The 56600-nt window shown below is 67.4% G+C and carries 55 protein-coding genes and 1 tRNA gene (2 of these 56 only partly in view); 34 read left to right on the top strand and 22 right to left on the bottom strand.

Features of this window, described 5'->3' with window-relative positions:
- The 7 genes from XM50_RS11550 to XM50_RS11520 form a co-directional block, all read right to left on the bottom strand.
- A protein-coding gene (locus XM50_RS11550; protein ID WP_046409571.1) for a BlaI/MecI/CopY family transcriptional regulator crosses the window boundary here: on the bottom strand, positions 1-138 show its beginning. Its footprint begins 231 nt before the window's first position; only the first 138 of its 369 coding nucleotides appear in the window; its start codon is at positions 136-138; its stop codon lies beyond the left edge, outside the window.
- Between the two features lie 80 nt (positions 139-218).
- Positions 219-2534 (bottom strand): FtsK/SpoIIIE family DNA translocase, encoded by a 2316-nt coding sequence (locus XM50_RS11545; RefSeq protein WP_046409570.1) that lies wholly within the window; start codon positions 2532-2534, stop codon positions 219-221.
- A 152-nt stretch (positions 2535-2686) separates the two neighbouring features.
- Positions 2687-3130 (bottom strand): VOC family protein, encoded by a 444-nt coding sequence (locus XM50_RS11540; RefSeq protein ID WP_046409569.1) that lies wholly within the window; start codon positions 3128-3130, stop codon positions 2687-2689.
- Positions 3130-4434: a UDP-glucose dehydrogenase family protein gene (locus tag XM50_RS11535; RefSeq protein WP_046409567.1), complete on the bottom strand. Its 1305-nt coding sequence runs from the start codon at positions 4432-4434 to the stop codon at positions 3130-3132. The genes XM50_RS11540 and XM50_RS11535 overlap by 1 nt, the downstream gene beginning before the upstream one ends.
- Positions 4435-4946: 512 nt before the next feature.
- Positions 4947-6770, bottom strand: coding sequence for a cobaltochelatase subunit CobT (cobT, locus tag XM50_RS11530; protein WP_046409565.1), 1824 nt, complete (start codon positions 6768-6770; stop codon positions 4947-4949).
- A 163-nt stretch (positions 6771-6933) separates the two neighbouring features.
- A complete protein-coding gene (cobS, locus tag XM50_RS11525) occupies positions 6934-7938 on the bottom strand; it encodes a cobaltochelatase subunit CobS (protein WP_046409563.1) in 1005 nt (334 codons plus the stop codon).
- Between the two features lie 46 nt (positions 7939-7984).
- The gene (locus XM50_RS11520; protein WP_046409560.1) at positions 7985-8680 is read right to left on the bottom strand and encodes a winged helix-turn-helix transcriptional regulator; all 696 of its coding nucleotides are present in this window, start codon (positions 8678-8680) and stop codon (positions 7985-7987) included.
- 63 nt (positions 8681-8743) lie between these two features.
- Here XM50_RS11520 and XM50_RS11515 point away from each other — a divergent pair, with 63 nt between their 5' ends.
- The 6 genes from XM50_RS11515 to XM50_RS11490 all read left to right on the top strand — a co-directional run bounded on the left by XM50_RS11515 (position 8744) and on the right by XM50_RS11490 (position 12585).
- Positions 8744-9178 (top strand): VOC family protein, encoded by a 435-nt coding sequence (locus XM50_RS11515; RefSeq protein ID WP_046409559.1) that lies wholly within the window; start codon positions 8744-8746, stop codon positions 9176-9178.
- An 84-nt stretch (positions 9179-9262) separates the two neighbouring features.
- Positions 9263-9961, top strand: coding sequence for a glutathione S-transferase family protein (locus XM50_RS11510; protein ID WP_046409557.1), 699 nt, complete (start codon positions 9263-9265; stop codon positions 9959-9961).
- Positions 9958-10671 (top strand): DUF1428 domain-containing protein, encoded by a 714-nt coding sequence (locus XM50_RS11505; protein WP_046409675.1) that lies wholly within the window; start codon positions 9958-9960, stop codon positions 10669-10671. The genes XM50_RS11510 and XM50_RS11505 overlap by 4 nt, the downstream gene beginning before the upstream one ends.
- Positions 10672-10689: 18 nt before the next feature.
- Positions 10690-11475 carry a VOC family protein gene (locus tag XM50_RS11500; RefSeq protein WP_046409556.1) on the top strand — a complete coding sequence of 262 codons (786 nt, stop codon included), beginning with the start codon at positions 10690-10692 and terminating at the stop codon, positions 11473-11475.
- Positions 11472-11972, top strand: coding sequence for a VOC family protein (locus XM50_RS11495; protein ID WP_046409553.1), 501 nt, complete (start codon positions 11472-11474; stop codon positions 11970-11972). The genes XM50_RS11500 and XM50_RS11495 overlap by 4 nt, the downstream gene beginning before the upstream one ends.
- Positions 11965-12585, top strand: coding sequence for a dihydrofolate reductase family protein (locus XM50_RS11490; protein ID WP_046409551.1), 621 nt, complete (start codon positions 11965-11967; stop codon positions 12583-12585). The genes XM50_RS11495 and XM50_RS11490 overlap by 8 nt, the downstream gene beginning before the upstream one ends.
- Positions 12586-12642: 57 nt before the next feature.
- On the opposite strand, the gene XM50_RS11485 is transcribed toward XM50_RS11490, so the two are convergent.
- Positions 12643-12942 carry a hypothetical protein gene (locus XM50_RS11485; RefSeq protein ID WP_046409550.1) on the bottom strand — a complete coding sequence of 100 codons (300 nt, stop codon included), beginning with the start codon at positions 12940-12942 and terminating at the stop codon, positions 12643-12645.
- Positions 12942-15800, bottom strand: coding sequence for a M16 family metallopeptidase (locus tag XM50_RS11480; protein ID WP_046409548.1), 2859 nt, complete (start codon positions 15798-15800; stop codon positions 12942-12944). The genes XM50_RS11485 and XM50_RS11480 overlap by 1 nt, the downstream gene beginning before the upstream one ends.
- 124 nt (positions 15801-15924) lie before the next feature.
- Between XM50_RS11480 and XM50_RS11475 the strand changes: the two genes are divergently transcribed.
- The 5 genes from XM50_RS11475 to XM50_RS11455 all read left to right on the top strand — a co-directional run bounded on the left by XM50_RS11475 (position 15925) and on the right by XM50_RS11455 (position 21793).
- Positions 15925-16386: a MarR family winged helix-turn-helix transcriptional regulator gene (locus tag XM50_RS11475; protein ID WP_046409547.1), complete on the top strand. Its 462-nt coding sequence runs from the start codon at positions 15925-15927 to the stop codon at positions 16384-16386.
- A 2-nt stretch (positions 16387-16388) separates the two neighbouring features.
- Positions 16389-17849 carry an efflux transporter outer membrane subunit gene (locus tag XM50_RS11470; RefSeq protein ID WP_231621952.1) on the top strand — a complete coding sequence of 487 codons (1461 nt, stop codon included), beginning with the start codon at positions 16389-16391 and terminating at the stop codon, positions 17847-17849.
- The gene (locus tag XM50_RS11465) at positions 17846-18994 is read left to right on the top strand and encodes an HlyD family secretion protein (protein ID WP_046409545.1); all 1149 of its coding nucleotides are present in this window, start codon (positions 17846-17848) and stop codon (positions 18992-18994) included. Before XM50_RS11470 ends, XM50_RS11465 begins: the two co-directional genes overlap by 4 nt.
- Before the next feature lie 50 nt (positions 18995-19044).
- Complete coding sequence (locus XM50_RS11460) at positions 19045-20601, top strand: DHA2 family efflux MFS transporter permease subunit (RefSeq protein ID WP_046409544.1); 1557 nt, start codon at positions 19045-19047, stop codon at positions 20599-20601.
- Between the two features lie 61 nt (positions 20602-20662).
- On the top strand, positions 20663-21793 hold the full coding sequence (locus XM50_RS11455; RefSeq protein ID WP_046409543.1) for an acyl-CoA dehydrogenase family protein: 1131 nt from the start codon (positions 20663-20665) through the stop codon (positions 21791-21793).
- Positions 21794-21835: 42 nt separating this feature from the next.
- On the opposite strand, the gene hslU is transcribed toward XM50_RS11455, so the two are convergent.
- On the bottom strand, positions 21836-23131 hold the full coding sequence (gene hslU / locus XM50_RS11450; protein WP_046409542.1) for an ATP-dependent protease ATPase subunit HslU: 1296 nt from the start codon (positions 23129-23131) through the stop codon (positions 21836-21838).
- A gap of 53 nt (positions 23132-23184) precedes the next feature.
- A complete protein-coding gene (gene mutS, locus XM50_RS11445; protein ID WP_046409673.1) occupies positions 23185-25779 on the bottom strand; it encodes a DNA mismatch repair protein MutS in 2595 nt (864 codons plus the stop codon).
- Positions 25780-25984: 205 nt separating this feature from the next.
- Between mutS and XM50_RS11440 the strand changes: the two genes are divergently transcribed.
- From XM50_RS11440 to XM50_RS11425, 4 genes are all read left to right on the top strand, one after another.
- Entirely contained in the window at positions 25985-26479 is a 495-nt protein-coding gene (locus XM50_RS11440) for a methylated-DNA--[protein]-cysteine S-methyltransferase (protein WP_046409541.1), read from the top strand.
- 73 nt (positions 26480-26552) lie between these two features.
- Positions 26553-28817, top strand: coding sequence for an NADP-dependent malic enzyme (locus tag XM50_RS11435; protein WP_046409540.1), 2265 nt, complete (start codon positions 26553-26555; stop codon positions 28815-28817).
- A gap of 173 nt (positions 28818-28990) precedes the next feature.
- Positions 28991-29398: a hypothetical protein gene (locus tag XM50_RS11430; protein ID WP_046409539.1), complete on the top strand. Its 408-nt coding sequence runs from the start codon at positions 28991-28993 to the stop codon at positions 29396-29398.
- A 140-nt stretch (positions 29399-29538) separates the two neighbouring features.
- Positions 29539-30999, top strand: coding sequence for a flavin-containing monooxygenase (locus XM50_RS11425; RefSeq protein ID WP_046409537.1), 1461 nt, complete (start codon positions 29539-29541; stop codon positions 30997-30999).
- 55 nt (positions 31000-31054) lie between these two features.
- On the opposite strand, the gene murA is transcribed toward XM50_RS11425, so the two are convergent.
- Positions 31055-32353 (bottom strand): UDP-N-acetylglucosamine 1-carboxyvinyltransferase, encoded by a 1299-nt coding sequence (gene murA, locus XM50_RS11420; protein WP_046409535.1) that lies wholly within the window; start codon positions 32351-32353, stop codon positions 31055-31057.
- 127 nt (positions 32354-32480) lie between these two features.
- Here murA and XM50_RS11415 point away from each other — a divergent pair, with 127 nt between their 5' ends.
- Positions 32481-33215: a Crp/Fnr family transcriptional regulator gene (locus tag XM50_RS11415; protein ID WP_046409533.1), complete on the top strand. Its 735-nt coding sequence runs from the start codon at positions 32481-32483 to the stop codon at positions 33213-33215.
- A gap of 18 nt (positions 33216-33233) precedes the next feature.
- Here XM50_RS11415 and dprA read toward each other — a convergent pair whose 3' ends face one another.
- Complete coding sequence (dprA, locus tag XM50_RS11410) at positions 33234-34328, bottom strand: DNA-processing protein DprA (RefSeq protein ID WP_046409531.1); 1095 nt, start codon at positions 34326-34328, stop codon at positions 33234-33236.
- Entirely contained in the window at positions 34321-34932 is a 612-nt protein-coding gene (gene plsY, locus XM50_RS11405; protein ID WP_082103004.1) for a glycerol-3-phosphate 1-O-acyltransferase PlsY, read from the bottom strand. The genes dprA and plsY overlap by 8 nt, the downstream gene beginning before the upstream one ends.
- A 142-nt stretch (positions 34933-35074) precedes the next feature.
- On the opposite strand from plsY, the gene murI reads away from it, so the two are divergent.
- The 8 genes from murI to XM50_RS11370 all read left to right on the top strand — a co-directional run bounded on the left by murI (position 35075) and on the right by XM50_RS11370 (position 40480).
- Positions 35075-35863, top strand: coding sequence for a glutamate racemase (gene murI / locus XM50_RS11400; protein ID WP_046409529.1), 789 nt, complete (start codon positions 35075-35077; stop codon positions 35861-35863).
- A 116-nt stretch (positions 35864-35979) separates the two neighbouring features.
- Entirely contained in the window at positions 35980-37224 is a 1245-nt protein-coding gene (hemA, locus tag XM50_RS11395; RefSeq protein ID WP_046409528.1) for a 5-aminolevulinate synthase, read from the top strand.
- Between the two features lie 158 nt (positions 37225-37382).
- The gene (locus XM50_RS11390) at positions 37383-38252 is read left to right on the top strand and encodes a 3-hydroxybutyryl-CoA dehydrogenase (RefSeq protein WP_046409526.1); all 870 of its coding nucleotides are present in this window, start codon (positions 37383-37385) and stop codon (positions 38250-38252) included.
- A 183-nt stretch (positions 38253-38435) separates the two neighbouring features.
- Positions 38436-38681, top strand: a complete 246-nt coding sequence (infA, locus tag XM50_RS11385; protein ID WP_026325702.1) for a translation initiation factor IF-1 — start codon at positions 38436-38438, stop codon at positions 38679-38681.
- Positions 38682-38712: 31 nt separating this feature from the next.
- Positions 38713-39288 (top strand): Maf family protein, encoded by a 576-nt coding sequence (locus tag XM50_RS11380; protein ID WP_046409522.1) that lies wholly within the window; start codon positions 38713-38715, stop codon positions 39286-39288.
- Positions 39281-40207: a hypothetical protein gene (locus XM50_RS11375; RefSeq protein ID WP_046409521.1), complete on the top strand. Its 927-nt coding sequence runs from the start codon at positions 39281-39283 to the stop codon at positions 40205-40207. The genes XM50_RS11380 and XM50_RS11375 overlap by 8 nt, the downstream gene beginning before the upstream one ends.
- Positions 40204-40374, top strand: coding sequence for a DNA gyrase inhibitor YacG (locus tag XM50_RS19715; RefSeq protein ID WP_082103002.1), 171 nt, complete (start codon positions 40204-40206; stop codon positions 40372-40374). The genes XM50_RS11375 and XM50_RS19715 overlap by 4 nt, the downstream gene beginning before the upstream one ends.
- Positions 40375-40404: 30 nt before the next feature.
- Positions 40405-40480, top strand: a tRNA-Phe gene (locus XM50_RS11370).
- A 372-nt stretch (positions 40481-40852) separates the two neighbouring features.
- Here XM50_RS11370 and XM50_RS21155 read toward each other — a convergent pair.
- From XM50_RS21155 to coxB, 5 genes are all read right to left on the bottom strand, one after another.
- Entirely contained in the window at positions 40853-41185 is a 333-nt protein-coding gene (locus tag XM50_RS21155) for a 4'-phosphopantetheinyl transferase family protein (protein WP_197075515.1), read from the bottom strand.
- On the bottom strand, positions 41101-41373 hold the full coding sequence (locus XM50_RS20535) for a tyrosine-type recombinase/integrase (RefSeq protein ID WP_046409518.1): 273 nt from the start codon (positions 41371-41373) through the stop codon (positions 41101-41103). Before XM50_RS20535 ends, XM50_RS21155 begins: the two co-directional genes overlap by 85 nt.
- Positions 41374-41408: 35 nt before the next feature.
- The gene (locus XM50_RS20110; RefSeq protein WP_156167241.1) at positions 41409-41795 is read right to left on the bottom strand and encodes a hypothetical protein; all 387 of its coding nucleotides are present in this window, start codon (positions 41793-41795) and stop codon (positions 41409-41411) included.
- 663 nt (positions 41796-42458) lie between these two features.
- Complete coding sequence (ctaD, locus tag XM50_RS11355) at positions 42459-44138, bottom strand: cytochrome c oxidase subunit I (RefSeq protein WP_046409516.1); 1680 nt, start codon at positions 44136-44138, stop codon at positions 42459-42461.
- Between the two features lie 4 nt (positions 44139-44142).
- Positions 44143-45303, bottom strand: a complete 1161-nt coding sequence (gene coxB / locus XM50_RS11350; protein WP_046409514.1) for a cytochrome c oxidase subunit II — start codon at positions 45301-45303, stop codon at positions 44143-44145.
- Positions 45304-45497: 194 nt separating this feature from the next.
- Between coxB and pyrE the strand changes: the two genes are divergently transcribed.
- From pyrE to maiA, 6 genes are read left to right on the top strand one after another with little or no spacing between them, the layout of a single operon-like run.
- A complete protein-coding gene (gene pyrE / locus XM50_RS11345) occupies positions 45498-46082 on the top strand; it encodes an orotate phosphoribosyltransferase (protein WP_046409512.1) in 585 nt (194 codons plus the stop codon).
- Positions 46079-46807, top strand: coding sequence for a pyridoxine 5'-phosphate synthase (locus XM50_RS11340; protein ID WP_046409510.1), 729 nt, complete (start codon positions 46079-46081; stop codon positions 46805-46807). The genes pyrE and XM50_RS11340 overlap by 4 nt, the downstream gene beginning before the upstream one ends.
- Positions 46804-47208 (top strand): holo-ACP synthase, encoded by a 405-nt coding sequence (acpS, locus tag XM50_RS11335; RefSeq protein ID WP_046409508.1) that lies wholly within the window; start codon positions 46804-46806, stop codon positions 47206-47208. The genes XM50_RS11340 and acpS overlap by 4 nt, the downstream gene beginning before the upstream one ends.
- 31 nt (positions 47209-47239) lie before the next feature.
- A complete protein-coding gene (lepB, locus tag XM50_RS11330; RefSeq protein ID WP_046409669.1) occupies positions 47240-48157 on the top strand; it encodes a signal peptidase I in 918 nt (305 codons plus the stop codon).
- On the top strand, positions 48154-49224 hold the full coding sequence (locus XM50_RS11325; RefSeq protein WP_046409506.1) for an AI-2E family transporter: 1071 nt from the start codon (positions 48154-48156) through the stop codon (positions 49222-49224). Before lepB ends, XM50_RS11325 begins: the two co-directional genes overlap by 4 nt.
- Complete coding sequence (gene maiA, locus XM50_RS11320; protein ID WP_046409504.1) at positions 49221-49850, top strand: maleylacetoacetate isomerase; 630 nt, start codon at positions 49221-49223, stop codon at positions 49848-49850. The genes XM50_RS11325 and maiA overlap by 4 nt, the downstream gene beginning before the upstream one ends.
- Here maiA and XM50_RS11315 read toward each other — a convergent pair.
- Positions 49837-50889 carry a glycosyltransferase gene (locus XM50_RS11315; RefSeq protein ID WP_046409502.1) on the bottom strand — a complete coding sequence of 351 codons (1053 nt, stop codon included), beginning with the start codon at positions 50887-50889 and terminating at the stop codon, positions 49837-49839. The two genes, maiA and XM50_RS11315, sit on opposite strands and share 14 nt — an antisense overlap.
- A gap of 120 nt (positions 50890-51009) precedes the next feature.
- On the opposite strand from XM50_RS11315, the gene XM50_RS11310 reads away from it, so the two are divergent.
- From XM50_RS11310 to XM50_RS11300, 3 genes are read left to right on the top strand one after another with little or no spacing between them, the layout of a single operon-like run.
- The gene (locus XM50_RS11310; protein WP_046409500.1) at positions 51010-51957 is read left to right on the top strand and encodes a hypothetical protein; all 948 of its coding nucleotides are present in this window, start codon (positions 51010-51012) and stop codon (positions 51955-51957) included.
- Complete coding sequence (locus XM50_RS11305) at positions 51945-52469, top strand: DUF2141 domain-containing protein (RefSeq protein ID WP_046409497.1); 525 nt, start codon at positions 51945-51947, stop codon at positions 52467-52469. Before XM50_RS11310 ends, XM50_RS11305 begins: the two co-directional genes overlap by 13 nt.
- 2 nt (positions 52470-52471) lie before the next feature.
- Entirely contained in the window at positions 52472-53650 is a 1179-nt protein-coding gene (locus XM50_RS11300) for a glycosyltransferase (protein ID WP_046409495.1), read from the top strand.
- Here XM50_RS11300 and XM50_RS11295 read toward each other — a convergent pair.
- Together XM50_RS11295 and XM50_RS11290 are read right to left on the bottom strand one after the other, a co-directional pair.
- Positions 53647-54678 (bottom strand): glycosyltransferase, encoded by a 1032-nt coding sequence (locus tag XM50_RS11295; protein WP_046409493.1) that lies wholly within the window; start codon positions 54676-54678, stop codon positions 53647-53649. The genes XM50_RS11300 and XM50_RS11295 overlap by 4 nt on opposite strands.
- Positions 54675-56039: a DUF2029 domain-containing protein gene (locus tag XM50_RS11290; RefSeq protein WP_052742557.1), complete on the bottom strand. Its 1365-nt coding sequence runs from the start codon at positions 56037-56039 to the stop codon at positions 54675-54677. The genes XM50_RS11295 and XM50_RS11290 overlap by 4 nt, the downstream gene beginning before the upstream one ends.
- A 117-nt stretch (positions 56040-56156) precedes the next feature.
- On the opposite strand from XM50_RS11290, the gene XM50_RS11285 reads away from it, so the two are divergent.
- A protein-coding gene (locus XM50_RS11285) for an alkaline phosphatase D family protein (RefSeq protein WP_046409489.1) crosses the window boundary here: on the top strand, positions 56157-56600 show its start. It continues 1191 nt past the right edge of the window; the window shows 444 of its 1635 coding nt (coding positions 1-444); the start codon lies at positions 56157-56159; its stop codon lies beyond the right edge, outside the window.

Below are 56600 nucleotides of genomic sequence, written 5' to 3'. Positions count from 1 at the left end.
GAGCAAGGTCTTGACGGTATTGGCGCTCCAGCCGCGGTCGGGGTCGACCCGCTCCGCCACGTCCTGCGCGGTGAGCGGACTTTCGTCCCACAACACCTCCATCACCGCATGTTCGGCATCGCTGATCCGTTCGGCCACGACTCGACTCTCCTGCAACTACATCTGTGGTCGCACCGTTTACGGCCGTAGTCAATAAGGGCGAATCCGTCCGGTGCGGCTCAGACCGGATGCCCCTCCGTATCGCGCAGCACCTCGCGCCGGCCGACGTGATCGGGGCGGCTGACGATGCCGTCCTTCTCCATCCGTTCTATCAGGCGCGCGGCCGAATTGTAGCCGATGCGCAGCTGACGCTGCAGCCACGACGTCGACGCCTTCTGGCTTTCGCAGACCAGCTGGATCGCGGCGCGATATTGCTGGTCCTCAGCCGAATCCTCGCCGGTGGGTGCGCCTTCGATCTCGAAGCTCTGTTCCGGCTCCTCGGTGACGGAAGAGATATAGTCAGGCGTCCCCTGCGAGCGCCAGTGATCGGTGACGCGCTGCACTTCCTCGTCGCTGACGAAGGGGCCGTGGACGCGCACGATGCCCTTGCCGCCGGGCATGTAGAGCATGTCCCCCTTGCCCAGCAGCTGCTCGGCGCCCTGTTCGCCCAGGATGGTACGCGAATCGATCTTCGAGGTGACGTGGAAGCTGATGCGGGTCGGCAAATTCGCCTTGATGACGCCGGTGATGACGTCGACCGAGGGGCGCTGCGTCGCCATGATGAGGTGGATGCCGGCGGCGCGCGCCTTTTGCGCGAGGCGCTGGATGAGGAATTCGACTTCCTTGCCCGCGGTCATCATCAGGTCGGCGAGCTCGTCGACGATCACGACGATCTGCGGCAACACCTGATAATCGAGCTGTTCCTCCTCATAGACCGGGCGGCCATTCTCGTCCCAGCCCGACTGGACCTTGCGGCCGAGCGGCGCGCCCTTCGCCTTGGCCGCGCGCACCTTTTCGTTGAAGCCGCCGAGGCTGCGCACGCCGAGCGAGGACATCTGGCGATAGCGATCCTCCATCTGCTCCACCGCCCATTTCAGCGCGCGGACCGCCTTGGCCGGATCAGTGACGACGGGGGAGAGAAGATGCGGAATGTCGTCATACATCGACAGTTCGAGCATCTTGGGATCGATCATGATCATGCGGCACTGATCGGGGGTAAGCCGATAGAGCAGCGACAGGATCATCGCGTTGAGCCCGACCGACTTGCCCGAACCGGTGGTGCCGGCGACCAGCAGGTGGGGCATCGGCGCGAGATCGGCGATCACCGGATCGCCGGCGATGTTCTTGCCCAGGATCACCGGGAGCTGGGCGTTCTGATCCTCGAACGCCTGGCTGCCGATCAGTTCGTGGAGCGACACCGTCTCCCGCTTCGGATTGGGCAGTTCGATGCCGATCACCGTGCGGCCGGGGATCGTCGCCACGCGCGCCGAAATGGCGCTCATGTTGCGGGCGATATCGTCGGCCAGGCTGATGACGCGGGTCGCCTTGATGCCCGGCGCGGGCTCCAGTTCGTACATCGTCACGACGGGACCGGGGCGCACCTCGACAATCGCGCCCTTCACGTTGAAATCGTCGAGCACGGTTTCGAGCAGGCGCGCGTTGCGTTCCAGTGCGGTCTTGTCGATCTGCGGGTTCTGCGACGGGGGCGCGGGCGTCAGCATCTCGAGCGTGGGAAGCTCGTAATCGTCGCGCAGCGCGAGCTTCGTCTGGCGCGGTTCCTTGCTTCCGGTGCCGGTGGCTGGCGGCGCCGGGCGGTCGTTGATGACCGGGGCCGGGCGGGAATCGGGCAGGGCGGTCGCGCGCGGCTCAATCCCGCGGCGGGGCAGTTCCTCCGCGTCGTCGTCCAGCCCCTCGTCGTCGATCGGACCACCATCGGCGGAGCGCCGGGCGATGCGCAGCCGGGGGCGGGGCATCCAGCCGCGCGGCAGGTCCACCTCAAGGCTGCGCCCCCAGACGATCGCACCGGACAGGCCGCTCACCACGCCCAGCGCGATGATGCTCCACCAGGTGACCTGAGGGTTGTTGGCAAAGGCGAGCGCCCAGCGTGCCGCGGCCACGCCGCCCAGGCCGATGGCGCCGCCCCAGCCGAAGGGCAGCGCCAGCACCGCATCATCCGAAACACACGCCAACGCGATCGCCATCAGCGCGACACCGATCAGCGCCTGACGCAGCATCCGCTTCCACGCGCCGGCGGGCCGGTCACGCCACAGGCGCATGGCGACGATCGCCGGTATCGGGAGCAGAAGCGCCACGGCGGGGCCGAAGAGGGTGAGCGCAAGGTCAGCGAACCAGGCACCCGGCACGCCGATCAGATTGCCCGTGACGTCCGCCGACGCGGTATTGAGCGACCCGTCGCCCGGACGATAGCTGGCCAGAGCGAGCGCCATCAGCGCGGTGGCGATGAACAGCACGATCGCGGTCGCCAGCGCGCCGCTGCGAACCGCCCCCGCCTTCACCGTTTCGCGCCACAAGGACGTTTGCGCCTTGCTCGCCATGCCTCTACGCCCCCAACAATGTCGTGAAATAATCGGCGACGATCATCTGCCTGGCGGACTCGCTCGTCAAGCCGGGGGCGCCGGGCGGAGGGCGGTTCCCGCCCGGGTGTGATGGCGCGGGCACGCTATCGCCGACGCTTGCGGGCGTGGGGTCAGCCTCCAGCCCGCTTCGGGCGATCCGCATCGTTCTTCCACAGGCCGGGCGTCGCCAGTTCGAGCACATGGCCGTCGGGATCGTTGAAATAGAGGCTGTGACCGCCAGCGGGCCAGCTCACCTCCTCCGTCACGGCAACGCCGCAGCCGGCGAGATGCGCGCGCCAGGCATCGAGATCCGAGGCCGCAATCGCAAAGGCCATGTGGAGCGGTCCGTGGCCATCATGCCCCGGGATGGTGCCCCCCGGGGTCGCGACATCCTCAGTCGACTGGCCGCGGGCGAACACCAGCAGGACACCGCCATGCCCGGCGTCGAAAGCGGTCAGACGGTCGCTCTCGATCATCGGAGCAAGGCCGAGCACATCGCGGAAGAACCCGACCGACCGCGCCATGTCATCGACATAAAGCGCGGTTTCGAGCAGCCCGGCGATGCGCGGGCGCATCACCGGCCGACACCCGTGTAATGGAAGCCGACGCGCTCCACGTCTTCGCGATCATAGATGTTGCGCAGATCGACCAGCACCGGCGCCGCCATGGTCGACTTCAGCCGCTGAAAGTCGAGCGCGCGGAACGCATCCCATTCGGTGACGATCACCACCACGTCCGCGCCCTCGGCCGCCTCATACGGCCCGCTGCAATAGGTCAGGGAAGCCGGCATCACCGATCGGGCCGCCTCCATCCCTTCGGGATCATAGGCCTTCACCGTCACGCCGGCATCAACCAGGCTCTGCACGATCGCGATCGACGGCGCATCGCGCATGTCGTCGGTGTTGGGCTTGAACGTGAGGCCCAGGATGGCAGCGGTCTTGCCACGCGGCTCCTCGCCGAGTTGCGCCAGCACCTTGCGGCCCATCGCCCGCTTGCGCGCGTCGTTCACCTTGACCACCGCCTCAACGACATGGACCGGCGCGTCATAATCCTCCGCCGTCTTCAGCAGCGCCAGCGTGTCCTTGGGGAAGCACGAGCCGCCATAGCCGGGGCCGGCATGGAGGAACTTGCGCCCGATGCGATTGTCGAGGCCGATGCCGCGCGCGACGTCCTTCACATCGGCGCCGACCGCTTCGCACAGGTTCGCCATTTCGTTGATGAAGGTGATCTTGGTCGCGAGGAAGGCGTTGGCGGCATATTTGGTCAGTTCGGACGTGCGACGGCCGGTGAACAGGATCGGGCTCTCGCCAAGATACAGCGGGCGGTAGATTTCGCTCATCACCTCCCGCGCGCGCGGGTCGTCAGTGCCGACGACGATGCGGTCAGGGCGCTTGAAATCGCCGATCGCGGCGCCTTCGCGCAGGAACTCGGGATTGGATACGACAGCAAAGTCGATGTCGGGCCGCGTCTCGCGCAGGATCTCCTCCACCCGGTCGCCCGTACCCACCGGCACGGTCGATTTGGTGACGACCACCAGCGGTCCGGTTGCCGCGCGCGCGATCTCCTCGGTCGCGGCATAGACGTAGGAGAGGTCGGCGTGGCCATCACCGCGGCGCGAGGGCGTGCCGACCGCGATGAACACCGCGTCCGCGCCAGCGACACCGGCGGCAAGATCGGTGGTGAAGGTCAGTCGGCCAGCGGCGACGTTGTTCGCCACCAGTTGGTCGAGACCTGGCTCGTAGATCGGCATCCGCCCAGCGTCGAGCGCCGCGATCTTGCTGTCGTCCTTGTCGACGCAGGTCACCTGATGGCCGAAATCGGCAAAACAGGCCCCCGAAACGAGTCCGACATAGCCCGAACCGATCATCGTGATACGCATGTATGGCCCTCGTTATGGCAGTGCCGTCCGCTGCCCGGGACGGGTTCTGTACGCAGTGTGTTCCAGCGCATCAACCGTCGCCACCGTCGCGGTGCGATCTGCGCGCTGATCCGATTGCACGGTCAACCGCTGATGAAGATCAACCGACATTGATCACGATCAACATCAGCGCGCCCAACTGCCATTAGATGATCCCGGTTCGGAACAATTGACGGCTAGTTTCGTTTTCCCTCCGAAACGGCGCCGTTTTTGGGCTGTTCTTTGTCCCGCCGCGCTGGCAGAGGATTTGTTCAATCTCAGCCTTTTAGCCATTCCGGATTCTGCAAACGTGATTGATGTCAGTCGGGAGATGATTGCCTACGGCTTGATCGGAACGGTTGCGCTCGTTGCGACTCCGGTCATCATCGCGTTAGTAAAACGCCGAAAGCGGGAGAAGTTGCGGCGCCGCGGGATCAAGCGTTACGGACATTAAGGCCGCGGCTGTTTACTGAAAGGCGCTTGCCACGCGCTGCTTATTCAGCGTCGAACAATGCCGCGAGTTGTTCGATGATCGTGCCGCCGAGCTGCTCGGCATCCATGATCGTCACTGCGCGATTGTAATAGCGCGTCACGTCGTGGCCGATGCCGATCGCGATGAGCTCCACCGGTGAGCGGCGCTCGATCCAGTCGATGACCTGCCGCAAATGACGCTCCAGATACGATCCGCTGTTCACCGACAGCGTCGAATCGTCGACCGGCGCGCCGTCCGAGATCACCATCAGGATGCGGCGTTCCTCGGGCCGGGCGATCAGACGGCCATGCGCCCACAGCAGCGCCTCACCGTCGATATTCTCCTTGAGCAACCCTTCGCGCATCATCAGGCCGAGCGAGTTGCGCGCGCGGCGCCACGGCTCGTCGGCCTGTTTGTAGACGATGTGGCGGACGTCGTTGAGGCGGCCGGGCTGTGGCGGGCGGCCAGCGGCGAGCCATGTCTCGCGGCTCTGCCCGCCCTTCCAGGCGCGGGTGGTGAAGCCCAGGATCTCGGTCTTGACCCCGCACCGCTCCAGCGTGCGCGCGAGGATGTCGGCGCTGATCGCCGCGATCGAGATCGGGCGGCCGCGCATCGAGCCGGAATTGTCGATCAGCAGCGTGACCACCGTGTCCTTGAACTCGGTGTCCTTTTCCACCTTGTAGGACAGCGACTGCATCGGGTTGATGACGACCCGGGCGAGACGCGCCGCGTCGAGCAGTCCTTCTTCCTGGTCGAAATCCCACGACCGGCTCTGCTGCGCCATCAGCCGCCGCTGCAGCCGGTTCGCCAGCCGCGACACCACCGCCTGGAGCGGCACGAGCTGCTGATCGAGATAGCCGCGCAGCCGCGCCAGTTCGTCGGTGTCGCACAATTCGGTGGCGGCGATCACCTCGTCGAACTGGGTGGTCCAGATCTTATAGTCGAAGTCGGGCGACCAATCGGTGGTGGGCCGGTTCGGGCGGACGGGCTGCATCCCCTCCTCCCCTTCATCGGTCGGATCGCCATCGAGGTCGTCGAGATTGTCCTCGCCCTGCTCCTGCCCCTCGCCCTCGGTATCCTCCGATTCGCGCTGCTCGCCGCGCTGCTCGGATTCGGCCTGACCCTCGCCGTCCTGGCTTTCGCCTTCCTCGCCCTCGTCCTGCTGCTCGCTGTCGGTGCCCTCGTCCTCGCTGCCGCCGTCATCGGCATCCTCTGGCGCCCTGTCACCCTCGACCAGTTCGAGATCCTCGAGCAGCTTCATCGCCAGGCTCTGGAAGGCGCGCTGGTCGTCGAGCGCCAGCGCCATGCCGCTGAGATCGGCGCGCTCGTTGATCCAGTCGCGCACCAGCGCGAGGCCGGCGGCGGCGCTCGCCGGCGATTCCTGCCCGGTCAGTGCCTCGCGCACCATCAGGCCGAGCGCGGTGGACAGCGGCACCTCGTCACGGTTGCGCGCACGGGTGATCGGATCGGCACGCAGGCGAACGTCGAGCGCCTGCGCCAGATTATTGGTGATGCCGGCGTAGCCACGGCTGCCGAGCGCCTCGACCCGGGCGCCCTCCACCGCGTCGAACACGGCGCGCGCAATCGCCTCCTGCGGGGCGCCGCGCGCATGCATCGCAGGATCATGGTGCTTGAGCCGCAGCGCGAAACCGTCGGCGAAGCCGCGGGCCTCCGCGACCTGATCGGCCGGCAGGCTGCGCGCCGGCATCGGCACCTTCAGATGCTTGCCCGACTGGGTCGGCGCATCGGCGGTGAAGGCGAGTTCAAGCTCCTGCTCCTCCGACAAGGCGCGCGACGCGCCGCCGAGGACGTTCTTGAACCGATCGAGCGGGGTTTCGGTGGCCATCAGCTGTATTCCTTGCGCGCCATGCCGGCGTCGCGACGTACATGGGAGAGCCCGGCCCGGCGTACGCCCCGGTGATCAGGGCGACACGCCGGAAGGACGGTGGGCGCAGGCGTCGCCAGCCATGTCTCCCCGGTCGACAAGGTGGGTCAGGCCCTCCGCGGCATCAAGCCTTGCCCACCACGCTTTCGGGCAGGTCCTTGCCGAACACGCGCTGGTAATATTCGGCGACCAGCGGCCGTTCCGCCTCGTCGCACTTGTTGAGGAACGACAGGCGGAAGGCGAAGCCCACGTCCTTGAAGATCAGCGTGTTCTGCGCCCAGGTGATCACCGTGCGCGGGCTCATGACGGTGGAAATATCGCCGTTGATGAAGCCCTTGCGCGTCAGGTCCGCGACGCGGATCATGTCCTCGACCTGCTTCTTGCCCTCCGGCTTGTCATATTCGCCCGACTTGGCGAGCACGATGTTCGCCTCGGTCGCGGCCGGCAGGTAGTTCAGCGTGACGACGATGTTCCAGCGGTCCATCTGACCCTGGTTGATCTGCTGCGTGCCGTGATACAGCCCGCTGGTGTCGCCGAGGCCCACCGTATTGGCGGTCGCGAACAGGCGGAAATAGGGGTTGGGGCGGATCACGCGATTCTGGTCGAGCAGCGTCAGCTTGCCCTCCGTCTCCAGCACGCGCTGAATCACGAACATCACGTCCGGGCGGCCGGCGTCATATTCGTCGAAGACCAGCGCGGTCGGCGTCTGCAGCGCCCAGGGCAGCAGCCCTTCGCGGAACTCGGTGATCTGCTGACCATCCTTCAGCACGATCGCGTCGCGGCCGATGAGGTCGATACGGCTGATATGCGCGTCGAGGTTGATACGGATGCACGGCCATTTCAGCCGCGCCGCCACCTGTTCGATGTGCGTCGATTTGCCGGTGCCGTGATAGCCCTGCACCATCACGCGGCGATTGTGCGCGAAGCCGGCCAGCACCGCGAGCGTCGTGTCCGGATCGAACACATATGCGGGGTCGAGATCGGGCACCCGCTCATCCGCCTCGCTGAAGGCGGGGCATTGCATGTCACTGTCGATCCCGAACATCTCACGCACGCTGACCATCTTGTCGGGCGCGTCGAGGATCGTCGTTTCGCGGCTGTCGGGAAGCGTGTTCGGGATATCGGTCATGCGCGCCTCGGAATTAACACGACTGCCTTAGGCCCGTCGCCGGTGGTTATTCAACCTTTGCCTTTGCCGGCAGATGGAAGAGATCGATGAACTGACGGGCGAGCGCACGGTTGCCGGCGAACACCAATTCTCCGGCCGCCTCCGCCTCCTCGATCGGCCATTTGCCATAGACGATGTTGGCCATGATCCGCGCATTGGTGGTGAAATGCACATCGGCCTCCCCGGCCCCGCGGACGATCGGCAAGTCGCCGTCGACCAGCCGGGCGAGGAATGATTCGGCCCCGAAGGTGAAGGCGACGGTGCAATCCGGGCACGCTTTGGCCTTAACCGGATCGATCATGGTGCGAAGCGACAGCATCATCGATGCCGAGGATAACGGCAGCATCGGATCATGATCGGGCGATCGCGCGGCCCAGGCGCCCAATGCCTTGATCGCGCCTTCCGCCTCATAGCCCCAGGCGGTGAGTTCATAGACCTGCACGCTGGCGGGCGGCGGCAGCCGGTGCCGTTTCAGGATGCGTGCGGCCTCCAGCCCCTCCAGCCGCTGGGTCAGGACATTGGCGCTGATCCCGGGCAGCGACGCCTTCAACTCGCCGAAGCGGCGCGCGCCGAACATCAATTCGCGCACGATCAGCATCGACCAGCGCTCGCCGACCAGTTCCATCGCCAGCGCCGTGCCGCAGGCGTCATCATACCATCGGCGCCGGCCCAGAAACACCCCAGTTACTTTTTCTGACTTCATTGTTGCTTTTAATAACTACGAGGCGCACAAACCACAAGCAACGAGTCGCAAGGGAGAGGTGCGATGGCGAGAATGATCTTCGTCAATCTGCCGGTGAGCGATGTGGCGCGCGCCACCGCCTTCTACGAAGCGCTGGGGTTTCGCCGGAACCCGAGGTTCTCCAACGAACAGGCATCAGCGATGGTGTGGTCCGACGAGATCAACGTGATGCTGCTCGATCGTGCTTTCTACGCGACCTTCACCGACAAGACGCTGATCGACGCGCATACGACCTCGTGCGTGCTCCTCGCCATCTCGCAGGATAGCCGGGAAGAGGTGGACGCTATCACCGAGGCTGCCTTGGCGGCCGGCGGGCGGGAGACGCGCGAGCGGCAGGACATGGGCTATATGTACGGGCGCGCGTTCGAGGACCCCGACGGCCATGTGTGGGAGCCGATGTTCATGGACATGGCCGCCGCGCAACAGGCGATGGCGCAGCCCGACACGACGGCCGCCTGACGAGCACCGGGAAGAATGAGCGCGCCCCTGAACCGCCGCGCCCGCCCGGACACGCCACGACACAGAAGGACGAGGAGCGAGAGGATGGAACGGCCAAGGATTACCGCGTTCGATTGGGTGCCGCCCTTTGCCGAGGGGCAGGTGCGCGACCTGCGGGTTCGCTGGGCGCTGGAGGAAGTGGGACAGCCCTATGACGTCACCTATCTGTCGCAGGGCAGCCAGAAGCATCCGGAGCATCGCCAGCGCCAGCCGTTCGGGCAGGTGCCGACCTATGAGGAAGGCGATCTGGTGCTGTTCGAATCGGGCGCGATCGTGCTGCATATCGCCCAGCGCCACGGCACGTTGCTGCCGCAGGAGCCGGGCGCGCGGGCACGGGCGATCGAATGGATGTTCGCCGCGCTCAACACCGTCGAGCCGCCGATCATGGATCATGCCATCGCCACCCTGTTCGAGGCGGACCAGCCATGGTCGCGCCCACGGCTGCCCTCGGTCGAGGCGCGAATCCACGAGCGACTGGAGGAACTGTCGCGCCGCCTGGGCAATCGCACCTGGCTGGAGGACGATGTGTTCACCGCGGGCGACCTGCTGATGGTGTCGGTGGTGCGCATCCTGGAGGATGACGGCTACCTCGATCGGTACGACAATCTGCGCGCCTATGTCGCGCGGGGGACCGACCGGCCGGCGTTCCAGCGCGCGCTGGCCGACCAGCTTGCCGGCTTCACCGGCGCGCCGCCGCCGGAAATCGCCGAATGGCTCGCGGCGCGGGAAGGAGCGGCGGCATGACCTATGTCGATGGCTTCGTGGTGGTCGCGCCGACCGCCAACAAGGATCGCTACATCGCCCATGCCGAGGCAGCGCGGGTGCTGCTGCGCGAGTTCGGCGCGACGCGCAACGTCGAGGGATGGGGCGATGACGTGCCGCGTGGCGAGGTCAACGACCTGTGGGGCGCAGTCGATGCGCGCGACGGCGAGACCGTCCTGTTCAGCTGGATCGAATATCCCGACAAGGCGAGCCGCGACGCCGCCGGGCAGCAGATGATGAGCGATCCGCGGATGGAGCAGCTGGGACCGATGCCGTTCGACGGCCAGCGCATGATCTTTGGCGGGTTCGAGGTCATCAGCGAGGCCGGGCCGGGCGGCGATTGCGGCTATGTCGATGGCGTCGTCCTGCCGGTCGCGGTGGCGCGGCGTGACGACTATCGGCGCTTTGCCGAAACATCCGCCGCCGCCTTCCTCGATCATGGCGCCACTCGCGTGGTCGATGGGTTCGGCGACGACGTGCCGGTCGGCAAGGTCACCGATTTCCGCCGCGCGGCGCGGGTGCAGGATGGCGAAACCGTCGCCTTCGGCTGGATCGAATGGCCATCAAAGGCGGTGCGCGATCGCGGCTGGGAAGCGCTGATGAACGATGAGCGGCTGTCGGGCGGCGGCGACCGGCCGTTCGACGGCAAGCGCATGATGTTCGGCGGCTTCGTACCCGCCGTCGATGGCTGAGCGAGCGGGAGGAAGGCGATGCGCAACGGGCATGGAAAGCCGATCTGGTACGAATTGCTGACCACCGATCCTGACGCTTCGGGCGAGTTCTATCGGCAGGCGATCGGGTGGACGATCGGGCCGAAGCCGTCGGAGGGACCGGATTACCGGATGCTCGTGACGGCGGACGGCAGCAATGTCGGCGGGATGATGTCGCTCGATCCGGCGATGGTGGCGGGCGGCGCGCGGCCGACATGGCTGTTCTACATCGGGGTCGATGATGTCGATGCGACGGTGGCGCGGATCACCGCGGCGGGCGGCAGTATCCACCTGCCCGCGTTCGACATGCCGGGTGTCGGCCGGCTGGCGATGGTCGCCGACCCGCAGGGCAACGCCTTCTACGTCATGCGCGGCGCGGTCGACGCGCCCAGCACGGCGTGGGAGCGCACCGGCATGGGCAAGTGCAACTGGCACGAACTGGTCACCACCGACCAGGCGGCGGCCAACGCATTCTATGCCGACATCTTCGGCTGGACCTTCCCGGGGAAGATGCCGATGCCCGAGGGCATGGGCGATTATGTCTTTACCGCCGTGGGCGACGAGACGTTCGGCGCGACGATGCAGGTCAACCAGCATCAGCCGACGCCGGGCTGGCTGTTCTACTTTCGCGCGCCCGACACCGAGAAGGCCGCCGCTGCCGTGGCGGCGGGGGGTGGCACCGTCCACGCCGGGCCGATGGAGGTACCCGGCGGTGACCGGGTGATCGTCGCCAGCGATCCGCAGGGCGCATCGTTCGGCATCGCAGCGCCCGGAGACGCATCATGAGCCACGACAAGATGGTCACCTGCCTCTGGTTCGATTCCGGAGAGGCCCGGGCCGCCGCGCAATTCTATGCCGCGACCTTTCCCGATAGCCATGTCGACAGCATCCAGACGTCGCCGGCGGACAATCCCTCGATGGCCGCGGGGGGCGAGCTGACGGTCGAGTTCACGTTGCTCGGGCGCCGGTTCCTCGGCCTCAACGGCGGCCCGGCCTTCTCCCCCAATGAGGCGGTGAGCTTTATGGTGATGACCGAGACGCAGGAGGAGACCGATCGCTATTGGGATGCGATCGTCGGCAGCGGCGGGCAGGAAAGCGATTGCGGCTGGTGCAAGGATCGCTGGGGCTTTTCGTGGCAGATCACGCCCCGCGCGCTGATGGAGGCGATGGCTGATCCCGACCGCGCCGCCGCGAAACGCGCGATGGAGGCGATGATGACGATGCGCCGGATCGACATCGCAGCGATCGAACGGGCACGGCGGGGTACGGCGATCGATGCGTAGGATCATCGGCGGCCTATTCCTCTCGATCGACGGGGTGATCCAGGCACCCGGCGGGCCCGAGGAGGACCCGAGCGGCGGCTTTGCCCATGGCGGGTGGATGGCGGGCTATGACGATGACGTCACCGACGCCTTCATCGGCGAGCATATCATGGGAGCCGAATACGACCTGCTGCTCGGCCGGCGCACCTATGACATCTTTGCCGATTACTGGCCGCGCCACCGGGACAATCCGGTCGGCGAGCGGTTCGCCCGGATCACCAAATATGTCGTGACGTCGACGCCCGGGACGCTCGGCTGGGAGGGATCACAGGCGCTGGTCGGCGATCCGGCCGTGGCGGTCGCGCGCTTGCGGGAAGCGGACGGGCCCGATCTGCTGATCCAGGGCAGCGGCCAGCTTTACCCCGCGCTGCTGGGGGCGGGGCTGATCGACCGGCTGTTCCTGACCATCGTGCCGATCATCCTGGGGACCGGACGGCGTGCATTGACCGGCGGGGCGCCAGCGGGGCTGCGGCTGGTGGACCACCGGGTGAGCGGCACCGGGGTGATCATGGCCGTCTATGAGCGTGACGGCGCGGTGCGCACGGGCGACTTTTCGCGTCAGGACGGCGCCTAGCGCTCATGCGCGCCAATCGCACCACCCCGACCGATCGATCGGGGCGGTGCGCCTGGTTCAGGCGGTGCGAGTGCCGGTCAGCGGGAAGCTGCCGAACGCGCCGGCGCCGACGGTGCCGGAAACGGTGTCGCCATCGATCGTCACGTTCATGTCGAGCGTCATCGGCATCGGCACGGTCATCTGCTGCTTCCAGGTCAGCGTGTTGCCGTTCACCTCACCCGAAACATCGGCAGCGCCCATTGCGCCCGAATTGGTGCCGGTGAAGGTGTTGCCGTCGCTCTTTACGGTCAGCGTCGACTTCTGGTCGCCCAGCGGGGACTTCACCACGACGTCGTAGGTGCCATCGACTCCAGCCATCATTTTCTCTCCTGTGGGGCGCCCGCCACGGACGCAGCACTCATCACCTCAACCGGCAGTCCGATGCTGTCAAGTTGCGGCCGGACCACCTTGGCATCACCCACCACGACCCAGACGAAGCGCTCGGGATCGATGACGCTACGGATTGCGCCGGCCAGTTCGTCGCGGGTCATCGCGCGATAGGCCTGCGGCAGGGTCGTGTAATAATTGTCGGGCCGCTGGTAGAGGTCATTGGCCTGCATCGCGCTCAGGACATCGCCGGCGGTCTCGAAATTGCCGGCCAGCGATCGAATCGCGCCGGTGATGCTGCGATCGAACTCCGCTTGGGTCAGCGGCTTGTCACCGACGAAGGCGCCGATCTCCTGCCGCAGCGAGGCGATCGCCGGGCCGGTCTTGTCCGCCTGCACCGGCGCATTGACCAGATAGGGCGCGGCAAAGGCGTTGCGCTGGAACGCGCCATAGGCGCCGTAGGACCAATGCTTCGTCTCGCGCAGGTCCATGTTGATGCGGCCCAGGAAGTCCCCGCCCAATGCGTCATTGGCGGTGATGACGGGCAGCAGATCCTGCGTGCCGCGCAGGTTGGTGCGCAGCGCGCCGGTAATGCGCGACTGCGGCGAATCCGGCCGGTCGACCAGGATGATGCGCGGTGCCGGCAGGCTGCGATCCTCGCGGAACACCTTGGTCCCCGCCGGGCCGGCGCCCTGCCAGTCGCCAAGCCGGGCGTTCAGCACCTGCTGCACCTCCGCCATCGGCCGGTCGCTGACGACGAAGATCTTGGCCTTTTCGGGCCGCAGCCAGGCGCGCTGGAAGGCGATCAGATCGTTGCGCGTCAGCGCCTGCACTGCCGCGGCGTCACCCGTGCCCACGTTCTTGGCATAGGGGCTGCCCGCGCCATAAGCGATCGGCGGCACGATGCGCTGGGCAATGCCGGCGGGATCGGTCAGCTCCTGCGCGATCTGCGCCAGCACCTGCCCGCGCACGCGCGGCAGCTCGCTTTCCGGGAAGGTCGGCGCGCGCAGCAGATCGGACCAGATGTCCACCGCCGGCGCGAGGTTGGCGCTCGGCGCACGGAAGCTGATGGTGGTGCGATCGGGCGACGAACCGGTGAAGATGTCGAGCCCCAGCCGCTCCTTCGCCTCTGCAAGCTGGATCGAGTTCAGCCGCGGCGTGCCCTCGTCGATCATCGCCAGCGTCATCGCCTGCGTGCCCAGCCGGTTCGCATCGTCGGCGGCGGTGCCGGCGTCGAAGCTGGCAACGACCTGAGTCACCGGCACTGCGGTACGCTGCGCATAGACCAGCTCGATCCCGTTGCGCAGCGTGGCCCGCTGGACCGTCGGGAAGGCGAGCGCGCCGACCTCACCCACCTTGGGCATCGGTTCGCGCGTACCCTTGGCGGCCACCTCCGGCGCGGCGGTCTGCGGCGCGGCCGGCGGCACCTGCGCCTCATCATAGGCATCACGCTCACCGGGTACGACCGTCAGCGTGTAGCCGGGGCGCGCCAGCCACTGCTGCGCCGCCGCCTTGACCGTTGCCGGCGTCTGCGCGGCAAGCGCGGCGAGCTGCTTTTTGTAGAAGCCCGGGTCGTTGGAATAGAGCGCGCCTTCGGCCAGCGCGACCGCCTTGCCGCCGAAGCCGCCGACCGATTCCAGTCCGCCGATCCGGCGCGAGACGATGGTGGTGAGCGTGCGCTGCACCTCATCGGCGGTCGGTCCGTTGCGGACGAAATCATCGACCAGCGCGTCGAGCCGCTTCTGCACCACCGCCGGATCGACGCCGGGGCGCACGACTGCCTGGATGGTGAAGGTGCCGACCTGCGCGAAATCGGAATAGTTCGCGCTCACCTGCACGGCCGTCTTGTCGCCCTTCACCAGCGCATTGTCGAAGCGCGAGCTGGCGAGGCCGCCCAGCACATAGGCCGCGACCTCAAGCGCCGGTGCCGCCGGATCGTTGAGGCCGGGTACGGGCCAGCTCTTGACGATCAGCGGTGCGGCGACCCGGTCCTTCATCACCTCGCTCTTGGGCTGCGCCAGTACCGGCACCGGCGCATTGGGCGCGACGCTCTTGGGACCAGTCTTGATCGGGCCGAAATATTTGGTGGCGAGCCGGCGCGCGGTGGGAACGTCGATGTCACCGGCGAGCACCAGCACCGCATTGTTTGGGCCATAATGGTCGCGGAACCAGCTCTTCACATCATCGAGCGACGCGCGGTCGAGATCGGCCATCGAGCCGATGGTGCTGTGGCCATAAGGGTGATCGGCCGGAAAGGTGCCCTCGATCAGCTTGTAGGAGACCAGGCCGTAGGGCTGGTTGTCGCCTTCGCGCTTCTCGTTCTGCACCACGCCGCGCTGCTCATCGAGCACCGCATGCGCGATGGCGCCGGTCAGCCAGCCCATGCGATCGCTTTCGAGGTACAGCGCCTGTTCAAGCGCCGCCGTCGGCACCGTCTCGAAATAATTGGTGCGATCGAAATAGGTGGTGCCGTTGAGATCGGTCGCGCCGACCTGCTTCAACGGTTCGAAGAAGTCGCCCGGCGCATTTTCGCTGCCGTTAAACATCAGATGTTCGAACAGATGCGCGAAGCCCGTCTTCCCCTTCGGCTCATGCTTGGAGCCGACGTCATACCAGACGGACACCGCGACGACCGGCGCCTTGCGATCGGTGTGCACCACCACGCGCAGCCCGTTGGGCAGGGTGAACTGCTCGTAGGGAATGTCGATCGCCTTGACGAGATCGGCGACCGGCGCGGCCTTGGGGAGAGAGGCAGCACGCGCCGTGGCGGCGGGGGCGGCCGGGGCATTCTGCGCGAAAGCAGGCATGGCGAGCGCAAGCGCCGCGGCGCTCGCGGTGAGACGGATCATCAGACGCAAGGCGGAAGACTCCATACAGATGCGCCAGCCTAACGCTGCTCGTCGACGGGCGAAAGCCGGCAACGTTTCGATACAAATATTGACTGCCGAAACAATCATTGCCTAAGCAACGGATATGATCTTCACCGACTCGTCCTTCTATCCCGATGTGTCGCCCGGATATCTGGTGCGGGTGATCCATCAGATGAGCGTGGCGGCGATCGACCGAACGCTGGCGGAGGATGGGATGACCGCGACCCAGTGGATGACGCTGGTGTCGCTCTACTTCAATCATGCCGATACCTGCGCCGGGCTCGCGCGGCGGATGGCGCATGACAAGGGCGCGATGACGCGCATCATCGATCAGATCGAGGCGAACGGCTGGGTGCTGCGCCAGCGCGATCCCGACGACCGGCGAGTCGTGCGGCTGACGCTGACCGACGCCGGCCGGGCGGCGGCGCTTTCCGCCAAGCAAAAGGTGATCGCTTGCTGGAACGGCTTTCTCGCGGACTGGAGCGAGCGAGAGGTGGAGGATCTGGTGCACATGCTGCAGCGCCTGCGGAACACCATGGAGGAAGGCGACGCATGTCAGGGATAAGCGTGGCAACCCTGGCTGACGCCCGTCGTCGCCGCAGTGCGCGGTCGCTCGCCGTGCTGGCGCTGTTGTCGACGGGACTCGCCGCCTGCACGCCGCCCGATACCCGGCCGCAGCTGACGCAGCGTGCGCCGGCCGACCTCGGGCTGAGCAGCGCGCCGATGCCGGTGATCGATCCCGCCTGGTGGACGGCGTTCGGCGATCCGCAGCTCGACCGGGTTGTGGCGGATGCGCTGGCCGGCAGCCCGACGCTCGATGCCGCGCTCGCCCGGGTGCGCCAGGCGCAGGCGACGCTGGCGCGCCGTGATGCCGAGCGCGGGCCCGATCTCACTGCCGACGTGACCGCGCAAGAAGCGCGCATTTCGGGCCGTTACACCATCCCGCCGCCGTTTGCCGGCAGCGTGCGCTTCCTTGGCAATGCGACGGCGAACCTGTCGTGGAACCTCGACCTGTTCGGACGCCAGCGCGCAGCGATCGAGGGCGCACGTGCCGCGCTCGAAGCCACCGCGCTGGATGCCGAGGCGGCGCGGCTGATGCTGGCCGGGTCGATTGTGTCGACCTATGCCGAGGTTGCTCGCGCCGAGCGCGTCGGCGCGCTGGCGGCACAGACGATCGCCACCCGCGAACGCGCCGTGCGACTGATCAACGTGCGCCGCGACAACCGCCTCGCCAGCCAGATCGACGTGCAGGCAGCCACCACGTTGCTGGCGCAGGCGCGCGTCGCGCTGACCCGGGCGGAGGCGGCGCGTGTGCTGGCGGTCAATGCGCTGGCGGCGCTGGTCGGACGCGGGCCGGATTATGCCGCCGGCATCGGTGCGACGCGGCTGGCCGATCCGGCCGGGCTGCCGCTGCCCGCGACGATCCCCGCCGACCTCATCGCGCGCCGCGCCGACATTGCCGCCGCCGCCGCGCGGGTCGATGCGGCCGCCGCCAATCGGCAGGTCGCGCGGCGCGCCTTCTACCCCAACGTCAATCTGATCGCGCTTGCCGGGCTTCAGGCAGTCGGCATCGGCAATCTGTTCGATCCCGAAGCGGGCACGCTGGGCGCGGGCGGCGCGCTGCACCTGCCGATCTTCGATTCGGGCCGATTGCGCGCCGATCTGGACAACGCCACCGCCGGCGTCGACGTGGCGATCGCCGATTACAACACCAGTGTGGTGCGCGCCGTGCGCGAGGCCGCGGATGCGCTGGCCGCCATCGACGCCGCGGCCAATGAAGCGCGCGCGCAGGCCGCGGTGGTGCGGGGCTTCGCCGAAACCAACCGGCTGAACGCCATCCGCATCAGCGCCGGACTCGACTCCCGACTGAGTGGCATCGACACCGATATCCGCCTGCTCGACGCGCAATTGGCCGAAGCGACGCTCGCGGTCGACGCGCTGGCGGCCCGCGCGCGCCTGGCCGTCGCGCTGGGCGGCGGCTTCGATCCTTCCCGACCGACCCTCCTCACGCGGACCCCGACACCATGACCGACACCGCTGCCCCGCCGCTCGCGGGCCGCCCCCTGCTGCGCCGCCGGCTGCTGACCGCCCTTGCGATCATCGTACTGGTGGGTCTCGCGATCTGGGCCGTGTTCCACTTCCTGCTGGCAAAGCCCGAGGAGGAGACCGACGACGCCTATGTCGCGGGCGACGTGGTGGCGATCACCGCGCGCGACCCCGGCACGATCGTGGCACTTCATGCCGACAACACCCAGGCGGTAAGGGCAGGGCAGCCGCTGATCGACCTCGATCCCACCACCGCCGACGTCAACCTGGCTGCTGCCGAGGCGGAGCTGGCGCGGGCAGTGCGCGGCACGCGATCGGACTTCTCGCGCGTCGGCGAGGCGAACGCGGCCGTAGTCCAGGCAGAGGCGCAGCTCGCCGCCGCGCGCGCCGATTACGCCCGCCGCGAAGGGGCGGCGCGTGAAGGCGCAGTGTCGGGCGAGGAACTGAGCCACGCCGCCGACCAGGTGAAGGTCGCCAGCGCCGCGCTCAATCTGGCGCGCAGCCGCCGCACCCAGGCGCAGGCCACGGTGCAGGGAACGGCCGTCGGGACCAACCCCGCAGTGCTCGCCGCGATCGCCAATTACCGCCGCGCCGCGATCGTGCGCAGCCACATGCATATCGTCTCGCCGATCGACGGGGTCGTCGCGCAGCGCCAGGCGCAGCTCGGCCAGCAGATCGCGGCCGGTACGCCGCTGATGGCAGTCGTGCCGCTCGGGCGCTTGTGGGTCGATGCGAACTTCCGCGAAACGCAGCTGAAGGACCTGCGCATCGGCCAGCCGGCGACGGTGGTCGCCGACGCTTATGGCGACGAGGTGGTGTATCACGGCCGCGTCGTCGGTCTGTCCGCCGGCAGCGGCAACGCTTTCGCCCTCCTCCCGCCGCAGAATGCCAGCGGCAACTGGATCAAGATCGTTCAGCGCGTTCCGGTGCGGATCATGCTCGACCCGAAGGAGCTTCGCGCCAACCCGTTGCGCATCGGCCTGTCGGTGATGGCCACAGTAGATACTGCGGACACCAGCGGGCCACGCCTGGCCCAGCCGGCTGCTCAACCTTATCGCGGCTCCATCAGCGAGGCGGATCCGGCGGTCGAGGCGAAGATCGCCGAGATCATCGCGGCGAACCGCTGATCCGATGACGCGCGCCCGTTCCACGCCCGGATCAACGAAAGCGCGGCCACATGGCTAGCGCGGCGGCCCCCGCTGGCGCTGGTCCGGTGCCGCTGTCGGGTGCGCGGCTCGGCCTCGTCGCCTTCGCGCTGGCGCTCGGCACCTTCATGATGGTGCTCGACACCACCATTGCCAATGTTTCGCTGCCCACCATCGCGGGCAATCTCGGCGTCAGCTCGGACAATTCGACCTGGATCGTCACCGCCTTTGCGGTCGCCAATGGCATTTCGGTGCCGCTCACCGGCTGGCTGATGCGCCGTTTCGGCGTGGTACGCACCTTCTGCACCTCGCTCGCGCTGTTCACGCTGGCCTCCTTCCTGTGCGGCATCGCGTGGAGCCTGCCATCGCTGATCGCGTTCCGGGTGCTGCAGGGCGCCGTCTCCGGACCGATGATGCCGGGCAGCCAGGCGCTGCTGATCTCCGTCTTCCCGCCCGAGAAGCGCGCCACTGCGCTGGGCATCTGGTCGATGACCACGCTGGTGGCGCCGATCATGGGGCCGATCCTGGGCGGCTATATCTCCGACAATTACCATTGGAGCTGGATCTTCCTGATCAACGTGCCCTTCGGCATCTTCACGATCGCGATCTGCTGGTCGAACCTGAAGAACCGCGAGACGCCGACCGCCAAGGTGCCGATCGACACGATCGGGCTGGTGCTGCTGGTGCTGTGGGTCGGCTGCCTTCAGGTAATGCTCGATCTCGGCAAGAACGCCGACTGGTTCAACGATCCGATGATCGTGGCGCTGACGGTGATCGCCGGGGTCGGCTTCGTCGCGTGGCTGATCTGGGAACTGACCGACGCCAACCCGATCGTCGACCTGTCGCTGTTCGCCAACCGCAATTTCGCGATCGGCAACCTCGCCTTCTGCCTTGGCTATGCGGTGTTCTTCGCCAACATCCTGCTGCTGCCGCTGTGGCTGCAGACCCAGCTCGGCTACACCGCGACGTGGGCGGGTCTGGTCGCCGCGCCGAGCGGGATCGTCGCGGTGCTGCTCACTCCGTTGAGCGCGCGATTGTCGGGCAAGATCGACGCGCGGATCCTCGCCAGCGTTGCCTTTGTCGCCTTTGCGATCAGTTACTGGATGCGGTCGGGCTACACCACCTATGCCGGCTTCTGGGATTTCGTGCTGCCGCTGCTGGTGCAGGGCGTCGCAATGTCGACCTTCTTCCTCGCCATGCTGACCATATCGCTCGATCGCATCCCGCCCGAGCGCCTGCCGTCCGCCACCGGCCTTTCCAACTTCACCCGCATCGTCGCCGGTGCCTTTGCCGCATCGATGATCACCACCGCGTGGGACCGCCGCGAGGCGCTGCACCAGGGGCGCCTGTCCGAAGCGATCGGCAACGGCACGCCCTATCAAATGGCGAGCGAGGCGCTGATGAACCTGGGGCTGAACGCAACGCAGGCAGCCGCGGTCATCACGCGGCAGATGGTCGGCCAGGCGTACCTCCTCGCCTCCACCGACCTCTTCCGCCTCTCCGCCTGGCTCAGCGCGGCGCTGCTGATCATCGTCTGGTTCTGCCGCCGCCCGGCCGCCAATGGGGCGGGTCCCGTCGCCGCCGACTGAGCCTTGCGTCCTCTCCCGCGCCAATTCATAGCGCGTTCCAAGAATAAGTCGGGAGAGGGCCATGGATCTTTCGCTCAGCGACGAGCAGGTGATGCTGCGTGACACGCTCACGCGCTATCTGGCGCAAAGCTTCGCGTTCGATCCGCATCGTCCGCGCGATGCCAGGGCGCTGTGGCAGGCGCTTGGCCGTGATCTCGGCGTGCTCGGCGCGGCGCTGCCGGCCGAGGCGGGTGGCCTGGGGGGCGGCGCGGTCGAGACGATGGTGATCGCCGACGCGCTGGGCGAGGCGCTGGCGCCCGTCCCCTATATCGAGACGGCCGTGATCGCCGCCGGGCTGCTGAAACGCGCCGGCGGGGAACGGGCGACGGCGCTGTTGCCGCAGCTGGCCGACGGCAGCGTACGCGCGGTCCTCGCCGCGGGCGAGGCTGACAGCCGGCAGGCGCTGGAGGCGGTCACGACGACGGCGAAAAAGAATGCGGACGGCTGGGCGATCAATGGCGAAAAGGTGGTGGTCGCGGGCGCGCCGGGGGCCGAGTGGCTGCTGGTTACGGCGCGGACGTCGGGTGGCCCGTGCGACGTGCGCGGTGTCTCCTTGTTCCTGGTCCCCGCAGATGCCGCCAGCCTGTCGCGGCATGATTATGCGCTGATCGACGGGCTGCCGGCGTCGGACCTCGCATTCACGGCCGTCACTCTGCCGGCGGACGCGCTGCTCGGTGAGGAAGGCAGTGCGCTGCCGCTGTTGGAGCAAGCGCGCGATGAGGGGATCGCCGCCTTGTGCGCCGAGGCCGCCGGCCTGGCCCGCAAGATGCTCAGCGATACGGTCGCCTATACCAAGGAGCGCAAGCAGTTCGGTCAGCCGCTCGCCAGCTTCCAGGCGTTGCAGCATCGCATGGTCGACATGTTTATCGCCGCCGAACAGGCGACCTCCGCCGCGTATCTCGCCGCGCTTCATGTGGAAGGGCCTGCGGCGGAGCGGGCGCGGGCGGTGTCGGCAGCGAAGGCGACCGTGGCGGATGCGGTCCGCTTCGTCGGGCAGAATGCGGTTCAGCTGCACGGCGGCATGGGGATGACCGACGAGCTGGCGGTGGGCCATTATTTCCGCCGCGCCACTGCGATCGAACAGCAGTTCGGCGCGGCTGACCATCATGCGAAACGCTATGGCGCGCTGATGCGGCAGGAACTGCAACTCTGAGCGGCGAGCGGGCGGCCACGCAGCGGGCCGCCCGCCCGTCGATTAGAGCACGAAGCGGCTGAGATCAGTGTTGCGCGCAACACCGGCGAGATGCTGCTCGACATAAGCCGCATCCACCGTGACCGAGCTGCCCGCGCGGTCCTCGGCGTCGAAGCTCACTTCCTCCAGCAGCTTCTCCATCACCGTCTGCAGCCGGCGGGCACCGATATTCTCGATCTCGCCATTCACCTCGGCCGCGATCCGCGCCACCGCGCGAATGCCGTCTTCGGTGAACTCGACGGTCACGCCCTCGGTGCCGATCAGCGCCTTGTACTGCGCCGGCAGCGATGCCTTGGTGTCGGAGAGGATCGCGACGAAATCATCCTCGGTCAGGCCCTTCAGCTCGACGCGGATCGGCAGGCGGCCCTGAAGCTCGGGCAATAGGTCGCTCGGCTTGGCGACATGGAAGGCGCCCGACGCGATGAACAGGATATGGTCCGTCTTCATCGGGCCATATTTGGTCGAGACGGTCGTGCCCTCGATGAGCGGCAGCAGGTCGCGCTGAACGCCTTCGCGGCTCACCGAACCGCCGCGCACGTCACTCACCGCGATCTTGTCGATCTCGTCAAGGAAGACGATCCCGTTCGCCTCGGCATCGGCCAGCGCGACGCGGCTCACCTCGTCCTGGTCAAGCCGCTTGTCGGCCTCTTCCTCGACCAGCTTTTCCCACGCCGCCGGCACCAGCAGCTTGCGCCGCTTGGTCTGCCCGCCGCCCAGCTTGCCGAACATTTCGCCAAGGTTGATCATGCCCATCTGGCCGCCGCCCGGCATTTCGAACGGCATCTGCGGCGCGACCTGAAGCTCAAGCTCGATCTCGGTCTGGTCGAGATGGCCGTCACGGAAGCGCTGGCGGAAGCTCTCGCGCGTCGCCTGGCTGGAATCCTTGCCCACCAGTGCATCGAGCAGCCGGTCCATCGCCGCTTCCTCGGCCTTGTCCTTCACCGCGTTGCGGCGGCGTTCCTTTTCCAGCCGCACCGCTTCCTCGACCAGGTCGCGCGCGATCTGCTCCACGTCGCGCCCGACATAGCCGACCTCGGTGAACTTGGTCGCTTCCACCTTCACGAACGGCGCATCGGCAAGCTTCGCCAGGCGGCGGCTGATCTCGGTCTTGCCGCAGCCGGTCGGGCCGATCATCAGGATGTTCTTGGGCGTCACCTCGTCGCGCAGATCGGGGCTGAGCTTCTGCCGGCGCCAGCGGTTGCGCAGCGCCACCGCAACGGCACGCTTCGCGTCCTTCTGTCCGATGATATGCGCGTCGAGCGCGGCGACGATTGCCTTGGGGGTAAGTGTGTCCTTCATCGCGCCCGCATATCGGGGCGCGGTGGCAGGGGATCAAGCGGGCGCGCGTGCCTTCACGCCTCCCGTACGATCCCCTTCAGCCGATAGAGCTGGTCCAGCGCCTCGCGCGGGGAGAGCGCATCGACGTCCAGCTCCTCCAACGCCGCGCGCAGCGGGTCCACCGTCTCCTCCGGCACGGCCGCCGCCGCCGCAGCGAACAGCGGCAGGTCGTCCAGCCCCGCGGCCAGCCCGCCGGTCTTCGCGCGCCCCGCCTCCAGCTTCGCCAGCACCGCCTTGGCCCGTGCCACCGTCGCCGGCGGCATTCCCGCCAGCCGCGCGACGGCAAGGCCATAGCTGCGATCCGCCGGCCCGTCGGCCAGTTCGTGCAACAGCACCAGTTCGCCCTTCCACTCGCGCGCCCGCACATGGTGCAGCGACAGCGCGTCGCACCGCTCCGCCAGCCGCGTCAGTTCGTGGTAATGCGTCGCGAAGAGGCAGCGGCAGCGATTGTCCTCATGGATCGCCTCCACCACCGCCCAGGCGATCGCGAGCCCGTCGTAGGTGGAGGTGCCGCGCCCCACCTCGTCGAGGATGACGAAGCTCTGCGGCGTCGCCTGCGCCAGGATAGCCGCCGTCTCGACCATCTCGACCATGAAGGTCGATCGCCCGCGCGCCAGATTGTCCGACGCGCCGACGCGGCTGAACAACCGGTCGACCAATCCCAACGTCGCGCTGGTGGCGGGCACATAGCTTCCCGCCTGCGCCAGCACTGCGATCAGCGCATTCTGCCGCAGGAACGTCGACTTGCCACCCATGTTCGGCCCGGTGACGAGCCACAGCCGCGAGCTCTCGGACAGCGTGCAATCATTGGCGACGAACCGCTCGCCCGACTTCGCCACCGCCGCCTCCACCACCGGATGCCGCCCGCCGAGAATCTCGAAGCACGGATGCTCGACCAGAGCGGGCCGCGCCCAGCCGCCTTCGGCGGCGCGCTCCGCCAGCCCGGCCGCGACGTCGAGCCGCGCCAGCGCATCCGCGGTCGCCGCGATCGGCTCCGCGCGCGCCAGCGCCGCAGCGATCAGATCCTCGAGATGCGCCGCCTCCGCCGCCACCGCGTGCGCGCCGGCCTGAGTCACCCGGCTCGCCACTTCGTGAAGCTCGGGCGCGTTGAAGCGCACCGCCCCGGCCATCGTCTGGCGATGGGTGAAGCCGCTGTCGGGCTTCATCAGCGCCTCGGCATTCTTCGCCGGCACCTCGACATGATAGCCGAGCACATTGTTGTGCCGGATCTTGAGTGCATTGATCCCGGTTTCGGTGCGATAGCGCGCCTCCAGCGCCGCAATCGCCTTGCGCCCGCCCGACCCCGCGTCGCGCAGATCGTCGAGCGCCGCGTCATAGCCCTCCGCAATGAAGCCGCCGTTCGCCGCATCGATCGGCGGCGAGGGCACCAGCGCGCGCTTGAGGAGGTCGATGAGCTCGCCATGACCGCGCAGCCGCGGCGTCAATTGCGCGAGCAGGTCGCCACCCGCACCATCGACCAGCTGCGCCTCGATCGATTGCAGCGTCTCCGCCAGCAACCACGCACCGTCGAGGCCATCGCGCAATTGCCCCAGATCGCGCGGGGAGCCTCGTCCCGCGACCAGCCGCCCGATCGCGCGGCCGATGTCGGGCAGCGCGCGCAACCGCTCGCGCAGGCGGGCGCGCATGTCGCCATCGTCGTGGAACAGCGTCACCAGCGCCAGCCGCGCCTCGATCGCGGCCCGGTCCATCAGTGGCGCACCGATATCGGCGGCGAGCAGACGCGCGCCCGCCCCGGTCACCGTGCGGTCCACCGCATCCAGCAAACTGCCCTTGCGCGTGCCGCCGGCGGTGCAGGTCAGCTCCAGGCTCTCGCGCGTCGCCGCATCGATCGCCATCGCCTCGGCGCTGCGGCGGATCACCGGCGCGCGCAGGAACGGCAGCGTGCCCTTCCCATTATGGTCGAGATACGCGATCAGCCCGCCCGCCGCGGCCAGCATCGCGCGATCGAACTGGCCGAAGCCGTCGAGCGTCGCCACGCCATGAAGGCGTTTCAGCCGCTCCTCGCCGCGTGCGCTGTCGAAGTCGCCACGCGGCCGCCACACCGTCGCCGGCGCGTCGCTCCCTTCGGCCGCGACCACTTCCGCTGCCGCCAGCCGGGCGAGCTCCGCGCCCAGCGCGTGGGGCGAACAGGCGATCACCTCGAACCGACCGGTCGATACGTCCGCCGCCGCGATCGCAACACTGCCCGCCGCCTCGCCCACCGCGACGCACCAGTTCGCGGCGCGCGCATCCAGCAGCGCTTCCTCGGTCAGCGTCCCCGCCGTGACGAAACGGATGATCGCGCGGTTCACCAACGCCTTCGATCCGCGTGCCTTGCGCGCCTCCTCGGGACTTTCGGTCTGCTCCGCGATCGCGACGCGGTGCCCCGCCTTGATCAGCCGCTGGAGATAGGCGGTCGCCGCATGCACCGGCACGCCGCACATCGGAATCTTCTCGCCCGCATGTTCGCCGCGCGCCGTCAGCGCGATATCAAGCACCCCGCTCGCGATCCGCGCATCCTCGAAGAACAATTCGAAGAAGTCGCCCATGCGATAGAACAGCAGGCAATCGCCCGCTTCTTCCTTCAGCGCCAGATATTGCGCCATCATCGGCGTCGGAGCGGTGGGTTCGGCCATGATTTTCCGGGTGTCGAAACGGATGAGGTGCGGATGCGGGCAGACGGACGTAGCGCTGCCCGGCGGATCGCGCCTGTCTAGCCAGACATGCCGCCGCTGACGAGTGGCGCTTTGGCCGCAAGCATCGGGACGCGCGATCCTCCGGCCGCTATTAAGGGCAAGCCGAAGGAGCCGCGCCATGACCTTTGCGACCGCCACCATCCCCTCGCCCACCGGCGACCTCACGCTCATCGCCAGCGACACCGGTCTCGCCGCGATCCTGTGGGATGACGATGCAGCGATGCAGGCGCGCTATTCGCCCCGCCGCGCGGATCCGGACCATTTCGTGATCGCCGCCACCGTGTGCCAGCTGGAGGAATATTTCGCCGGCACTCGCACCACCTTCGATCTGCCGCTCGATCCGGTCGGCACGGATTTCCAGCGCGACGTGTGGCGCGCGCTGCTGACGATTCCCCATGGCGAGACGCGCAGCTACGCCGACATCGCCCGCGCGATCGGCCGCCCCACCGCCACCCGCGCGGTCGGCGCCGCGAACGGGCGCAACCCGCTCCCCATCGTCACGCCCTGCCACCGCGTGATCGGCAGCAACGGCACGCTCACCGGCTTCGGCGGCGGCCTGCCGAACAAGCAATTGCTGCTCGCGCTCGAACGCGGGGAAGCTGCGCTGCTTTGATCCCATTCCTGCGGTTTTCATCCTCCCGCCTTCGCCCTAAAGGTCCGGCTCGAAACCGTGGGCCGGGGGCGCAATGACCGACAAGACCAGCAACACCATCCAGTTCTCGGAGCGCGAGGCGCTGCTGTTCCACTCCGAAGGACGCCCCGGCAAGATCGAGATCATCGCGTCCAAGCCGATGGCGACGCAGCGCGACCTGTCGCTCGCTTATTCGCCCGGCGTCGCGGTACCGGTGCAGGCGATCGCCGACGACCCCGCCACCGCCTACGACTATACTGCCAAGGGCAATCTGGTCGCCGTTATCTCCAACGGCACCGCGATCCTGGGCATGGGCAACCTCGGCGCGCTCGCGTCAAAGCCGGTGATGGAAGGCAAGGCGGTGCTGTTCAAGCGCTTCGCCGATGTCGATTCGATCGACCTCGAGGTCGCGACCGAGGACGTCGACGCCTTCATCAATTGCGTCGCCCTGCTCGAGCCGTCGTTCGGCGGCATCAACCTTGAGGATATCAAGGCACCCGAATGCTTCATCATCGAGCAGACCCTTCGGGAACGCATGAACATCCCCGTGTTCCACGATGACCAGCACGGCACCGCGATCATCACCGCCGCCGGCCTCATCAACGCCTGCCTGCTGACCAAGCGGTCGCTGCGCGACGTCAAGATCGTCGTGAACGGCGCGGGCGCGGCCGCGATCGCCTGCACCGAGCTGATGAAGGCGATGGGCGTGCAGCATGACAATGTCATCATGTGCGACCGCACCGGCGTCATCTACCAGGGCCGCGAAGACGTGAACCAGTGGCAGTCCGCGCACGCGGCCGTCACCGACCGCCGCACGCTGACCGAGGCGCTTCACGGCGCCGACGTGTTCCTGGGCCTTTCCGCCGCCGGCGCGCTGAAGCCGGAGATGGTGAAGGACATGGCGCCGGCGCCGATCATCTTCGCCATGGCCAATCCGGAGCCGGAGATCCGCCCCGAAGTGGCCAAGGAAGCGCGCCCGGACGCGATCATCGCCACCGGCCGGTCGGATTATCCCAACCAGGTCAACAATGTCCTGGGCTTCCCGTTCATCTTCCGCGGCGCGCTCGACGTGCGCGCCTCGGCGATCAACGATGCGATGAAGATCGCCGCGGCGCAGGCGATTGCGGAGCTGGCGCGTGAGCGGGTGCCGGAGGAAGTCGCCGCCGCGTACGGGGTGCAGCACGTCTTCGGTCCCGAATATATCATCCCGGCACCGTTCGATCCGCGCCTGATGGAGATCGTGCCCGCCGCCGTGGCGAAGGCAGCGATGGATTCGGGCGTCGCGACGCGCCCGATCCTCGACATGGAAGGCTATCGCCAGAGCCTGCGCGCGCGGCTCAACCCGACCACCTCGGTGCTCAGCCTCGCGTATGAGGGCGCCCGCGCGCATCCCAAGCGCGTGCTGTTCGCCGAGGGCGAGGAGGAAGTCGTGCTTCGCGCCGCCATCGCGTTCAAGGAAGGCGGTTATGGCACGCCGGTGCTGGTCGGGCGCGACGATGTGCCTGATCGCCTGCGCGCGCTCGGCATCCGTAACCCCGAGGAATATGAGCTGCACAACAGCCGCATTTCGCCGCTGGTGCCGCAGATGGTCGACTTCCTCTATGCCCGCCTCCAGCGCCGCGGCTATCTGCGCCGCGATTGCGAGCGGATGATCAACCAGGATCGCAACATCTTCGGCGCGGTGCTGCTGCAGCTGGGCCATGCCGATGCGATGATCACCGGCATCACCCGCACCTGGGCGCAGTCGATGCGCGAAGTGCGCCGCGTGATCGATCCGGAGGCCGGCCGCACGCCGTTCGGCATCCACCTGATGGTCGGCCAGAGCCACACCGTCTTCATCGCCGACACGACGATGAACGAGCGGCCAACGGCCGAGCAGATGGCCGACATCGCGGAGCAGACCGCGGCGGTCGCCCGGCGCATGGGCCATGAGCCGCGCGTCGCGTTCCTCAGCTATTCAACCTTCGGCAATCCCAAGGGCACGTTCCTGGAGCGGATCCGCGATGCCGTGACCGAGCTCGACAAGCGCAACGTCGGCTTCGAATATGAGGGCGAGATGACGCCTGACGTAGCGCTCAACCCCAAGCAGATGGCAAATTACCCGTTCGCGCGCCTGTCCGGCCCCGCCAACGTGCTGATCATGCCGGGGCTGCAGACGGCGCACATCTCCGCCAAGCTGCTGCGCGAGCTGGGCGGCGACAGCGTGATCGGCCCGATGCTGATCGGGATGGAGAAGCCGGTGCAGATCGCGCCCATGACGTCGACCGCCAGCGATCTGATGACGCTGGCCGTACTGGCGGCGGGCGGGATCGCACGCTGATTCAGTGACATACCGGGCGGCGGGGGCGTTGAGGCCCCAGCCGCCCGGCCTAACCCCGATGCGAGTCCGGCACATCGCGGCAATGGCCTGGCTGCGCAAACTCGATATCGGTAGCGCAACCATTTTCCTGCTCCAGCCATTACCGCTTCATCCAAAACGGAACGGAGGAAGCGATGCGGAGTGTTGCGTTGGCCGCCATCGGCGCGGCGGTAATGGTAACTGGGTGTGTCAACGACAATGGTCCGCGTAGCGGCTGGGGCGGCGGCTACGGCGGCTATGACTATAACCGGCCCGATCCGGCCTACGGCGATTATGATGCGGCACGCTATTATCGCGACGACCGCCGCTATCGTGAGCGCCGCCTGGGCGCCAACGATCGCATCTACGCTGGCCGTGATGGTCGATACTATTGCCGTCGCGACGATGGCACGACCGGCCTGATCGTTGGCGGTATCGCCGGCGGCGTGCTCGGCACCGTGATCAAGCCCGGCGGCTCGGGCGTGCTGGGCGCGATCCTGGGCGGTGCGGGCGGCGCAGCGCTGGGCCAGGCGATCGACAAGGACAACGTCCGCTGCCGTTAAGATAGATGCTCGCCTGCCTGCCCGCATCGCGCGGTCAGGCGGGCGAGATCTAACGCGATCGACTTAAAACCTCTTCCCTCCCGCGGCAGGACGCGGCATCGTGCACGCAGAGCGGCAAAGACCGCGAGCGGAGAGAGTGGATGAGCAAGCGGATCGCGGTAATCGGTGCAGGCATGGGCGGCTTGTGCGCGGCCATCAAGGGTCGCGAGGCAGGCCATGACGTGACCGTGTTCGAACATGCCGACTCGGTTGGCGGTACCTGGCGCGCCAATCGCTATCCGGGCGTTGCCTGCGACGTACCGGCCATTCTCTACCAGTTCAGTTTCGCGCCCAATCCGAACTGGAGCCACAATTACGCGCGCGGTCCGGAAATCCACGATTATACGAAGAGCCTCGTCGACCAGTTCGGCCTAGCGGACGCATTGCGCCTCAACGAAGGGGTGACAAAGGCGGCCTGGAACGAGAGCGACGGCACCTGGACGATCGAAACGGAAAAGGGCGCGCGCGAAACCTTCGACGCGATCGTCCCTGCGCTCGGGCAGCTCAGCCGCCCCTGCTTTCCTGAAATCGCCGGCGTTCATGATTTCGCCGGGCCGAAATGGCACGCCGCCGAATGGGACGACAGCGTCGACCTGACGGGCAAGCGGGTCGGCGTGATCGGATCGGCCGCCAGCGCCGTGCAGCTCATCCCGGAGGTGGCCAAGATTGCCGGCCACCTCACCGTCTTCCAGCGCACGCCCAATTGGGTGGTGCCGCGCAACGACAGCCACGTCACGCCCGAGGTGAAGGCGCTGATGGCGACCAACCTCGAAATGGCCATGAAGCTCGGTGCGCAGCAGCGTGCGGCGATCTTCGACAATGCCGACACCTATTTCTGGCAGGCGTTCAAATGGACGCCGGAGGGGCGCGCCGCCTACACCCGCACCGCGCTCGACCATCTCGAGGCGCAGGTGCCCGATCCCGAACTGCGGGCAAAGCTGACGCCGGACTATCCGATCGGGTGCAAGCGAATCCTGATTACCGATGATTTCTATCCCGCCCTGATGCGCGACAACGTGACGTTGGAAACCGCCGGGATCGAGGCGATCGAGGCCAATGGCGTGCGCACCAGGGACGGCTTCCACGAACTCGACGTGCTGATCTTCGCCACCGGCTTCGAAACCACGCAATGGGACTGGTCCATGGACGTGGTCGGGGAGAATGGCGCGACGCTCAAGGAAACGTGGAAGGAAGGGCCTGAGGCCTATCTCGGCATCATGGTGTCGGGCTTCCCCAACATGTTCATGCTGTACGGCCCGAACACCAACCTGGGGCACAATTCGATCAGCTTCATGATCGAACAGCAGGTCGGCTACATGCTGAAGACGCTGGCGGCACTGGAGGCGGAAGAGGCCAAGGCGGCCGGCGTCACCCCCGATGGCCAGCGCCGCTTCAACGAGCGGATCACGCAATTGTTGTCCGCGACCGTCTGGTCGGACCCGCACTGCCGCAGTTGGTACAAGGCCGCCAACGGCCGCGTGTACCAGAATTGGGCCGGCGATTGCGCCAGCTACGCGGCCGAGACTGCGGAGCTTGACCGCGAGGCCGTCGCGCTGCGGTGATCGGGGAACAGCCCCTCCCCGTCAGGGGAGAGGCTGGAAGACATCAGCTCCCGTCTCAGCCGTCGCTGACGCGCTCGATATCCGCACCCACCGCCGACAGCTTTTCCTCCAGCCGCTCATAGCCGCGGTCGAGGTGATAGACGCGGTTGACCGAGGTCTCACCCTCGGCGGCGAGGCCAGCGAGGATCAGGCTCATCGATGCGCGAAGGTCGGTCGCCATTACCGGCGCGCCGACCAGCCGCTCGACGCCGCGCACCACGGCAGTCCGCCCGCTGACGGTGATGTCCGCGCCCATCCGCGCCAGTTCGGGCACGTGCATGTAGCGGTTCTCGAAGATCGTCTCGGTCAGCACGCTGGCACCGTCCGCCTTGCACAGCATCGCCATGAACTGCGCCTGCATATCGGTGGCGAAGCCCGGGAAGGGCGCGGTGGTCAGCGTCAGCGGCTGCAGCGGCCCCTGTGCCGTCACGCACACGGCATTTTTCTTCAGCTCGATCAGCACGCCCGCATCGGCGAGCGCAGACAGCGTCGCGCCCATGCTTTCGGCATCGACGTTCAGCAGTTCCAGGCTGCCGCCGGTGATCGCGGCCGCACAGGCATAGCTGCCCGCCTCGATCCGGTCCGGCATCACGGCATAGGTCGCGCCGTGCAGGCGATCGACGCCCTCGATCTCCAGCGTCTCGGTGCCGATGCCCTCGATCTGCGCGCCCATCGCGACGAGGCAGCGGCACAGGTCGACGATCTCCGGCTCGCGCGCGGCATTCTCGATCCGCGAACTGCCCTTCGCCGTCACGGCCGCCATCACGACATTCTCGGTCGCACCGACCGACACCACTGGGAAGCGATAGCGCCCGCCGCTTAGCCGGGCGCTGCCGGACGCCGTCTTGGGCGCGCGGGCGGTGACATAGCCGGCGCTCATCTCCAGCTCCGCGCCGATCGCCTCCAGCGCCTTCAGGTGAAGGTCGATCGGGCGATTGCCGATCGCGCAGCCGCCCGGCAGCGACACGCGCGCTTCGCCCGCCCGCGCCAGGATCGGCCCAAGCACCAGGATCGACGCACGCATTTTTCGCACGATGTCATAGGGCGCCTCGGTAGAGGTCAGCTGCCCCGCGCGGATGGTCATGACGCGGCCGAATTCTTCGGGCCGGGTCCCCTCGATCGCGGTGGAGGCGCCAAGCTGATTGAGCAAGTGGCCGAAGCCATCGACATCGGCCAGCCGCGGCAGATTTCGTAGCGTCAGCGGCTGATCGGTCAGCAGCGCACAGGGCATGAGGGTGAGCGCTGCATTCTTCGCGCCGGAGATCGGCAGCTTGCCCGACAGGCGATTGCCACCGCGAATAAGGATACGGTCCATCGGCACGCATCTACCGAACGCAGGCGCGCTCGCCAAGCGACGGCCGCGTAACGATGTTGATCGACTTTAATGCAGCACCGGCCCCGAGGCGACTAGCGTTCTTTGTTCCCAAGGGGGCCCTCCACGCGTGCCAAGTAGCTGTTTTGCCGAACGTCTCGGTGACTTTGTCCCATTATCCACTGGCGAACGCTCAGCGCTTCTGCGTCTGGAGGAGCGTGAGCGCACGCTTCGCCGCGGCGCGACGCTGGTGCGGGAGAATGACCCGGCCGGGGAGCTGTTCATCCTGCGCAGCGGCATGATGATGAGCTATGTCATCTTGCCCGATGGCAGTCGTCAGATCCTGCGCTTCATTTTTCCCGGCGACGTCATCGCACTGCCTGCATTGGTATTCTCACGCGTGCCGGAGACGGTGGGCGCGCTGGCGGACAGCGTGGTGTGCCCATTCGACCGGCCGTTGATGACTCAGCTTGCACTCGAACAGCCGCGGCTGTTCGCGGTCATCGTCGCCTTCGATCAGGCGGAACGGGCGATGCTGACCGATCGGATCGCCGCGCTCGGCCGCACGTCGGCCAAGGCGCGCGTTGCCTCGGTGCTGCTCGACGTACGCAATCGCCTGAGGCGGCTCGATCCTACGATCGACAACAGCTTCATCCTGGGGCTGACGCAGGAAGAGATTGGCGATGCGACCGGGCTGACTGCGGTGCACGTCAACCGCATGCTGCGCCAGTTGGAGGACGAGGCGTTGATCCGGCGCGATTCGGGCCGGGTGACGCTTCTCGATGAAGGACGGCTGGGGCGGTCGGCCAATTACACCGACCGGCTGGCGGGGCTCGATCTGTCGTGGCTGCCGCCCGCGGCCTGATCGACGCGGGCGCGCCGGTCACATCGTCAGGCTGATCTGCCCGCCGGCATGACGATCGAGCCGGCCGGCGATCTCCAGTTCCAGAAGCACCATCTGCACGACCGCGGCCGGCACGCCGGATTGGCGGATCACCTCGTCCACCGGGGTCGGCACCGGGCCGAGCAGCGCGACGACGGCGCGGCGCGCCTGATCATCGGCGTCGGCGGGTGGCTGCGCCTCGAACGGTACGGATGGCGCGCGGACGACGCGGGGATCGAACGGCCGGATCTGCTCCAGCACGTCGTGCGCGTTCTGGACCAGCGTGGCCCCGTCGCGAATCAGCAGATTGCACCCTTGCGCCCGTGGATCGAGGGGGCTGCCCGGCACCGCCATCACGTCGCGCCCCGCCTCGCCCGCCAGCCGCGCGGTGATCAGCGAGCCCGATTTGGGCGCCGCCTCCACCACCAACGTGCCCTGCGCCCAGCCGGCGATGATCCGGTTGCGGTGGGGAAAGTGGCGCGCGCGCGGCTCGGTACCGACCGGCATTTCGGCGACGAGCAGCGCTTCCGCCGCGATCCGTTCCTGCAGCGCGGCGTTTTCGGGCGGGTAGGCGACGTCGATCCCGCCCGCGATGACCGCGACCGTGGCAGGGCCGGCGCCGACATGGGCGGCGGTGTCGATCCCGCGCGCCAGTCCTGACACGACCACCGTGCCCTCCGCGGCCAGATCATGCGCCAGACCGCGTGCGAAGCGACATGCCGCGGCCGAGGCGTTGCGGGCACCGACAATCGCGACGCTGTTGGCGGCAGGGTCAGGGAAATGCCCGCGAACCGTCAGCACCGCAGGCGCATCAGCCAAGGTGGCAAGCAGCGCCGGATAGTCGGGATCGTCATGGAACACGTGCCGCGCGCCGAGCCGCGCCACCGTCTCCATCTCGCGAGCGATCACGCGCGGATCGGCCGCGGTTCGCACCCGCCCACCGCCGCGGCGGGATAGCTCAGGCAGCGCCTCGATGGCGGCGCGCGCGGTGCCGAAGCGGCGCAGCAGCTGGCGGTAGGTGACCGGCCCGACGCCCGGCGTCCGGATCAGCCGAAGTCGGTCGGCACCATCGTCGCGCGGATCGGCGTCAGCCACCCTTGCGGCCGACCCGCGGCTCCGCCCCGTCGAGCAATCGCCCGATATTGTCACGATGCTTCCAGATCACGATCAGCGCGAGCGCGAGCAGCAGGGGGACCAGATCGAACCGGTCGAACACGGCGGCCGCCACCGGCGCGCTGGCCGCAGCGGCCATCCCCGCCACCGAGGAAATGCGCAGCGTCGCCAGCAAACCCAGCCAGACGATCGCATAGACCAAGGCCAGCGGCGGATGCAGCGCCAGCACGATGCCCATCAACGTCGCGACGCCCTTGCCGCCGCGAAAACGCAGCCACACGGGATAGCAATGGCCGACGAAAGCACCGGCCGCGGCGAGTTGTTCGTAGCCCGGTAGCAGCGCTGCGACGATCACCACCGCCGCCCAGCCTTTGGCAAGGTCGAGCAGCAGCGTGGCGGCGGCCAGCCCCTTGCGGCCGGTGCGCAGCACATTGGTCGCGCCGATATTGCCGGAGCCGATCTGCCTCAGGTCCCCAGCGCCGCTCGCCCGGGTGAGCAGAACGCCGAAGGGAATGGATCCCAGCAGATAGCCAATCACCAGCGCGAGAAGCGGTGGTCCCCAGATGATCTCGGTCGGCAGAGACATTTCCTCCGTTGCTCGTGACGTTAGCCGAACGAAACGGCTGTTACTACTAACATGCATTAATGCCGCCCTTTGGCGAGCATCGCGACAGGGCCGGCCGCGACTCGCGCTTTTCCCCCGCGCGTCGGATCCGTAAGAGGCGGGGATGAGCGATCCGCGCCCGATCCTGTTCTTCGATTCGGGTGTCGGCGGCCTGTCGATCGTCGCCCCCGCCCGCCGCGAACTGCCCGTCGCGCGCCTGATCTACGCCGCCGATTCGGCCGGTTTTCCCTATGGGGTGAAGCAGGAAGCCGAGATTGCCGGCCGCGTTCCGGCGCTGCTCGGCCGCCTTGCGGAGCGATATCGGCCTCGCTTGATCGTGATCGCGTGCAACACCGCCTCGACGATTGCGCTGGGCGCCGTGCGCACCGCGCTCGACGTGCCGATCGTCGGCACCGTGCCCGCGATCAAGCCGGCCGCGGCGATCAGCCGGACCCGCGTGATCGGCGTCCTTGGCACGGCGGCGACGGTGCGGCAGGCCTATGTCGACGACCTCGCCACCCGCTTCGCCAGCGACTGCCAGGTCATCCGCCACGGCTCGGCCGACCTGGTCACGCTGGCGGAGGCGAAGCTGCGCGGTGAGGCGGTGTCGCCCGACGCGGTGCGCGACGCGATCGCGCCGATGCTCGCCGCGCCCGGCGGCGACGCGATCGACACGATCGTGCTCGCCTGTACCCATTTCCCGCTGCTGAGCGAGGAACTGGCCGAGGCGGTCGGCCGGCCAGTCACCTTTGTCGATGGCGGCCCGGGCATTGGGCGGCGCATCGCCTATCTGACGCAGGGGCAGACGTTCGCCCGCGATCAGGCTGACCTCGCGGTCTTCACCGGCGATGTTGCGCCGGGGCTCGATCGGGCGCTGGCACGCTATGGTTTCGATCGCGTCGAGCGGCTCTGATTCCGCCACATGCCGGCGGGAACCGATGCCGCGGAGCCGAGTTAGCGACCCGGCCGATCACTGAAAAAGCCCGAATCCGCTGGAAACTGCGGGTTGGGGAGAGTAAGTGCGCCCGCATGTCCATCGACGCTCTTTCGGCCAAGCCGGTCGATTACACCCGCGCCTTTTCGCAGGCGATCGACCGTCTCCACGCCGAAGGCCGTTACCGCGTCTTCATCGATATCCTGCGCAACAAGGGCCATTATCCCAGCGCGCGGTGCTTCGCCGGCCACAATGGCCCGAAGCCGATCACCGTCTGGTGCTCCAACGATTATCTCGCGATGGGGCAGCACCCCAAGGTGATCGCGGCGATGGAAGAGGCGCTGCACGATGTCGGCGCGGGCTCCGGCGGCACGCGCAACATCGGTGGCAACACGCATTACCATGTCGACCTGGAGGCCGAGCTCGCCGACCTACACGGCAAGGAAGGCGCGCTGCTGTTCACGTCGGGCTATGTTTCCAACGAAGCGACGCTGGCGACGCTGGCCAAAGTGCTGCCGGGTTGCATCATCTATTCCGACGAACTGAATCACGCCTCGATGATCGCCGGCATCCGCAACGCGGGCTGCGAGAAGCGCGTGTTCCGCCACAATGACCTGGCGCATCTCGAGGAACTGCTCGCCGCCGACGATCCCGCGACGCCCAAGCTGATCGCGTTCGAGAGCGTCTATTCGATGGAGGGCGATGTCGCCCCGATCGCGGCGATCTGTGACCTCGCCGACAAGTATAATGCGCTCACCTATCTCGACGAAGTCCATGCCGTGGGCATGTACGGCGCGCGCGGCGGCGGCATTTCGGAGCGTGACGAGGTCGCGCACCGGCTGACCATCATCGAGGGCACGCTGGGCAAGGCGTTCGGCGTGATGGGCGGCTATATCGCCGCGGACAAGACGATCATCGACGTCATCCGCAGCTATGCGCCCGGCTTCATCTTCACCACCTCGCTCTCGCCCGTGTTGGTCGCCGGCGTGCTGGCGAGCGTGCGCCACCTCAAGAGCTCCTCGGTCGAGCGCGAGGGCCAGCAGGCCGCCGCTGCACGATTGAAGGAAATGATGACCGAGGCCGGCCTGCCGGTGATGATCGGCGACACGCATATCGTGCCGGTGATGGTCGGCGATCCGGTGAAGGCGAAGAAGATCAGCGACGTACTGCTGGCCGAATACGGCATCTACGTTCAGCCGATCAATTACCCGACCGTGCCGCGCGGCACCGAGCGGCTGCGCTTCACGCCGGGGCCGGCGCACAGCGAAGCAATGATGCAGGAACTGACCGACGCCTTGGTCGAGATCTGGGACCGGCTGGACCTGCGCAAGGCCGCCTGAGCGACAATCAAGACGGGGAGCGGCACGCTCTCCTTTCCGCTTCCTGACCGGGCTGCGCCGCACGCCGAACCGCACCCGTCGTTGATTCCCGCTTCGACAAATCGTGTCACAAGCGGCTAGAGCGCTCCCCTCGTGAGTTCGAACAAGGGAAGACAATCATGCAGGCAGTCGGCGTCATCGGCGCAGGGCAGATGGGCGCGGGGATCGCGCAGGTTTCCGCCCAGGCCGGCTATCGCGTCCTCCTGACCGACGTCGACAAGGCGCGCGCCGAGGCCGGCAAGGCCGGCATCGCGCGGCAACTCGATCGTGCGGTCGAGAAGGGTAAGATCGAGCCGCAGGCGCGCGAACAGGCGCTGGCGCGGATCGAGCCGATTGAGGGCGTGCAGGGCATGTCGTCGTGCGGCCTCATCATCGAGGCGGCGACCGAGCGCGAGGAAGTGAAGCGCGCGATCTTCGCCGAGGTCGGCACCGTGCTCGGCCATCAGGCGATCCTCGCTTCAAACACCTCGTCGATCCCGATCACGCGGCTGGCGCAGGCCTCGCCCGATCCCGCGCGCTTCATCGGCGTGCATTTCTTCAATCCGGTGCCGGTCATGGGCCTGATCGAGGTGATCCGCGGCCTCGCCACCGCCGACGAGACGGTGAAGACCGTGGAGACGTTCGCCACCGCGCTGGGCAAGGCCGTGGTCCACGCCAATGATGCGCCGGGCTTCATCGTCAATCGAATCCTGATGCCGATGCTGAACGAGGCGTGCTTCGCGCTGGGCGAGGGCGTCGCCACGATCCGCGACATCGACCTTGCCTGCCAATTGGGCCTGAACCACCCGATGGGGCCGCTCACGCTGGCCGACTTCATCGGCCTCGACACCTGCCTGGAAATCACCCGCGTGCTGTTCGAGTCGACCGGCGATCCCAAGTTCCGCCCGGCCCCCCTGCTGGTGAAATATGTCGAGGCCGGCTGGTACGGGAAGAAGACCAGGCGCGGCTTCTACGACTATAGCGGCGACGCGCCCGTCCCGACGCGCTAGGCGCTGGCGTGCCGGTCGCCACCGACCGGCACCACCGCGGCAATTGCGCCACGGTGGTTGAAACATTCCCCGCCCAGTCACATTTTGGCTGCGTTGCCGCCTGCGCTTTCGCCGCGCGCCTTTTCTTTTGGCGTTGCTTCGGCTAAGCGCCCGCGCGCCCTTATCCGCAGAAAGATCGATTTTTTGGCGAAAGAAGAACTCCTCGAAATGCGCGGCCAGGTGGTCGAGCTCCTGCCCAACGCCATGTTCCGCGTCCGGCTGGAGAACGATCACGAGATCCTCGGCCATACGGCAGGCAAGATGCGCAAGAACCGCATCCGCGTGCTGGTCGGTGACGAAGTGCTCGTCGAGCTGACCCCTTATGATCTGACCAAGGGGCGCATCACCTACCGCTTCATGCCCGGCCGTGGCGGCCCCGGCCCGCAATAAGCGCGGCCTGTAACGTAACGGGGGTCGGCGCATGGCGGCCGATCTGATCCTTGCCTCCGCTTCGCCGCGGCGCCTCGCGCTGCTGGCGCAGATCGGCGTCGTGCCCGCGCGCGTGGTCGCGCCCGACGTCGATGAGACGCCGCTGAAGGCGGAACGCCCGCGCGACTATGTCCTGCGCGTCGCTGCCGCCAAGGCAGCCGCGGTGCCACGCCGCGACGGCGAGGTCGTGCTGGCCGCTGACACCAGCATCGCAGTCGGACCCCGCATCCTTGGCAAGCCCGCCGACGAGGACGATCTCGCGCGGATGCTGCGGCTCCTGTCGGGCCGGCGTCACCATTGCCTGTCCGCCGTGATCGTCGTCGACTGCGAGGGCACGATGCGCACGCGGCTCTCCGACACGATGGTCGCGTTCAAGCCGCTGACGGAGGCGGAGATCCGCAGCTATGTCGCGAGCGGAGAGGGGCTGGGCAAGGCAGGCGGCTATGCCATCCAGGGCCGCGCGGAGGCCTATGTACGCCGGATCGACGGCTCCTATTCCGGCGTCGTCGGCCTGCCGCTGTTCGAAACGCGCACGCTGCTGGCCACGGCCGGCGTGATCCTTGGCTGAGTGGCTGTACGAAGCGGGGATCGGCGAGCAGCGCGCCGCCCTGATCGACGATGACGGCCATATTCTCCGCGCCCGCATCGCGTGCGACGATGCCGGCCCGCAACCCGGGCTGATCGCGCCCGCCCGCCTCATCGAACGCGACCTTGCCCGGCTCGACTCCGGCGAGGACATAGCGCTGGTCCGCCCCGCCGCTGGGGCGACGCTGGGTGCGGCGGTTCGGGTCGAGGTGACGCGCGGCGCCATCCCCGAGCCCGGCCGCCCCAAGCCGCCGCGGGGCCGGATCACCGATGCGGCCCCCTGCCCCGCCCCGACGCTGCTGGAGCGGCTACGCGACGCACCGGTCCGCACGTTGCGGGCGCACGAACCGGACGCGCTGGAGGCTGCGGGATGGTCCGAGGTGCTGGAGGAAGCGGTGACGGGCGACATCCCCTTCCCGGGCGGCATGCTGCGCTTCTGGCCGACGCCGGCAATGGCGCTGTTCGACGTCGATGGCGATCCGCCGCTCGACGCGCTGGCGGTGTGCGCCGCGGCCGCGGTTGCCGCCGCGATCGAGCGGCTCGACATCGGTGGATCGATCGGGATCGACTTTCCGACGCTGGCGGGGCGCGAGGCGCGGCAGGCGGTGGCCGCGGCGATCGACTCGCGGCTAACGCAGCCGTTCGAGCGTACCGCCGTCAACGGCTTCGGCTTCCTGCAGATCGTGCGCGGCCGGTCGCGCCCCTCGCTGCCCGAAGTGCTTCGCGCAGACCCCGTCGGTGCCGCGGCACGGGCAGCGCTGCGCCAGATCGAGCGCACGCCAGCGTCCTCCCCTAACCGCTTCCGCCTGCCGCCGGCAGTACGCGCGCGAATCCTTGCCCGCCCCGACTGGCTCGCCGCCCTGCTGCAACGCACCGGGCGCGTTCCCATATTCGACGAATGACCGACACCTGCCCCCTGTGCGCGCAGCCCAGCGACGCCGCCAATGCCCCGTTCTGCTCCCGCCGATGCAAGGATCGCGACCTGCTGCAATGGCTGGGTGAAGGATATCGCATTCCCGGGCGACAGATTGACCCGGATGGGCTGGACAGCGGCGCTTCAGCCGATTAGGGGGACCGCTCCCCGACGTTCTGTCGGTGTGCCCAGGTAGCTCAGTTGGTAGAGCATGCGACTGAAAATCGCAGTGTCGGCGGTTCGATCCCGTCCCTGGGCACCATCTTCTTCCTGACATGATCGCCTTCTTCAAAGCTGCACCTAAGCTCGCCTATGGTGCAGCTTCTGGCCATCTAGGGCGCACCAAGGCCAGAATCTCGCGGCGGGTTCCAAGCGATCGCGTCGATGCCTACCCATCGAGTTATGATTGACACATCCTTTCGGCGCGCCCCGCAGCACGATGTGTCGCATCAAGGCACTGGGGAAGAGAACGACTTTGCAACGACGTTCCACGCTGCAGCGTCGCAGCGAACCCTGATGGGGATCGTCCGCTTTCTTCTGCAAGTTGGCGGATCCGGACTGTCGGCCAGCGACATTGCGCCAAAACTACAGCGCGATCCAGCTGAAGCTTCGGTTCCTCAGGCAAGGTGCGCCGTCAGAGCTCGCGAGTGCAGCAGAACGTGGTGGCGACAAGCTCAAGCGTCGAGGCTTGCCGCCCGGCGTACGGAAGGCTGCCCGGCTCGGTTAGGTCCCAAACCCAAAGCCGCTCGCCTTCCACGACGACATGAACGTCCCTGAAGTCGAGCCAGCGGCGGCGCCAACTGAACTGCGCCTTGTAGAAACTCTCTTTCGCACTGAAGAGGATTGTTGCGCGCTCTTGCCGAGCAGTTGGAGGCGCCTCCATCAGCCACTGGCGCTCCTCTGTATCGAAAAGATAGGCCCACAGGTTCTCTGTGACGCGGCCGACCCGCTCCAGATCGATCCCCAAGCCCCGGTAGAGGTGCGGATGCTCACCTGGATGTAGATCTGGGTCGTCGACAGCTCGGCATGGCCGAACATCGCCTGGATGTAGCGGATGTCGGCGCCGCCTTCGAGCATCAGCGTCGCGCAGGTGTGGCGGAACAGGTGGCGGGCGCCCTTCTTGCCGGTGCCGGCCGCGTGGAGCGCACTGACCAACCTTCTTCCAATCTACATCCTTGTCCTTTTGCGGCCTATATCTTCTCAGCGCGCCGTGCCGCCTCACCGGTGTATGTTGCAGCACGCCATAGCACGGCAGCGATGACGATGAGCATTCCTATAAAGCCAGCGTATAGAGTGAAATCAGGAAATGTGTCACCGAAAGCATCGCTGGCCGGAAATACCGCGGCGCAAAGAGCAAATGAGAAGATATAAGGCAAAAGTCCTCTTAAAACCTTAATGCGCAACATCTTCAACAAAATGCACGCCAGTCCCAATAGCCCAACACCAGATAAGTATGAATACGCCTCACTATCGATAAACGTCTTCGAGAGAAAGACCAGGGCGGCAAGGGAAGCAAACCCACCAGCCACAGATATGTAGTTCTTTAATAGTGCAGAGCCGCGACTTTCGGTGGTCACTGGATTGCCTCGCAGTTTACAGGTGAGTCTGGATTTAACGCCATGCCGATAACAGCTCCGTACACTTCTCCGAACGACTTAGAGATAAAACTTCTTGTGCTTGAGCTTAAGAACGAACCAACGCCAGAATTGGACAACCTGCTGATGAGGTGCCCCCCGGCGGCGTTCAATACAACGCGGGCGGTCCCTTGGCCGTAGTTTCTCCCAGCAAAGTCCATCGCGAAGTTCCCGGTCGCTGATACAAGTCCCCCGGATCCAACGAACCCGAAACGTAGTGTGGCTCCACCCACAGCTCCGGGCAACCCGCCGATAGCACCTCCAACGGCGGCACCAGTACCTGCTATGCCTAAGCCTAGGTCGGTTGTAAAATCTCCTACTTCGGCGAGTAGTTTCCCCGCTCGGCAAATCCGAGTTCGAGCAACATTCTGCGGCGTAGGTGTAACCGGTGGTGGTGCTGCTCCACCTCCGCCTCCACCGCCACCGCCCTGACCACCCCCATTGAACCCGATATTTGGGACCTCAGTGCAGACGGTCCAACTTCCAGAAACAATGATGCTGCCAGTGCCGCCGCCAGCAGCGCGCGCCACCTGGCCATTCCCCCAAACGAAAACGCCCCGCGAGTTTCCTCGCGGGGCGCTTCGTTGGTGCCGTGACGGCTGGTGATCAATGGTGCTTGCTGTCCTCGATCACCGGCAGCGTCTCGAACTGGTGGTACGGCGGCGGCGAGGACAGCGTCCACTCCAGCGTCGTCGCACCTTCACCCCAGGGGTTGTCGGGCGCCTTCTTGCCGGCCGCCAGCGACCAGATCAGGTTGATGAAGAAGATCACCATGCCCAGCGCCATGATCTCATAGCCGTGGGTCGCGATCTGGTTCCAATAGGCATAGGCGTCCGGATAGTCCGGGTAGCGCCGCGGCATGCCCTGCAGGCCCAGGAAGTGCATCGGGAAGAACAGGATGTTCACACCGACGAAGAACACCCAGAAGTGCAGCTGGCCGAGGAACTCGTTGTACATCTTCCCCGACATCTTGGGGAACCAGTAGTAGAAGCCCGCAAACAGCGCGAACACCGCGCCCAGCGACAGCACGTAGTGGAAGTGCGCCACCACGTAATAGGTGTCGTGCATGTAATCGTCGACGCCGCCGTTGGCGAGCACGACGCCCGTCACGCCGCCCACGGTGAACATGAAGATGAAGCCGATCGCCCAGACCATCGGGGTCTTGAAGGTGAGCGAGCCGCCCCACATCGTCGCGATCCACGAGAAGATCTTGATGCCGGTCGGCACCGCGATCACCATCGTCGCCGCGGTGAAGTACATCTTCGTGTTCACGCTGAGGCCGGTGGCGAACATGTGGTGCGCCCACACGACGAACCCAACGACGCCGATCGCGACCATCGCATAGGCCATGCCGAGGTAGCCGAAGATCGGCTTGCGGCTGAACGTCGCGATGATGTGGCTGATGATGCCGAAGCCCGGCAGGATCATGATGTACACTTCGGGGTGACCGAAGAACCAGAACAGGTGCTGATAGAGCACCGGATCGCCGCCGCCGGCGGGATCGAAGAAGGTCGTGCCGAAGTTACGGTCGGTCAGCAGCATCGTGATCGCCGCGGCGAGAACCGGCAGCGACAGGAGCAGCAGGAACGCGGTGACCAGCACCGACCAGGCGAACAGCGGCATCTTGTGCAGCGTCATGCCCGGCGCGCGCATGTTGAAGATGGTGGTGATGAAGTTGATCGCACCCAGGATCGACGAGGCGCCCGACAGGTGCAGCGACAGGATCGCCATGTCGACCGACGGCCCCGGCTCACCATAAGTGGAAAGCGGCGCATAGACGGTCCAGCCGGTGCCCGCGCCCGCGCCGAAGAACGGCGAGGCAAGGAGCAGCATGAACGATGGGACCAGCAGCCAGAAGCTGATGTTGTTCATGCGCGGGAACGCCATGTCCGGCGCGCCGATCATGAGCGGGACGAACCAGTTGCCGAAGCCACCGATCATCGCCGGCATGACCATGAAGAACACCATGATCAGACCGTGGGCGGTGATCAGGACGTTCCACAGGTGAAGCGCGTCGTCGAACGTGCCAGGACCATGCAGCATGGCGAGCCATGTCGGCAGATACTGGATGCCCGGATCGCGCAGCTCGACGCGCATCAGGCCGGAAATCGCGCCGCCGATGATCCCCGCGAAGATCGCGAAGATCAGGTAGAGCGTGCCGATGTCCTTGTGGTTCGTCGACATGAACCAGCGCGCGAAGAACGACGGCTTGTGATCCGCGTCATGGTGGTGCGCGTGATCGTCATGCGCCTGGAAGGCGGATGGTTGAAGTGCGGTATCGGTCATGGTCTCAGCGTCCCGTGTCGCCGGTGCCGCCCGGATTGCCGGTGGCGCCCTGAGGCGAGGTGGCGGGTTCGGCCGTCGCGTTCTGCGTCGGGCCGGTCATCATGTCGGCGGTGTTCGCGTCAGCCGCGACGCTCGCCGAATTGTCGGCGCCCGGCTGCGGAATCTCGGCCGATGACGGCTGCGCCGCACCCGGCATCGAGCCACCCTTGGAACGGATCCACGCCGCGAACTGCGCCGGCGGGACGGCTTCGACCGCGATCGGCATGTACGCGTGGCGCGCGCCGCACAGTTCGGAGCACTGGCCGAAATAGACACCCGGCTTCTCGATGGTGAAGCTGGTTTCGTTGAGGCGGCCCGGCACGGCGTCCAGCTTGATCCAGAAGGCCGGGATCGCCCAGCTGTGGATCACGTCATTGGCCGTGGTGATGAGGCGGATCGGCACGCCGACCGGCAGGACGACGCGGTTGTCGGTGGCAAGCAGGCGGGGGCCGTCAGCGTCGGTGCGGAAGCGCTCGCCAGCGGCGACCTCGTCCTTTTCCTTCAGCATGTTGGCGGTGATTTCGACGCCGCCATGATCCGGATACTGATAGCTCCAATACCATTGGTTGCCGATCGCCTTCAGCGTCACCGCGCCCGCCGGGGCAGGCTTGTACTGGGCGGAGAGCAGACCGATCGAGGGCACCGCGATGGCCACCAGGATCAGCACCGGCGCCAGCGTCCACACGACTTCGATGATGGTGTTGTGGCTGGTCTTGGACGGGATCGGGTTGGCGGCCTGGCGGTAGCGGATCACCACCCACACCAGCAGCACCAGCACCAGCAGACAGATGATGACGATCAGCGGCAGCAGGATGTTGTTGTGGAAACCCATCGCGCGCTGACCGTTCTTGGTCACCTGCGGCTGGATCGACATCAGGCGATCGGTCGGCTGGCCGATGATCGGTTCCGCCGACAATACCGGTGCGCCGTCGGCGGCAACTTGCGGCGCGGTGGGTGCCTGGTCAGGCGCCCGCTCTGCCGTGTTGGCCGAATTGCCGATCGTGCCCACTGCTGCGGGCGCGCTTGCGGCATTGCCCTCCGTTGCGGCCGGTTGGGCAGCCGCAGGCGCAAGGCCTGCCAGCGCGAGCCCAGCGGCCAGCATCCATCCCTTGAACGCGCTTCTCATCCGTGCGGTAACCTTACCTCTCCGGTGTGCGGCCAGCGCACCCCCTGCGCAGACCCTTAGACTCTGCCGCCTATACGGAGGGGTTTCGCGCGCCTCAAGCGCGCATGTGCCATTATTTGCCCACAGGGCGTTTCGCTTTGTTGCGCGGCGCCCGGCGCGACCTTATTCATCGGGACATTACGAAAGGGCGTAGAGTGACCGACGACGATGTGCTGGCCGAATTTCGCGCGGCGGACGCGCTTCTAGAGGGGCATTTCATCCTGTCATCGGGCTTGCGGTCGTCCCGCTACCTGCAATGTGCCCGCGTCCTGATGGACCCGCGCCGCGGTGCGCGCCTGGCCGAGGCGCTGGCCGCGCGCCTGCCCGCCGACCTGCGCGAGCGGATCACGGCGGTCGTCTCCCCGGCGATGGGCGGGGTGATCGCGGGGCACGAGATGGCCCGCGCGCTGGGCGTCGAGGCGATGTTCGTCGAACGCCCGACCGGCACCTTTGAGCTGCGCCGTGGATTCCGCCTGCGCGAGGGGCAGGAAGTGCTGATGATGGAGGACGTCGTCACCACCGGGCTGTCCTCCCGCGAGGCGATCAAGGCGATCGAGGCGGCAGGGGGCCGGGTCATTGCCGGCGCCGCGCTGGTCGATCGTTCGAACGGCAGCGCCGACATCGGCGTCCCGTTCTTCCCGCTGATCAAGCTGGAGGTTCCGACCTACCAGCCGGATGAGGTTCCGCCCGAACTGGCAGCAATTCCGGCGATCAAGCCGGGGAGCCGGGCCGCCGCGTGAACCAGAAGCTGCGCCTGGGGGTCAACATCGATCACGTCGCCACCGTGCGCAATGCGCGCGGCGGTACGTACCCCGATCCGGTGCGCGCCGCGCTGCTGGCGGCGGACGCGGGCGCGGACGGGATCACCGCTCACCTGCGCGAGGACCGGCGCCACATCACCGATGACGACATCGCGCGGCTGACCGAGCAACTGACCATCCCATTGAACCTGGAAATGGCGGCGACCGAGGAAATGCTCGCCATCGCGCTGAAGCACCGGCCGCATGCGGTGTGCATCGTCCCCGAGAAGCGCGAGGAGCGGACGACCGAGGGCGGCATCGATGCCGCCGGGCTCCACGATCGCCTGCAGCCGATGGTGGCGGAACTCACCGCCGCTGGTTCGCGCGTGTCGCTGTTCATCGAGCCCGACGCGCGCCAGATCGACGCTGCGCTGCGCCTGGGTGCGCCCGTGGTGGAGCTTCACACCGGGCTTTATTGCGAGCTCGACGGGCCGGCCCGCGCCGAGGAGCTGCGCCGCCTGTCCGATGCCGCCGCGCTGGCCGCGAAGAACGGGATCGAGGTTCATGCCGGCCACGGCCTCACCTTCGACAATGTTGCGCCGGTCGCGGCGATCCCGCAGGTGGTTGAGCTCAACATCGGCCATTTCCTGATCGGCGAGGCGATCTTCATCGGCCTCGCGGACTCGATCCGCCGCATGCGCGCGGCGATGGACGTGGCGCGGTGATCATCGGGCTGGGATCCGACCTCTGCAACATCGAGCGGATCCGCAACTCGCTCGACCGCTTCGGCGAACGGTTCGAGAACCGCGTCTTCACCGATGTCGAGCGTGCCAAGGCGCGCCGCCGGCCATTCACCGTCGCGGGCACCTATGCCAAGCGATTTGCCGCCAAGGAGGCGTTCTCCAAGGCGGTCGGCACCGGTTTCAGCCGCGGCGTGTTCATGAAGGACATTGGCGTGGTCAACGCTCCATCGGGCGCGCCGACGCTGGCGCTGACCGGCGGCGCCAAGGCGCGGCTCGACGCGATGATTCCCCTCGGCCACCGCGCCGCCATCCACCTCACCCTGACCGACGATCATCCCTGGGCGCAGGCCTTTGTGATCATCGAGGCGATCCCGGACAAGTGATCCCCATCCTGTGAACGACCTGGCTGAAAAACTGCAGACGACCGAGCCGCCCGCCGATGACGCGCCGCGTCGCCACGCCAGCCGATTCGACTGGTGGGGCGAGGCCAAGGGGATGTTCTGGCTGATCATCGCGGTGCTCGGCTTCCACAGCCTGCTCGCCAAGCCGTTCTACATCCCCAGCGAATCGATGCTGCCGGGGCTGGAGGTGGGCGACCGCCTCGTCGTGTCCAAATATGCCTATGGCTGGTCGTTCGTGTCGCCGACGATCCCCAATCCGGCCGCGATCGTCGAGAACGTGGTGCTGCGGCGGCCGGTGGAAAGCTGGTCGGTGCAGCTCCCGGCGTGGCGCGGCCGCGTGTGGGGCAAGATGCCCGAGCGCGGCGACGTCGTCATCGTCACCCCGCCGGGCCAGACCAGCGACTATATCAAGCGCGTCATCGGCCTGCCGGGCGACACGCTGGAAGTGCGCGCGGGCACGGTGATCCTGAACGGCAAGCCGGTCGAGCGCGGCCCGATCCACTATCGCGACATGCCGGTGGACAAGAATGCGACCTGCGACCCCTGGCAATATCCCGGCGCGCGCATCACCCGCCCAGACGGCAAGATCGTCTGCCGCCTGCCGATCGTCACCGAGACGCTGCCCAACGGTCGCCGCTTCGACACGGTCGAGCTCGGCGCCAGCCCGGGTGACTATTATGGTCCGATCAAGATTCCGGCCGATCACGTCTTCCTGATGGGCGACAATCGCGACCGCTCGGCCGATAGCCGTTTTGCGCTGGGTGGCAGTGAAAAGGGCCTCGGGGGTCCGGTGCCGTGGGAGAATATCGGCGGTCGGGCCGAATTCATCACCTTCTCCGTCGATGGATCGGCAACCATTAACCCGCTGACATGGTTTGGATCGCTGCGCAGCGGCCGTGCCGGCACTTCGCTGCGACCGGAGGGCGAGTGAGCGAGGGGCAGGTCAGGCTGGTCGAAGGTGCCAGCCCGAATGAAGTGCGCAATCCCGAGACACGCCGGGAAATAAGACGAGCGGCAGTATGGCTGGGCATGGCATCGGCGATTGCGCTCGTCGTGCTGCTGGTGCAGCCGCTGCTCATCATCTTCGCCGGGCTGGTCTTTGCCTCGCTGCTGGACGGCGGGGTACGCCTGCTGGGCCGGGTTCTTCCCATCGGCCGGGCGTGGCGCCTGCTCATCGTCTGCCTGCTGACCGTGGTGTTCCTGGTCGGCACCTTTGTCCTCACCGGCGTGCAGGTGGCCGAGCAGGTGAACGAACTGCGCACCACGCTGGAGGCGCAGGCGATCAGGCTCACCAGCTTCCTCTCCGAACAGGGGCTGATGCCGGGCGCGTCCGATTTCAGCGGCCTCGCGCGCGAAGCGATGAGCTCCGTCGGGCGGCTGACCTCCTGGGTTGGCACCGCGGTGGGCGCGCTCACCACCTTGTTCATGATCGTCGTGATCGGCCTGTTCATCGCGATGGACCCGCGCGTGTACGAACGTGGGCTGCAGTGGATGATCCCGCAGGATCAGCGCGAGGAATTCGCCATCACCACCGAACGGATGGGCGACACGCTGCGCCGCCTGTTGTTCGGCCGCATCCTCGGCATGATCGCGGAGGGCGTGCTGACCTGGCTCGCGCTGATGCTGGGCGGCGTGCCGATGGCGATGATCCTCGGCATCCTGACCGGTATCCTCGCCTTCATCCCCAATATCGGCGCCTTCATCTCGGGCGCGCTGATGATCGCGGTGGGCTTTTCCGCCGGGGTCGACACCGGGCTGTGGGCGATCGGCACCTATGTGATCGTGCAGACGTTCGACGGCTATGTGCTGATCCCGATGGTGGCGAAGCGCACCGTCGACATGCCGCCGGCGCTGACGCTGGGCGCGCAGATCCTCGCCAGCGCGCTGTTCGGCATTCTCGGCCTTGCGCTTGCCGATCCGATGACCGCGATGATCAAGGCGGCGATGGAGCGTCGCAGCGAAACGGTGCGCGACGATGACGAGGCGCCAGAAGCATGAAGATCGTCCTGCACGATTACTGGCGCTCGTCCGCCGCCTATCGCGTGCGGATCTGCCTCAACCTGAAGGGCGTTCGGCACGACAGCGTGCCGGTGAACCTGGTGGCGGGGGAGCAGGCAGCGCCGGCGAACCGCGCGCTCAACCCGCAGGGGCTGGTCCCGACCCTGGTCGTCGATGGGCGGCCGCTGGTGCAGAGCCTCGCCATCGTCGACTGGCTGGACGCGAACTTCGACGATCCCCCGATGGTGTCGAAGGATCCGTTCGTGCGCGCCGGTCAGCTCGCCCGCGCGCTGGTGATCGCGGCGGATATCCACCCGATCGACAATCTGCGCGTGCTGAAGCGGCTGGAATCGCAATTCGGCGCCGATCAGCCGGCCAAGGATTCATGGTACCGCCACTGGGTGGCCGAGGGGCTGGCCGCGCTCGAGCAGATGGCCGGCGATGGCCCTTTCCTGGGCGGCGACAGCCCCGACATTTCCGACATCTGCCTGGTGCCGCAATTGTACAATGCACGCCGGTTCGAGATGGATCTGACGCCTTATCCCCGGCTGTGCGCCGCCGAGGCAGCCAATCTGGCGCTGCCCGCGGTGCAGGCTGCCGCCCCGGAGCGGGTCAAGCCGGCATGAGCGAATCGAACAGCGCGAGGTAGCGCGCCGCCGAATCGCTGCCCGGCGGCGTGACCGGCGCGGGGCGCGGCGCGGCTATCCAATGGTCGAGTGCCGCGACCAACGCTGCCGAATCCTCGCGCGGCACCACCGCACCCCAGGCCGGGTCGGCGATGATCTCCGCCACGGCGGGCGATGAATCGGTCGATACCACCGGCGCCCCCATCGACAGCGCTTCGCGCAGCACGCCCGGCGTGCCTTCAAAGTCGGAGGTCAGCGCGAGGAGCGCGGCGCCGGCCATGGCGGGCAGCGGATCGGCCGCATGGCCGGGGAGGATCAGGTCGACGCCGACCGCGCGCGCCTGCGCCATCAACGTGTCGCGTCCCTCCCCTTCGCCCAGGATGACGAGCGGCACGCGCTCACGCATCGCGGCGACCGCCGACACCAGCCGGTCCCACCGTTTCTGCGGCGCGAGTCGGCCGACGCCGAGCACATAGCGCGGCGGCAGATTGAGTTGGGGGGCACCCGCGATCGGCCGCGCCGGCGGGTTGGGGATGATCGGCACCGATGATGGCGTCAGCCGCATCGCCGCCGCCGTTTCCGCCGCACTCGCCGGGGTCATCGCCACCACCCGGTCAAGGAATCGTGGGTGCTGCCGCAGCCACAGCGCATGGGCGAGGCCGGTCACGGCGCCATGATCGGGCCGGGCGAGCGCATTGGAAACCTTGCCGACGATCGGCGGCGTCGCCCCGCCGAGCCGCCAGCGGGTCCAGGCCGCGACGCCGGTATAATGGCTGCCGGGGCAGAAGATCACGTCGGGGCGCGTCGCGCGCACATGGCGCGGCAGCGACAGCAAGGCGCGGTATGCGGGCGAATCGAGCAACAGGACATCGGCGCCTCCGGGAAGCTCGCGTGCCAGCGGCCCCTCCTTGCTTCCGATCACCAGCGTGACGCGTCGCCCCAGCGCAATCCACTCGCCAGCCAGCCGCAACAATGCCCGTTCCACCCCGCCGCCACGAAGCGTCTGGGCGTAGCTGAGGATGTGTTCGGCGCTGCTCATCTTGTATCCTGCTACCTCCCGCCCAGATTTCCGCCGAAAAGAAACCACATTCCCCCGGCATCTGCCCGAACCATTCCGCGGGGGCGTTATGCGGAATGCGTGCAAAGGAAGTTCAACGTTTTGACCGCGAAAGCCACCAGCGTGCCGGCGGGCGTGATCGACAGCGATCTGCCCGACATCGCCGCTCTGGAACCGACCCGGACGCTGAAGCGTCGCTGGCCCACCATCCTTGGCGGCGTGCTGAGCGTTGCCATGGTGGTGATGCTCGGTCGTGAGCTGCTGGATTCCGGGCTGGCCGGGCTCAGCCGCGCCACGCCCACCTCCCCCTGGTTCTACGTCGCCTTCCTTGCGCTCTACATGACGGCGCCGACCGGGGATTTCATCATCTTTCGCCGGCTGTGGCGGATTCCCGCCGCCGGCTTTGTCGCGCTCCACAAGAAGCGGATCGCGAACGACGTGGTGCTCGGCTATTCGGGTGAAGCCTATTTCTACGCCTGGGCGCGGGCACGCGCCCGGCTGGTGGCGGCGCCGTTCGGCGCGGTGAAGGACGTGTCGCTGCTGTCGGCCATTGCCGGCAACGCCGCGACGATCCTCTTGTGCGCGCTGGCGCTGCCGGTCGGCTATCAGCTGATGCCCGCGACCGTGCTGCACGCCATCGTCGGTTCCGCGATCATCACCCTGGGCATCAGCCTTGCCCTGCTGCTGTTTTCCAAGCGCGTCTTCTCGCTGCCGCGCCGCGACCTGTGGTTCATCTTCCTCGTCCATTGCGCGCGAATCGCGGTCAGCTCGCTGCTGCTGGCGTTGGCGTGGCATTTCGCGATGCCCGACGTTCCCCTGTGGATGTGGCTGTTCCTGTCGGCCGCGCGGCTGCTGGTGTCACGATTGCCGCTGGTGCCCAACAAGGACCTACTGTTCGCCAGCTTCGCGATCCTACTGATTGGCCAGGATCAGGCGCTCAGCGAGATGATCGCCTTCGTCTCGGCGCTGACGCTGGGCGTGCATGTGATTTTGATGGCGGCATTTGCGGCTGTCGCCGGATGGAAGGGACTGAAGCTATGGCGCGCATGATCCTCGCCGCGGCTGCGCTCGCCGCCGCCTCCATGCCGCTGGCGGCGCAGGCGCGCGTGCTCGGCAGCGACGCGGCCTCCTGTGTCCAGCGCGACGGGTCGGCGATCGAGGTCACGATCCAGGGACTGAAGGATCGCACCGGATCGCTGAAGCTGGAGCTGTACCCCGCGACGGAGGAGGATTTCCTCAAGGACGACCGCGATCTGATCAAGGAGGGCAAGTTCTTCCGCCGGGTACGCGTGCCGACACCGTCCGCCGACCCGATCACCCTGTGCATCAAGGCGCCCGCACCGGGCCGCTACGCGCTGTTCGTGACGCATGATCGCGACGGCAAGAACAAGTTCAACGTCTGGACCGACGGCGCCGGCGTGCCATCGAACGAGCGGCTCGGCCGATCAAAGCCCAAGCTGTCGCAGGCGATCGTCACCGTGCCGCGCGGCGTCGCGCGAGTCACCGTGCGCGCGCAATATCTGCGCGGCGTCATCCCCAGCTTCGGTCCGGTGGGGCGCTGATCATGCGCGTCGTCGACGTCAACGAATTCTACTCCCCCACTGGCGGCGGGGTGCGGACGTATATCGACCGCAAGATCGGCATCATGAACGATCTGGGGCATGAGCTGATCGTGCTCGCCGCGGGGACCGAGGATCGGATCGAGGAGCGCCCCGGCGGCGGCGCGATCCATTACGTTCGCTCGCCGCGGCTGCCGTTCGACAGCAATTACGGCCTGTTCTGGGATCGCGAGGCGATCACCCGGCTGCTCGACCATTATGATCCCGATGTGGTCGAGTGTTCGTCGCCCTGGCGCCCGGCGTGGTTCGTCGGCCAGTGGGAAGGACGCGCGCTCAAGTCCTTCTTCATGCACAATGACAATATGGCCGCTTATGCGCAGCGCTGGTTCGAAGGCGTCGCCAGCCATGAGCGGATCGAGCGGGCGTTCGGCTGGTACACGCGCTACATGGCGCGCTTCCTCGACCTGTATGATTGCGTGGTGACCAACGGCCCGGCGCTGGAAAAGCGGCTGCGCGCGCGCGGCCTCAGGATCGATGCGGCGATGGCGCTGGGGATCGAGCGCAGCCACTTTTCACCCACCTTCCGCGATGAACGGCTGCGCGAGGCGCTGCTGGCGCAATGCGGGCTGCCGGCGGATGGCCTGTTGCTGCTGGGGCTGGGCCGCCACCATCCCGAAAAGCGCTGGCCGATGGTGATCGACGCAGTCGAGCGCGCGGGCGCCCGCCTGCCGGTCGGCATGATCCTGCTGGGGCAGGGCGTGGATACCGAGCGGATGGAGAAACGGATCGCGGGATCGCCGCATATCCGCCTGTTCCGACCGGTCTATGACCGCGACCGGCTGGCGCGGATCATGGCGAGCTGCGACGCGCTGATCCACGGGTCGGAGGCGGAGCCGTTCGGGCTGGTCGCATCGGAGGCGATGGCGTCGGGGCTGCCGCTGATCGTGCCCGACACCGGCGGGTGCGCCGAGGTGGCCGATCCGCATTGCGCCGAATTGTACACCGCGCGCGACCCGATCGATTGCGCCCGCGCGATCACCCGGATGCAGGCGCGCGACCCGGCGATGCTGCGCCGCGCGGCGATCGTCGCCGCCGGCCAGGTGCGCACCGACCGCGAGCATACCGTCGATCTGATGGCCTATTATGCGGCGCAACTGGCCGCAAAGCAGGCGCGCGCGGCCTAGAGGCGGTCGAGAACGGCCCGCCACTGGCGCGCGACGGCCAGCGGGCTGTAGCGCGCCGCAAGATGCGCGCGGCCCGCCGCGAGCAGCGGCTGTTCAGCCTCCCACTGGTGGTGGTAGCGGGCCAGTCCCCCCTCCCAATCGTCGAGCGCGACGAACGGGCGCAGTTCCTCATAGGAGGGAATCGAATCGGCCACGACGCCGAGCCCCGCGAGCAGCGCGGTGGCCGGGCGGTTGATCGTCTTGCCCACGGTATAATCGTTCGACGCGACCGGCAGCACGGCGACCCGGTGCCGTTGCAGCACGGCATGCGCCGTCTCCTGCCGCCAGCCGACATAATGGACCTGCAGCCGCCAGCGCCAGCGGCCGAGCAGCCAGCGCAGCGGCGCGTTGCTGACCACGGTCAGCGTGATCGGGAAGGGCTGCGCCGCGAGCAGGTCGGCGACGGCGTGAAGGTGGGCATAGCCCGACACGCTGCCCAGGCTCTTGCCGAACCAGATGGCGTGGAGCGCATCCGGGCGGCGGGCGAGAAAGCGGTCGAGCGCCGCCATCTGCCGCAGTCCATCGCGCGAGCTGGGCGGCGGCAGCGTATCGGGCATGTCGAGCGCATCGGGGATGACGCGGCGGTCGGCGGTGGCACCGGGCACAGCAGCGCCGATCTGCTCGGCCAGCATGGCGGTGGAAAAGGTGAGGTGAGTCGCCGCGTCGAGCATCGCGCGGAAGCGGGCGAGCCGCGCGTCGCTCACATGCCGCACGGCATGGGCAGCGATCAGATTGTCGCACAGGTCGAAGATCACGCCGCGCCCCGCCGCCCGCAGCGCCTGCGCCGCCGCCACCGCCCCGGCGGAATGCGACTTGGAGAAGATCACCGCATCATAGCTGGCGGGATCACGCGCGGGATCGAAGCGCGCGATCGGCACGCCCTGCGCCTGCAATGCCTCCAGCGGCATCAGCAGGCGATAGCGGATCGAGGCGAGCGATGTGTCGTAGCTGTCGGCGTGCCAGCCGAAACGTGCGGCCGCGCCGGTCATCGGTGAACCCATATCTGCAGCGTCTCGCTTCCCAATCGTGCCGGCGGCAACGGGCGATAGGCGCTGGCGAGGCGCGATTCCACCAGCGCGCGGATTTCCGGCCGCTCACCGGGGGAAAATGGTCGCAGCACGACCACGGCTGGTCGCCGGGCGAAGATTCGCCTCACCTCCTGCGCCTGGTCGACGCCGACCGCGCGCGATTCGTGGATACGATAGAGATGCGCGGGAAAGACATAGCGCGACGAGGCGCAGCGCCCGCTGGCATCGAGCAGGCCGGGCGGACCCGAATAGATATAAAGGCAACCCGGCGGCGGCGCGCGCAGGCGAGCGGCGAGGGCGTCGAACGCGGCAGGCGTGCCGCGCCCCTGCCGGTTCGACGACAGGACGCCCTGCCCCACCAACGCGGCGACGACGAGGAAGCCGATCGTCAGCCGCGGGCGCACGCAGAACAGCCCGGCGATCGCCACCGACACCGGCAGCATGACCAGCAGCGCATAATGGAGCAGCCACCCGCCCGGTACGGCGACGCCGACCAGCGCGGCGGCCAGCCATCCGGCGACGAAGCGCCGCCCCCCCGCATCACCGCCGCGCAGGCCCATCACCGCCATCGCGACCGGCACGGCCATCCAGCCGAGCAGCGTCAGCAGCAACGCCAGCCGAGGCGCCGCCGGATCACCGCCGCGCTGCAGGATCGACACGAAATTGGCATGGACGAACGCCGCCGACTGGCCTTGCGCCGCGTACCAGAGCCATACTGCCGCGGTCGGCGCCAGCGCCACCAGCACCAGCAACACGGCGCGCCGCAGCAGCCCGCCACGCTCCCCCGCGCGCCAATGCCGCCACAATATGCAGAGGCCGGCGAACACGCCCTCGACCACCACCGAATATTTGATCTGAAGCGCAAGGCCGATCAGCGCCATGGCGGCCAGTTCCCGCCGTGCGCCGCCGCGCAGGATCAGCAGCATGGCGAGCGCGACCGGCGCATTGTAGAACACCGGCGCCTGACCGCCCTGCCCGCCGAACCAGTTCAGCAGCAGGATATAGGCAAGACCGGCAGCAAGCGCGCCGCGGCCCCAGCCGACCACCTGGGCGATCCGCATGACCAGCCAGCCGGTCGCGACCACCGCGACCAGCGCCAGCGCCTGATAGGCCCAGATCGACCAGGAATAGGGCAGCGCCGCCGCCGGCAGGTACAGGGCAAACAGCCCGATTGGCTTGCGATCCCACACGTCGACGAACGGCCGCGCGCCCTCCAGCATGCGGCGCGCGACATAGAGGTAGAATTGCTCGTCGACATGGATGTTGGGGTTGCCGAACGTGCCCGCGCGCGCCGCCACCGCGACCGCGGTCAAGATCGCCACGCGATGCCGCTGTGCGCCGCGCCCTTCCATCGCCGCCGACTATTGCCCCGCGACACCGATCTGTCACCTTCCTGCGCCATGGGCCGCTGACCAACCCTCCTTGTCGGGAGCGAACAGATGATCGACCTGAGCCGCCGCAGCCTTCTCGCCACCGGAATGTTCGGCGCGGGGGCGCTCGGCATCAGCGGTCTTGCTGCCGCCGACACGATCCTGGCGGCGCGCGGCTTCACCCATTCGGTGGCGAGCGGTGAGCCGGGGGCGGACGAGATCCTGCTATGGACGCGCTACGTTCCTGCCAGCGGCGATCATGCCCGGCTGCGGGTCGAACTGAGCGAGACGCCTGATTTCGCGCGCATCGCCGCTGGCGTGGAGGCGGTGACGGGGCCGTGGCGCGACTGGACGGCGAAGGTGACGGTGCTGGGGCTCCAGCCGGGCCGCGCCTATCATTATCGCTTCGTTGCGCCCGACGGCACCGTCTCGCCGGTCGGCCGCACGCGCACCCTGCCCGATGATCGCGCGCAGCGGTTCCGCACCGCGATCTTCTCCTGCTCCAACATCGGC

This window comes from Sphingomonas sp. Ag1, from assembly GCF_000980895.1.
Classification (GTDB): Bacteria; Pseudomonadota; Alphaproteobacteria; order Sphingomonadales; family Sphingomonadaceae; genus Sphingomonas; species Sphingomonas panaciterrae.
Note: the sequence above shows the minus strand (reverse complement) of the source record. Positions and strands in the feature narration are given on the sequence as shown.

Excerpts from the sequence above, each read along its gene's own strand:
- XM50_RS11435 (WP_046409540.1), top strand. The coding sequence starts at position 26,553 with ATGACCGACAAGACCAGCAACACCATCCAGTTCTCGGAGCGCGAGGCG.
- XM50_RS11520 (WP_046409560.1), bottom strand. The coding sequence starts at position 8,680 with ATGAAGTCAGAAAAAGTAACTGGGGTGTTTCTGGGCCGGCGCCGATGG.
- XM50_RS11380 (WP_046409522.1), top strand. The coding sequence starts at position 38,713 with ATGGCGGCCGATCTGATCCTTGCCTCCGCTTCGCCGCGGCGCCTCGCG.
- XM50_RS11545 (WP_046409570.1), bottom strand. The coding sequence starts at position 2,534 with ATGGCGAGCAAGGCGCAAACGTCCTTGTGGCGCGAAACGGTGAAGGCG.
- XM50_RS11430 (WP_046409539.1), top strand. The coding sequence starts at position 28,991 with ATGCGGAGTGTTGCGTTGGCCGCCATCGGCGCGGCGGTAATGGTAACT.
- XM50_RS11535 (WP_046409567.1), bottom strand. The coding sequence starts at position 4,434 with ATGCGTATCACGATGATCGGTTCGGGCTATGTCGGACTCGTTTCGGGG.
- coxB (WP_046409514.1), bottom strand. The coding sequence starts at position 45,303 with ATGAGAAGCGCGTTCAAGGGATGGATGCTGGCCGCTGGGCTCGCGCTG.
- XM50_RS11455 (WP_046409543.1), top strand. The coding sequence starts at position 20,663 with ATGGATCTTTCGCTCAGCGACGAGCAGGTGATGCTGCGTGACACGCTC.
- ctaD (WP_046409516.1), bottom strand. The coding sequence starts at position 44,138 with ATGACCGATACCGCACTTCAACCATCCGCCTTCCAGGCGCATGACGAT.
- cobS (WP_046409563.1), bottom strand. The coding sequence starts at position 7,938 with ATGACCGATATCCCGAACACGCTTCCCGACAGCCGCGAAACGACGATC.
- XM50_RS11480 (WP_046409548.1), bottom strand. The coding sequence starts at position 15,800 with ATGATCCGTCTCACCGCGAGCGCCGCGGCGCTTGCGCTCGCCATGCCT.
- XM50_RS11540 (WP_046409569.1), bottom strand. The coding sequence starts at position 3,130 with ATGCGCCCGCGCATCGCCGGGCTGCTCGAAACCGCGCTTTATGTCGAT.
- hemA (WP_046409528.1), top strand. The coding sequence starts at position 35,980 with ATGTCCATCGACGCTCTTTCGGCCAAGCCGGTCGATTACACCCGCGCC.
- XM50_RS19715 (WP_082103002.1), top strand. The coding sequence starts at position 40,204 with ATGACCGACACCTGCCCCCTGTGCGCGCAGCCCAGCGACGCCGCCAAT.
- XM50_RS11465 (WP_046409545.1), top strand. The coding sequence starts at position 17,846 with ATGACCGACACCGCTGCCCCGCCGCTCGCGGGCCGCCCCCTGCTGCGC.
- XM50_RS11510 (WP_046409557.1), top strand. The coding sequence starts at position 9,263 with ATGGAACGGCCAAGGATTACCGCGTTCGATTGGGTGCCGCCCTTTGCC.
- XM50_RS11315 (WP_046409502.1), bottom strand. The coding sequence starts at position 50,889 with ATGAGCAGCGCCGAACACATCCTCAGCTACGCCCAGACGCTTCGTGGC.
- XM50_RS11295 (WP_046409493.1), bottom strand. The coding sequence starts at position 54,678 with ATGACCGGCGCGGCCGCACGTTTCGGCTGGCACGCCGACAGCTACGAC.
- plsY (WP_082103004.1), bottom strand. The coding sequence starts at position 34,932 with ATGTCTCTGCCGACCGAGATCATCTGGGGACCACCGCTTCTCGCGCTG.
- XM50_RS11390 (WP_046409526.1), top strand. The coding sequence starts at position 37,383 with ATGCAGGCAGTCGGCGTCATCGGCGCAGGGCAGATGGGCGCGGGGATC.
- murA (WP_046409535.1), bottom strand. The coding sequence starts at position 32,353 with ATGGACCGTATCCTTATTCGCGGTGGCAATCGCCTGTCGGGCAAGCTG.
- murI (WP_046409529.1), top strand. The coding sequence starts at position 35,075 with ATGAGCGATCCGCGCCCGATCCTGTTCTTCGATTCGGGTGTCGGCGGC.
- XM50_RS11425 (WP_046409537.1), top strand. The coding sequence starts at position 29,539 with ATGAGCAAGCGGATCGCGGTAATCGGTGCAGGCATGGGCGGCTTGTGC.
- XM50_RS11300 (WP_046409495.1), top strand. The coding sequence starts at position 52,472 with ATGCGCGTCGTCGACGTCAACGAATTCTACTCCCCCACTGGCGGCGGG.
- XM50_RS11515 (WP_046409559.1), top strand. The coding sequence starts at position 8,744 with ATGGCGAGAATGATCTTCGTCAATCTGCCGGTGAGCGATGTGGCGCGC.
- XM50_RS11495 (WP_046409553.1), top strand. The coding sequence starts at position 11,472 with ATGAGCCACGACAAGATGGTCACCTGCCTCTGGTTCGATTCCGGAGAG.
- XM50_RS11500 (WP_046409556.1), top strand. The coding sequence starts at position 10,690 with ATGCGCAACGGGCATGGAAAGCCGATCTGGTACGAATTGCTGACCACC.
- XM50_RS11490 (WP_046409551.1), top strand. The coding sequence starts at position 11,965 with ATGCGTAGGATCATCGGCGGCCTATTCCTCTCGATCGACGGGGTGATC.
- XM50_RS11485 (WP_046409550.1), bottom strand. The coding sequence starts at position 12,942 with ATGGCTGGAGTCGATGGCACCTACGACGTCGTGGTGAAGTCCCCGCTG.
- cobT (WP_046409565.1), bottom strand. The coding sequence starts at position 6,770 with ATGGCCACCGAAACCCCGCTCGATCGGTTCAAGAACGTCCTCGGCGGC.
- XM50_RS11460 (WP_046409544.1), top strand. The coding sequence starts at position 19,045 with ATGGCTAGCGCGGCGGCCCCCGCTGGCGCTGGTCCGGTGCCGCTGTCG.
- maiA (WP_046409504.1), top strand. The coding sequence starts at position 49,221 with ATGAAGATCGTCCTGCACGATTACTGGCGCTCGTCCGCCGCCTATCGC.
- XM50_RS11305 (WP_046409497.1), top strand. The coding sequence starts at position 51,945 with ATGGCGCGCATGATCCTCGCCGCGGCTGCGCTCGCCGCCGCCTCCATG.
- XM50_RS11440 (WP_046409541.1), top strand. The coding sequence starts at position 25,985 with ATGACCTTTGCGACCGCCACCATCCCCTCGCCCACCGGCGACCTCACG.
- XM50_RS11505 (WP_046409675.1), top strand. The coding sequence starts at position 9,958 with ATGACCTATGTCGATGGCTTCGTGGTGGTCGCGCCGACCGCCAACAAG.
- hslU (WP_046409542.1), bottom strand. The coding sequence starts at position 23,131 with ATGAAGGACACACTTACCCCCAAGGCAATCGTCGCCGCGCTCGACGCG.
- XM50_RS11475 (WP_046409547.1), top strand. The coding sequence starts at position 15,925 with ATGATCTTCACCGACTCGTCCTTCTATCCCGATGTGTCGCCCGGATAT.
- mutS (WP_046409673.1), bottom strand. The coding sequence starts at position 25,779 with ATGATGGCGCAATATCTGGCGCTGAAGGAAGAAGCGGGCGATTGCCTG.